The following is a 43,171-nucleotide window of genomic DNA, read 5'->3' as shown; positions in this document are numbered from 1 at the left end:
TTCATTCAGACGCACGCCCCAGGCCAGCCGCAATGACAATGTGCTGGCAGACATTGTCGAGATCGCGAATGACGTCGTCATTCCAGAAGCGGCAGCATAGTCCAGCCGTCTTGTTCCAGACGCTTCGTCCTTGCTTCGTCGCTTGCGACAGCATTGGCTTCCGCATGCTGGGATCCGTCGACTTCGACGACGAGTTTCTTTTCCGGACGGGCGAAGTCAACGATATAGCCGGCGATCGGAAATTGTCTCCGGAACCCAAGCCCCATCAGCCGATGCGCGCGAAGTTCGTTCCAGAGCTTCAATTCGGCGTCGGTCATGACCTTGCGCATCGATTTGGCATTTGCGCGATTTCTCGGAGGCAGTGGCGTGTGAGGTATCGCTCAATGCCCGGTCGCTAGTGAGGTTGGCACTCTACGGCGCCCCCCTCTGTCCTGCCGGACGGGGGAGATTGGCAGCTTCGGCCCCAACGCTGTCCTGTGCGACCGCGACAGCCAGCCTCATATCCCCGACCCATCCAGCAGCGGGACATCTTCTTCGTCCCAGGGGCTCGGCAATGAACCCTTGCTCAGATTGGCTGTCGGCAGCGGCATCCAGCACTTCAGCTCGGGTTCGGCGTATTCAACCACGCGTCCGGGCGACGAGTCGGAAGCGCGCCAGCCCTCACTGCCGAACTGGTCGGCTCGAGACCAGTAAGCCAGGTCGACTTCCGCCGGCCCCTGTTCGGACGGGCGAACCGTGACAAGGATTCGGCTGCCATCCCTTGGCGCGCTCGACATGTGACGCCACCGATCGGGCTCGTCCATCGTAATCTCCTCGCGCAATCTGCATCTCGGCCGTCCAGACGAATAGTCGCTTCGCGTACAAGGCCGGTCAACCCGAACTTTGGGCAGGACAGTCTATAATTGGCCGCCTGCCCGTCTGGAGCGACTTGGGCTTGCGGTCAAACCTTGGCCTTGACTGCCCAGGCTCTGGTTTTCAGGGGAATGGACCCGCCCTCGCCGCGCGGCAGGCTATCGCGGAGCCTCTCCATCAATCTCTGGCGAGCCTCGGGGCGAGGCTCATGCAGTAGCCGGGCGCCGGCCCCGCACCCAGGGTGAAGGGGTGCCAGTAGTCTTCAAAGTCCTTGAACACGGCGGGCATTTCAACCCGCGTGGAGTCGATGGAAACCAGGCCCGCCTTCTCTGTGAGATCGGTCAATCCGTCTTGGGTGCAAAACGGAAAACGCCTGTCTTCGGTAAGGTCGATGGCGCCGGGGTCAAGCGCCGTCGCAGCGGTCCAGAAGGCCCGCATGAATTCCACCCCGCCGCCAGGGTAATCCCACACATAGAACCCAATCGTCGCTCCGGGGCGGGCCACCCGCCTCATCTCGGCGAGCGCCTTTTGCTTGTCGGGGATGAAGTTGAGGACAAGCGCCGACACGATCATGTCCTTGCTGTCCGATTCGACAGCCAGGGCCTGCGCATCGCCTGCGAGAAACTCGACACGTTTATCTGGCACGTTCGCCCGCGCCTTGGCGAGAAAACCCTCCGATGGGTCTATCGACACCAGGCTGCTGGGATTGCAGCGCGCCAGGATGGCTGCGGAAAGCGCCCCGGTTCCGCAACCCACCTCCAGCCAATCCAGCCCCTCCGCCGGATCGAGCCAATCCAGGAACAGTGGAGCGATCTGACGGCTCCATCGCCCCATATAGAGGTCGTAGCTATCCCCGGCCTGCCAAGCGTCGTGACGTGCTGCCTCAGCCATCGCAATCTCCTCCCCGGGACATTTCAGACTATTGGACCGCGGCGAGAATACCCCGGCCCCAATCCTCGGAACAGGGGCACAAGAGTGCGATCCGAGTTCGAACTGCACCGCAGAGGGATCAGACGCTGGACCTTCCGGTCTTGAGGGAAATCGCGTGCTGACGCAGGCGATCGATCGGGCGGTTTCGTAGGCCCCGGGCCGGCTCGCGGGCTATCGCCGCGTTGCCATTCTGGGAAATTCCACCACGTCTACGGGCGGACGCTTGTACTGTGCTGCGACAATGGCATCGATCAGAATATCCAGAGCCGCACGAGCCGTGCTGCTCGTCTCGTCATCACCGCGCAAATAGTGGCAGGCTCGTTCAAGATGGAGGTGGGCGGCGGCAAAGTCGCTAGTCATGGATTCTCCTTTTGCCCGCCGTCCGACAAGGATGGCCATCTCGACTTACCCAAGCGCAAATATCCACAAGCGGATTTGAATCAAATTTGGCCGGTTAACCAGATCTTCAGCAACCCAAGGCGACCCTGCTGTGCGGACACGTGTTGAGTTCCGCCTCAGGCACAGACCCGCTCCGGAGAGCGGGGCGGGTTTTTTGCTTGAATGGTGCTCGGGGTGGAACCGGCATCCGCATTTGGCGCGCAGGCTGGCGTCAGTTGCCTGCGTCAGGCCGCCGCTTTACGCTGGGATTTCCAGATCTCGTGGTGCCTGCCCCAGGCCGACATGACTGTCACCGCATCGTTCAGGCTAAAGCCGAGCGGCGTGATCGAGTATTCCACGCGGGGCGGCACCTCGGCTCGTCGGGACAATGGCTGGAGCAGACATTCTGCACGACGTGCGGCTCGGTCGTCTTCATGCGGGCAGAGGGGCTGAAGGATGCGCTGTCAGTATCGGTCGGCTGTCTGGAGGATCCGCAATTCCCGCCCCCGACAATGCTGCATTGGCCTCACAGAAAGCATAAATGGCTGTGTTTGGAGGGCGTGCCCGAAGCAGCCGCCTTTTGAGGGTCACCAAGCGCGATGCTTGGCTTGCAGCAGGCTCGGCATCGTGAGTTCCGGCAACGTCTCCTTCGGCAATCGATTTCCGTTCAAGAAGGCCCCGGTTGGGTGAATAGCTGTCGCGGGCGACTGCGATCCCAAGGCTCCCTCGCAGCACCCCTTTGCAACACTTTGCGCTCCTCGACGTTCTGCCAAGGCACGCACCGAAGCCGGCCGTCGCGGCAAGTTTTTTCGATTTCCGAAGGCTGGCCGAGGCTCCGACGGCAAATCCAATCGCCGGAGTGAGGAAGCCCGTCGGCTTCGCCGGCTGGCCACGGAAAAACGCCAGGCCGATCATAGTCGCCTTCGGTCGCGTTGTGGTTGAGCCGGCCGAAGGAGGACGCAATGACGAAAGAGAGCAACAACACGCAGTAAGTCCTGCAGTGCATGACAACCGAGCATTTCGTGCTGCAGACCGCCCGCGCAGCCACGATTCAAGAAGCGAACCAGCGCGCCAATCTGTTCCTCACGTCGGTCTCAAGCGTAACGATCGCTCTGTCATTCGTCGCGCAAGTCACGCAAATGGGTATGCCCTTCGTGCTGTTCAGCCTGATCCTGCTGCCTTGCCTGTTCTTCATCGGTCTGGTCACTTTCGTGCGCGCCGTGCAGGTTGCGATCGAGGATATGGTGCACGCCCGTGGCATGGCGCGGATCCGGCACTATTACGTCGAACTCGCGCCGATCATGCAAAAATACCTCGTCCACTCCACGCATGACGACCGCTCGGCGGTACTCGTCGACAAGGGACTGAGACCATCGCCCCTGCAGTATTTCATGACAACCGCAGGCATGGTGAGTACGATCAGCGTCGCGATCGCAGGCGTCTTTACGGGCATAGTGGCGACATCGGTTATCGGCTCGGGGATGGTTCTCGGCGTGATTTCCGGAATTTTGGCTTTCGTTATAAGCATCTTGCTTCTGCGCCGTTACCATGATCGAGCTTGGGCGGCAGCCGAGCAGAAGTTGATGACACTTTTCCCGGGCGCGCCCGGCAACTGAGGTCTTGCGGACCATCTTCGGGCCGACGTAAGCCGCTCGCGGACCGGCGACCGCTTGATCGTGAACGGCAGATCCCTGGCACGCGGGATCGCGCGCGCCAGGCCGGCGTTGCGGGCCGTCGCCATTCCGCGTCGCGCGGCGCCGGTTGACCGGATTATTCAGTAAAGGCTAATAAGGCAGCGTTACGCGACCGATCCGTTGTGTCGGTTTTTCGGATTTGACGTTGCTTCGTCACCTTCCGCCAGCTTCGATAGGCCAGGCTGAATGACCGACCTCATTTGCCTCGAATTCGCCCCGATCATCGAAGAGCGGTGCTGATTGCAATGCTGGCGCCATCCGTTGTTTACTGGCTCTTGCAGAGAAACCGAAGGCTCCAATGATCCAGGACAATGCCACGGTCGGCGTCGTGGTGCCGATGTTCAATGCCGAACGCACCATTCGCGCCACCTTGACCAGCATCTGCCAGCAGGACCATCAGGCGCTGGACATTGTCGTGGTGGATGACGGGTCGACGGACAAGTCCGCCTCGATCGTCGCCTCCTATGCGGAGAAAGACCGGCGTATACGCCTGATCAGGCAATCGAACGCCGGCGTTGCGCAGGCCCGCAACAGCGGTGCGGCCTCTACCGATGCCGAGTTTCTGGCGTTTGTCGACGCGGATGATCTCTGGGCCCCTTCCAAGATCGCACTGCAACTGCGCGCCCTGCAGGAAGGCGGTTCTTCCGCGGGCCTGGCATATTGCTGGTTTGCGCAAATCGACGAGAACGGCCGGGTATTCTCACTATACCGACCCGATGCCGATGGCGGCGTTCTGCAACGAATGTGCAGAATGAATTTTGTCGGCAACGGAAGTTCGATGCTGCTGCGTCGCTCCGCATTCGAGCGGGCGGGACAATTCGATCCTTCCCTGAGGGCCAGGAATGCACAAGGCTGCGAGGACCTTCTTATGTGCCTCAGAGTAGCGGAAAGTTACGAATTCCGCGTCGTGCCTCAGCACCTCGTGGGTTACCGGATGACGAACGTCAACATGTCGAGCGATGTCATGCAGATGCTTCGTTCCTGTGAATTCGTCCTTGCCGAGTATCGCGAAAAATATCCGCAGTTCGGCAACGATCTCGACGCCCATCTGGTCGACATGATTCATTGGCTTGCGGTAAGAGCTTTGATCGGCGGGCAGCTTTACTCGGCCTGCTCCCTGTCGAAGAGACTCTTCGTCCTGGATCCGCGCACGGCGATTTCTCGCCTGCCCAATATGGTGGACATTTACTGCAGGGCCAGGTTGGTTCCTCGCTGGATCAAGGTTGGGGTGAAACGGATGCGCAACAAGAACGCCGAGTTCCGTCCGCTTTATGAAGAGACTATCTGGTGAATGTGAGCGTATTCCTGTTCGCGCGCTTGCACCGGCTCTTCCGCCACGGGTCTCCTCGTGATCTGAGACCTTAAGCGCCGTCTTCGACGAGAGCGGACGGATCAATACTCCTCGGACCTGACTCGCGAAGTTGGCGCGGCGTCGGCGCCTCGAGGGCCACCTGGACACGCCTTCGAAGCCACTCCGGAGGAACTGGCTGGCAGATGTAGGTCGGATCGACGTCGAAAAAACGCCTGGAGGTACAGATGGAATGCGGTGAAGTCGGAACCATGCGCTGTTTAACGGCAAGCAGTCTCGGCACAAAGCGACGCAGCCGCCGCCACAGGTTCTGTGCGAACGGCTTTGCGAAGACATGAAACAGCGCGGCCGGATCGATCCGTGTTGCGTGGACAAGCGGAGCGATGGCCGCGCCTGGCGACGTGCGGGCGGCTTCGATGCCATAATATGCTGACGCCACGCCATCGGACCAACGAAACAAGAAAGACGCTAGCCTGGGATGTCGCCTGCGGACTGTTTCAAGGACGATCCGGTGCGATGTCAGCATGACGACATACTTGGTCGACATAGAAGATGGTGATCGCCGGTAACCAATCAGATACTCGGGAACGACATCATAATCGCAGATCGCGGCAATGTTGAGCTGCATCTGCAAGTCTTCGGCTCCTTGGGCCCCTGCGGCTCTGAGCGACGGGTCGTATCCCCCGGTTGCCGTAAGAACTGATCGCCTGATTAGCGGTGAACTTGCATTGCCGATAAAATTCTCGACCAGCAGCCAATTGTGAACGTCCCCGCGAGCGAGAGTTGGCGGGGAGCATTCGATCACCAGATCATCATCATCGATGACCCGATACCATGCATAGACAAGGCCGAGAGACGGCCGCGGCTGAATGAGGTTGTGCTGCTTCTCCAGCTTTGTCGGGTGCCACACATCATCCGCATCAAGCGGCGCGATAAATTCGCCCTTCGCCGCATGAATTGCCAGGTTTCTGGCCACAGCAACACCTTGGTTCTGCTGTCTCAGAAGAGAAATACGCGGATCACTTATTGCAAATGTCTCGACGATCTCAGCGGTCCGGTCGGTCGACCCGTCATCGACCACTATGATCTCCAGCTGTTTGAAAGTTTGTGAGGCGGCCGACTGGATCGTGTTTCGGATAGTTTCTTCCGCATTGTAAGCCGGAATGATGACCGAAACGGCGGGTTGCATATCGAAAAAAACCTGCTTTTGATGGCGAATGAAAGAAAAGGGAGCGCCACCAGCCTAAATGCTAACATACTCGAGCAGGATAGTATCAAGCCGCGCCTCTCCCTAGCTACTTCGACGTCTGAGAATTCGCCCGGTCTTTCGCACTTTCGGCGGCGACATGCGCCAATATGCTGGTTCCAATCCGCCCAAACTTGTGATGCCTTCATGCTCCCTTTCATTCACTCACATCCGTGCCCATGGCCTCGTGGTCTTATTGCCATGAACGCTCACATGTATAGCGCTTTTGCCGATGGGAATGGCACCCGCGATCGGACATGAGCGTGGTTTTTATGGTTCCCGCGGCGGGAGACCGACGGTGATCCCGCGCGTTCTCCTGCAGCTTGGTCGGCTGGTGCGGCGTCGACGCCTGGCCCGTGCTCCCATCATACTGATGTACCATCGTGTTGCAGATATCGCCGTCGATCCGTGGAGGCTAGCCGTCCATCCGGCGAGGTTCGACGAGCAGATCGAAGCGCTGACGCGGACCCGGCGGGTGGTGCATTTGCATGAGCTGTTTGATGTCATCGCACGGGGAAAGCCGGGCAAACCGCTTGCGGTTGTCACGTTTGACGACGGCTATCACGACGTCTACAGCAATGCTCGCCCTATCCTGCAGCGTCACGACTGCCAGATGACGCTGTTTGTTGCGACGGGAGCAATAGGAAGCGGCAGGGAATTCTGGTGGGATGCGCTGACGCGCATTTTTCTTGAGACGCCTGAACTGCCTGACCAACTCGACATCACCATCGAGGGAGCCTGGCATCACTGGCCTATCCCGAAGATGGTGGATCAGGCCGGCCGTGACAAAGTCTACCGGGAGGTGTGGTCGGCGCTCCGAACGCTGCCGTATGAGCGGCAGAACGCACACATCGAAGACATTGCGAAATGGGCAGGCGTTGGTCTCGACGCCAGGCCAGAGCACTGTATTATGACTCCCGAGGAGGTTGGTGACATCAGTGACGACCTGATAACGATCGGCGGTCATACTGTCAGTCATCCCACGCTTCCTGCCCATTCCTTCGCGACCCAGCTTCGCGAGATCGTCGACGGCCGTTCGGCCTGTGAGCAAATGACCGGAAAACGCGTTCTCTCTTTTGCATATCCATTCGGAGACCATGACGCTCTGTCGGTATCTGCCGTCAGGGAAGCGGGATTTGAGTTCGCATGCACGACGCGCGCCGGGTGCATTACGCCCGAGGCAGACGTGCTGCGTTTACCTCGATTGTATGTCGACAACTGGTCAGGGGATGAATTCTTGCGAAAAATCGAGGATCATCCGTTCTGATGAACGCACAGCAGACTACCATTATCAGCCCTCGACGCGGCTGGTTTGACCTCGATGTCTGGCACCTGTGGCGCTATCGCGATCTGCTGCTCCTGTTCGCAATGCGCGACATCAAAGTCCGCTACAAGCAGACCTTGCTTGGTCCGGCTTGGCTGATCCTGCAGCCCCTGGCGCTTACCGCAGCCTTGACCACTGTCATCAGCGGTATCGCGGGCATTTCAACCGGCGGCCATCCCGCGCCAATCTTTTATCTGACAGCGCTGGTGCTGTGGTCGTATTTTTCCCAAGTCGTCTCCACCGCGAGCCAGGTCTTCATTGCTAACGGTCATCTTTTCAGCAAGATCTACTTCCCGCGACTCGTCGTTCCCGTGTCGTCGCTGCTGTCGAACAGTGTGGCTCTGGCGATCCAGCTTGGCGTCGCATTGGCCTTCTTGCTCTGGTATCAGCTGACAGGAAAAGTGGACGGGCTATCGTGGCGCCTGGCGTTCTTTCCGCTGGTGATCATCCAGGTCGCGGCATTCGCGTTGGCTGTTGGGCTTTGTCTAGGAGCGTCAACCGCGAAGTACCGCGATACAGCTCATATGACTCCGTTCTTGATTCAGATCTGGCTGTTCGTGACGCCGATCATCTTTCCTTTTTCGGCTATTCCCGAGCAGTACCGGACGCTGACCGGATTTCTGAATCCGCTCGCTGTAATAATTGACGAAGGGCGCTGGTGCTTCTTCGGCACTTCGGCAGTTGGTGCGCCACAAATCGCAGCAGCGCTTGTTACGACCTCGGTCGTGCTGTTCGTCGGCGTGGTGATCTTTCAACGCGTCGAACGGACGGCCATGGACATGCTGTGAAGAGAAGGGACACTCCTTGCGGCCCGGTGGAGAGTGAAGGTCGCCTTTCGTCGGCCGCCGCGCATTCTGCTCAATGGGCACGTCGCCGATGCCATTGATCTCCGTCATCACCCCTTTCCTCAATGTCGAGCGGTTTCTTACGGCCGCGATCGAAAGCGTGCGCGCGCAAACCTTCTCCGACTGGGAAATGCTCCTCATTGACGACGGATCATTCGACGGGAGCGTTGCAATCGCGATGGCTGCAGCAACCGCAGATCCGCGAATCCGTTTCATTCCATCGGACGGCCAGCGTCGCGGCGCCGCCGCGGCGCGCAATGCCGGAATCGCGGCCGCGTCGGGCATGTTCTTCACGTTCCTGGATGGCGACGATATATTTGAGCCGGAAAAATTCGAAACGGAACTTGCGATCTTTGATGCGCATCCTCGCATCAAGCTCCTTTACGGACCGACCCTGTGGTGGTTCCCCGATGAGCCGCACAGGAACTGGACCGACTGGATGCCATGCCAGTCGGACCGTCCGCACATGCCGCCCGACCTGCTCGACCAGGTCATCGTACGCCAGCGGGCCCATGTGCCGTGCATCTGCTCGATCATGGTTCGCCGCGAAGCATTGGTAACAGTGGGCGGCTTCGATGAGGCGTTCGAACTCTACGAAGACCAGACCCTTCTAGTAAAGCTGCTGTTGCGCTATCCGGCATTCGTGACATCCACGCCCACCGGCCGATACAGGCAGCACCTCGATTCGACGTCGGCCAAGGCGACTGCTTCCGGCATCTACGATCGACTGCGCCCGCATGCTGCTCGCATTGGCTTCCTCGAATGGATCGAGATGCATGCGTCGGCCTCGGGATTGATGACGCCGAAGTTGCAGCGGGCGCTCCGCTTCGCATTTGCGCGCTATCCAGCCCAGCGTCGGCCCCTGACACTCCGCGATAGATTTGACCTTGCCATCGACGCCGGACGCCGGTTCGCTCGGCGGCTGACGCCACGCCGTATCCTGTCGAAGGTGTTCAGGCTGCTGAGGAGAGCACGGAAGTAGTGGGCGGGACCGGTGGCGTGGATTGGATCGCGAGCGACACCGTTTTACGTGAATGATAAGTCGCATCGCCTCTCTGGGGGCTACGTGCTAAAAACTGACAAGTGTCCATTATTCTGTGCCAAACATCCTGTTTGTTACGCCTGAGGTCGCGTTCAATTTCCGGTTAGCGAACAGCGGCCCGTTGCCTCTCTGCGAAGCTAAGGAGAATTGGCTGTTTCATGACCGCGGTCGTCATAACAACTTACAACCACACGCGCTTTCTTGAGGAAGCCATTCGGAGCTGTCTTCGTCAAAGCCGGCCGATAGATGAAATTATTGTCGTCGACGACGGGTCCACCGACGATCCGGCATCGGTTGTCGAACGTCATCCAGGCGTGCGCCTGATCAGGCAGGACAATTGCGGGCTCGCGGCCGCCCGAAACACCGGACTGGCCGCTTCCAGATCCGATTACATCATCTTTCTGGACGCGGATGATCGTCTCCTTCCGAATGCTGTTGAGACGGCTGTGCGAATGCTGGTTGCGCATCCAGACGCGGTTCTCGCTTACGGAGCTCATCGCTTCATCAATGAAAGCGGTGCGATCGAGTCAGACAAGCATCACGCCGCGCTTGTTGAAGATCCTTATCTTCAGTTACTGCGGACGGGAAACTTCATTGCGATGCATGCGACCGTGGTTTATCGGCGGGAGAGGCTCGCGGCCATGGGCGGGTTCGACGCTTCGATGCGGTCCTGCGAAGACTATGAGCTATTCTTGCGAATTGCCCGGCGCGGTTCGATCGTAACGCACGACGATGTCGTCGCCGAGTATCGCATGCACGGCGACAACATGTCGAACAATCGATCGATGATGCTCGCTGCAGCATTGTCGGCGCTTGACAAGCAGTTGGCAGGTCCGGTTGACGACGATGTGCGTCTTGCAGTCCGCGATGGTAGGCGGTTCTGGAAGACCTACTATACCGGAGAGTTGACTACTGAGGCCTTGCGCGCGATCCGCGCCGAACCCGCCAAAGCGATTCGCATGCTGCGGCAGGCTTTGCAGATGTCGCCCCCGATCACGCTGCAAACGGCGGCATTCAGGATAAAGCGCAAGGTCGGCAGGCATGTGCAACGGCTGCTCGGAGCTTCCGGCGCCGATTGGCGGGCTCCGCTCGTCGGTTCGGTGCGGTTTGGGGATTTCGCACGCACGGTGCCGATGAGCCGCACGTTTGGATATGATCGCGGCAAGCCGATAGATCGGTACTATATCGAGAATTTCCTACAATCGAATGCGGCCGACATACATGGCCGTGTGCTGGAAATCGGCGACAACAGCTACACGATGCAATTTGGCGGTGCTCATGTCGTCAAGAGCGACGTGCTGCATGTTGATCCCGATGATCCAAACGCGACCATCATAGGCGACCTGTCGCAGCCCGGAGTCCTGCCGTCAAACGCCTTCGACTGCATCATCCTCACGCAAACTCTTCATCTGATCTTCGACATGTCGGCCGCGGTCGCTGCACTGGCCGAAGCGCTCAAGCCCGGGGGCGTGCTGCTGCTAACTGTTCCTGGCATCACCCCGGTCGATCGCGGCGAGTGGGGCAGCACGTGGTTTTGGTCATTGACGCAGGCGGCGTTGGCGAAGTTGCTTGCGAAATCCTTCGACACGGCGAATATGGCGCTCGAAACGCACGGCAACGTCTTTGCGGCAGTTTGTTTTCTCCAGGGGCTCGCCAAGGAAGAAGTTTCTGACCAGAAGCTCGAAGTCCGGGATACCGCCTATCCTATCGTTGTCACGGCGCGCGTCGTGAAGGACGGCCTGACCGCGGATCAACCCGGCGGTCGAACCGCAAATGTTACGGCTTGATCGATGACAGAATTGCCAGCCGTTGAGGTCCGAGGACTTTCCAAGCGCTACCGGCGCGGCGCGATCGGCGTGCGCTCATTGCGTGAGGAGGTCGAACAACTTGTCGCGCGTTTGCGCTCGCGGGAAGCCGCAGCTTCCCTCAACGAATTTTTCGCTATCAAGAACATCACTTTTTCCGTTCCGACTGGCACCGTGTGCGGTATCATCGGACGCAACGGCTCGGGAAAGACGACGCTGCTCAAGGTTTTGACCTCGATCACGGCTCCGGATGAGGGCGAGGCAGTGATGCGAGGCCGGATCGGAAGCTTGCTGGAGGTAGGGGCCGGATTCCATCCGGATCTCGACGGGATCGAGAACATCTACCTCAACGGCGCGATCCTCGGCATGAGCAAGGCCGAGATCACGCGTAAGCTAGACCGGATCATCAAATTTGCCGATATCGGCAGCTTTCTCGAAACGCCGGTCAAGCGTTATTCATCCGGCATGTATGTTCGGCTTGCCTTCGCGATCGCTGCTCATCTGGAGCCCGAGATTCTCATCGTCGACGAGGTGCTTGCTGTCGGCGATGCTGAATTTCAAAGGAAATGTATCGGCACGATGAAGAACGTCGCGGGTGAAGGTCGGACCGTGCTGTTCGTGAGCCACAACATGGCCATGGTTCGGCAGCATTGCACAAAAGCGATTTATCTGGACCGCGGCCTTCTGAAGGATTTTGGCGAGGCATCATCGATCATCGACGCGTACCTGTCGAACACCGCCGCGAGCAGCAACGGTTCCGAGCGCGTTGGCGATGATGACCTCTGGATGCAGGTGGCTATTGTGTATCCGGGTACGCGCGAGCGATGCAGCCAACTCAAGTTCGGCGGCGATTACGATTTCGTGCTGAAGCTGGGCGCGAGGAACTCGTTTCACCGAAGCGTGGTTCATATCCAGATTTTTGATCAGGAAGGCAACTTGATCTCTGTGCTCGAAAGCCTCGCGGAAGGTGTTGGCCAATTTGACATAGTTGGGGAGGCCACGGTCGTATTCAGCGTGCGATCGTTGGGATTGTTGCCAGGCACTTATAGCGCTGGAGCGGCTCTCTATGCGTGGGGAGAGGATGACCCGGACCTCGCAAGCGAGAACTTGCTAACGTTCGACGTTGTTGCAGCAACAGTCAACGACTCCTATTGGCCATATCTGAAAGAGCACGGGATTGTGCGACTGTCGCATTCTGCCCAGTTGCTTAAGGTTGATTGAAGGCGCGTGGAGTGACGTCCTGGCGAATGAATCTTCGATGTAGTTCAATTCGTCGACCGCGCGACCGCAACGCTGAAATCGAAATCGCGCGCGCCCTAAAGACTGAAGGAAAAATCCGGGCTTCCGGGAACGCCTCGGTCAGGCATCGCGAAAGGAATAGAGGAAATTTCTTGCTTGCCGCTCTCGACTGTTGTTGACCAAGCGGTAGCGCTCTTCCGCAAAAAAAAGCTTCACAACTGGCGGCGATACCAGGCCAGCGCCGTTTCGACGATCCGGTCGATGCCGGATTGCTCAGGCGTCCAGCCGAGTTCCCGGGCCGCCTTGCCGGCCGCGGCTACAAGCGCAGGCGGATCGCCTGCCCTGCGCGGACCGTAGGCCACAGAAAGGCGCGTTCCCGAAGCCCGGCTCACCGCATCGACCAACTCGTTCACCGTCGTTCCGGTTCCGGTGCCGAGATTGTAAACATGGACTCCCGAATCGCGGAGAAGCTTCTCCCCTGCCAGAACGTGAGCACGAGCTAGATCGGTGACGTGGACATAGTCCCGCACCGCGGTTCCGTCCCTTGTGTCGAAGTCGGTGCCATTAATGGTAAAAACTCGGCCCGACCTAACCGCCGCCTCGATGGCGAGCGGAATCACATGTGTCTCCGGTTCATGCCGTTCACCGATCTCGCCGTCCGGATCGCATCCAGCGGCGTTGAAATACCGCAGCACAACCGCGTTGAGGCCATGGGCGTCGGAAAGATTGTCCACCATGCGTTCTATGATGAATTTCGACCACCCATAGGGATTGATGGGCGACTGCGGATGCGTTTCGTCGATCGGAGAACGAACGGGAACGCCGTAAGACGCGCAGGTGCTCGAAAAAATCAGCTTGTCGACGCCGGCCTTTAGCATTTCCTCGAGCAAGACCAGCGTCCCAAAACTGTTGTTTCGGTAGTAGAGTTCCGGGCGCTGGACGGACTCGCCGACATAGGCGTAAGCGGCGAAATGCGCCACCATATCTGGCCGATACTGGTGCAGCGCTGCTGCCACCGCTGTACCGTCGCAAACATCGCCCTCGATAAGCGGTCCCCATTTGACCGCGTCGCGCCAGCCGCGCGAGAGGTTGTCATACGCAATGACCGACCAACCGGATTCCGCGAATGCCTTGCAACAGTGTGAGCCGATATAGCCCGCCCCGCCAGTGACCAAGACTGTTTTCATTCGGCTGCAGCGGAGCGAGCATATCCCGATGAGACCAAGTCATCGAAATAGGCAATGGTCTTGGCGAGACCATCGCGCAATGCGATTCTTGGCTTCCAATTGAGCTCGCGCAAGGCACACCCGATATCAGGCTGTCGCTGCCTTGGGTCATCGACGGGCAAAGGTAAAAACCTGATTTTGGATCGGCTTCCGGTAAGTTCGATTATGAGATTTGCGAGTTCGAGCATCGTGAATTCGACCGGGTTGCCGAGATTGATTGGGCCGGTAACATCGTCGGCCGTGTGCATCAGGCGAACCAGACCGTCGATGAGATCGTCGACGTAGCAAAATGAGCGTGTCTGCTCGCCGGTGCCGTACACAGTTATCGGCTGATTTTGCAGTGCCTGCACGATGAAGTTGGAGATGACGCGGCCGTCGTCCGGACGCATCCTCGGACCGTAAGTGTTGAAGATGCGCGCTACCTTGATCCGCAGCCTGTGCTGCCGCCAATAGTCGAAAAACAGGGTTTCGGCACACCGCTTGCCTTCGTCGTAACAGGAACGGGGCCCCACCGGGTTTACCCTGCCCCAATAGTTCTCGGTCTGCGGGTGAACCTCGGGATCGCCGTAGACTTCAGACGTGGACGCTTGAAGGATCTTTGCCCGGACCCGTTTGGCGAGCCCCAGCATGTTGATCGCCCCATGGACATTGGTCTTTGTCGTCTGGACCGGATCAAACTGGTAGTGAACGGGGCTTGCCGGGCAAGCAAGGTTGTATATTTCATCAACTTCTATGTAGAGCGGAAATGTCACGTCGTGGCGAATGATCTCAAAGTCTCTGTTGTCGAGCAAATGCGACACGTTTCTCCGACTTCCTGTGAAGAAATTGTCGACGCATACAACCTCGTGGCCTTCAGCAAGCAACCGCTCGCATAAGAACGATCCCAGAAAACCTGCGCCCCCCGTCACCAAGACTCGCTTTGCCTGCTGCATTTTAGGGATCCTCACGCCAGTTCTTCACGCTATCGAATGTCCGAAGCCCTGAGGGCGAGGATAGGAAATTAAGGTTGCGTCGCAAACACAAAATGTTAACGCACTTGAAATAGTCGCGTGAGTGCGCGGTGCGAATCAATGAAAAGACCTAATTTTGCCAGTCTTTGACGGTTTTCGTCCGCACCTCGGCCTTCTGGCAATCGGCATTTGCACTTTAATCGCTGCGCTGCACCATGACCAATTGCTAATGAAGGAGCCCGGAAGCCGCACAGACTTTACCCGGCTCCAATCGTCGCCGATGGAGGCGGCGCGGGTCAAAAGCCGGTATAGCCTACTTTCGACCCTGCGTCCTCTCTCAGCTCCCCTACGCTGGTTGCAGTGCCCTGCGCGGCAGCCGTGGGAAGGCGATCGCCACCGCCACAGCGCCGAGCCCGACAAGGGCCGAGCCGATGAACAACCAAGAATAGCTGGCATAGGCATCGAACACCATGCCGCCGGCGAGTGGGCCGAAGGCCATGCCGATGCTGGACAGCATGGTTACAGCACCAAACACCGTGCCGAGGATGCGCTGGCCGAAATATTCGCGTGCCAGCACCGCATAGAGCGGCATCACGCCGCCATAGGTGGCGCCGAAGATGATGGCGAGCGTGTAGAATTGACCAAGCTCACTGACGGCGAGATAGGCTGCGATGACCACGGACTGTATCGCCAGACCGGTAATCAGCACCGGCTTGACCCCCAGCCGGTCGGCAAGCACGCCGTATAAAAGCCTGCCGCCCAGCCCCGCCAGGCCCTCGACGCTGTAAATGCTGACCGCCGCCATCGGCGCAATGCCGCACAGCATCGCGTAGCTCACCATGTGGAAGATTGGCCCGGAATGCGCCGCGCAGCAGGCAAAGAAGGTCAGTGCCAGAACGATGAACTGCGGCGAGCGCAGCGCCTGTGGAACCGACATGCCGGTGTCGTCGGCGGCAAGATCAGCGGCGTCGTCAGCGGCAGGCTTGGGCGGCTGTCGCACCAGCAATGCGGCCGGCACCAGCAGCGCCCACGCCGCGACACCGATGACGAACATGGCGGTGCGCCAGTCATAGGCCGAGATCAGCCAACGCGCGAAGGGCGAGATGGTCATTGGTGCCACGCCCATGCCGGCCGAAACCAGCGAAACGGCAAGGCTGCGGTTCTTGTCGAACCAGGCCGTGGTCAGCGCGATCATCGGCGCGAAGAAGGCGCTTGCCGCGAGGCCGACGAGCACGCCATAGGTGATCTGGAAGACAAGCAGCGAGCCGGTTCGGCTGGCCAGCACCAGCGCCAGCCCGAGCAGCACCGCGCCTGTCATCACCACGATACGAGCGCCGTAGCGATCGTAAATGGCGCCCCAGGCGAAGCCGCCGAGGCCCATCACCAGGAAGTTCAGCGTCATCGCACTCGATATGCCGGCGCGCGACCAATTTGTGTCGAGCGCCATCGGTTCGAGGAAAATCGCCAGCGAGAACATCGCCCCGAGGGCGACACAGGTCATCAGGGCGCCAGCCGCGACGATGACCCAACGATAGGAAAGGTTCATATTTTTCTCCCGAGATCGTTTGGACACGGCGCGACTTCTTTCGAGCTTCGTCACGCCGCTTGCGTCCGAAGGACGATGGCGCCATTTCGAATCCTACAATCCGGTTGCATTTTTTATCCAGTCGGCGCGCGCCATAGCTGCAGCTTCGGCGGGTCGACAGGCCCGGCTTAATGCATGGGGAAATCTTCTCTGTCCCAGTCGAAGAGACCTCGCCGTATGAACACCTCTAGGGCCTTCTCGGCGGCGATCCTGAGCCGCTCCCACGGTTCTGTGCCTATCAACTCCTCAAGCGATGGCAGTCGCTGCGGGGTGTCGTCGGACGCGCTGTTCCAGACATCTCGAAACGCACGAAGCGCCTCTTGCTCGTCCTTGGAAAAGACCGGTTCGACATAGTGGTCGAGGATGCGATCGGACGCGTAGTCCTCCCACTGATTGAAAGCCTCGTGCGGTACATGAACCAGGGGGACGGTGGCCTGGTATTCACGCTGCTTCTGATATGAGGACACCCACGAGAAATAGCCGATGAGATGATTGCGGTATCGCTGGTTCAGGAGGATCGCGGAGATAGGCTCTTCGGTATCTTCCACGGCGTCGCTCATCGGCAGGTCCACTTCGAAACGAGACAGCACTGCCATATTGTCATGAAGCGACGACGGCATCCACTCTGGCGGAGCCGTGTCCGAGGTCCCAGGTTGCGCGGCTACGCCGTAAAAATGCTCTGCGGAATTGACGAGGCGCTTTTCGACGATAGGTTTCCGATCACTAATCGGGAGATAATAGCCATGGAACTTCATCGCGGCCGTCTCATCGACCACGTCCAGCTGGTGGTCAGGGATCTCAAGGCAAGCCGGCGTTTCTACGAGGCGGTTTTCACGGTGCTCGATGTTTCCATCGGCGGCAGCGCCGAGGATTATTTCTGGGCCGACGAGCTGTTCGTCTCCAGCATCGACAGCCGCGCGGCCAACGGACAACTGACCGGGCGCCACCACCTTGCCTTCCAGGCAAAGGACCGCGCGATGGTCGACGCCTTCTACAAGGCCGGCCTCGACGCCGGCGGTGCGGACAATGGCGCACCGGGCGAGCGGCCCTACCATCCCGGCTACTATGCCGCCTTCCTGCTTGATCCCGACGGCAACAACATCGAGGCCGTCTTTCACGGGCCGGCCAACCGCAGCGCCGCTTCGGTGAAGATTACGTTTTGATGACCGGGTGACGGATCGACGGCGGAGGTCGTCTCGTCAGCGCCGCCATCTGGCTCGCCAGGAAGTCGACGAACAGCCGGGCGCGGACCGGTAGCTGTCGCCCATACGCATGGACGATGTGCACCGGCATGGTCGGCATCGCCACCTCGGGCAGAATGCGGACCAGGCGGCCGACGTCGAGATCGTCCTGCACCGCAAACTGCATCAGATGCGCGATGCCGGCTCCGGCAAGCGCCGCTTGCCGGATGGCGCCGCCGCCATCGGTATCGAGCCGCCCGTTCGGCACAATTGTCGTGCCGTCGGCGAAGGTGACCGGATAAGGCCGGCCGGCCATCTGGTGGCGGACGAAGTCGTGGCTCTGCAACGCCTCGATCGTGGCCGGCCGGCCGCGCCGTTCGACATAGGCCGGCGAGGCCACCAGCACGATCGGCAGATTGGCGATCTTACGCGCGACGAGCCCGGTGTCCGACAGCGTCCCCATGCGCACCGCAACGTCGTAGCCTTCGCGGATCAGGTCGGCGTGGCGGTCGGTGACGCTAAGCTCCAGTTTCACCTCGCCATGCTGAGCCAGGAACGCTTGCGCCCATGAGGCGATCAGGCCGCGCCCGAGTTCGACGGAGGCCGTGACGCGCAGCAGGCCGCGCGCCGTATCGGCCATCTGGACGACGTCTTCGGCATCATCCAGCGCTCTCAGCAAGGGCGCCACTCGCTCATAATAGGCGACGCCTTCGCTGGTCAGTCCGAGCCGGCGCGTCGAGCGCTGGATCAGCCGCACACCCAGCCGCCGTTCGAGCCGCGCAACGCTTTTCGACACCGCGGACGGGCTGGAGCCGACCAACCGGCTGGCGGCGTGAAACGAGCCGGCGTCGACTGTACGCACGAAGGCGACGAGACCGGCGGTCTTTTCGAGGATGGTGGTCATTCAAGAATTCCAGGCACGAAATAACCGATCGAGGTGATCCTAATACGCTATCCGATCACCATTAAATACCGCTCATCATCGACAAAGGAGAGATTTGATGAGCAAGCTGAACGGCAAGGTCGCCATCGTCACCGGCGCCTCCAAGGGTATCGGCGCCGGCATCGCCAAGGGTCTTGCGGGGGCCGGTGCCGCCGTGGTCGTCAACTACGCCTCATCGCAGGAAGGTGCGGACCGCGTCGTTGCCGAGATCAAGGACAGAGGCGGCCGGGCCGTTGCCGTCCACGGTGATGTGTCGCAAGCGGCCGACGTGCGCGGCCTGTTCGAGGCCGCCAAATCCTCGTTCGGCACGCTCGACATCCTGGTCAACAATGCCGGCGTGTTCGCATTCGAGCCGCTGGAAGCAGTGACCGAGGCCGAGTTTCACCGCGAATTCGACACCAATGTGCTGGGCACCATCCTGACTATCCGGGAAGCGGTGAACCATTTCGGCGCCGGAGGCGGCAGTGTTATCAACATCAGCTCTGTCGCCAGCCTTAACCCGCAGCCGAACTCGCTGGTCTACGCCGCCACAAAGGCGGCGGTGGATTCAATCACACTGTCCATGTCGCGGGAGCTCGGCGCCCGCAACATCCGCGTCAACGCCATTGCCCCAGGTGGCGTCGACACCGAAGGCCTGCAGCGGATTGGCATCGTCGGAAGCCAGTTCGAAAAGCAGATCATCGCCGTGACCCCGCTCGGGCGTTTCGGCCAGCCCGATGACATCGCCCGCATCGCGGTATTCCTCGCCTCTGACGACGCGTCCTGGCTCACCGGCGAACATATCACCGCCTCGGGCGGTTGGCGGTAGGCATAGAGCGACGGTGGCCCTGAGATTCCCTCATCCGGCCGCTCCACGCTCCACTCGGAAAGGGGCTATCGCCGCCCTCAGGCCGGCTCGCGCTTCAGCGCCTGCGCCATGCAGTGGATGCCGCCGCCGGTCTTCGATATCTCGCTCATATCGACGGCCGCCACTTCGAAGCCGCGCGCCTTGAGCTGACCGATCAGCGTCTGGCTGGAAGTCGGCGCGATCACCCTGTCCTTGCCCAGCGACATGAAGTTGCAGCCCAGCGCCATCGTGTCCTGGAACGGCACGTCGATGATCTCGTGTCCCTTGCCCTTCAGCCAGTCGACGATGCCCGGCTCCGTGCAGGCGAGGCAGACGGCGGTCAGTTTTTCGGCGATCGGCACTACCATCAGGTCGATATGGACATAATATTCGTCGATGAAGGCGATGCGGGTCTCCCATCCCTCCTTGTCGAACCAGGCCTGGACCTGGCGGGCGCCCTCCTCCTGGGTGCGGGCGCCGCCGCAGCCGATCAGCACCACACCGTCCTCGATGACGTTGAAGTCGCCGCCCTCGAAGGTGCCTGCGGTGACCATGTCGTAGATCGGGATGCCGAGCTTCTCATAGGTGCGGATCGCCGCATAGTTCTCGCCGCGCCGCCACCATTGGGACATCGCGGTGATAATGGCGCCATACGGCGTCATGACGCTGGAATCGCGCGAGTAGACCTGCATCGGCAGTTCCGGCGTCGGCTCGTGCCAGTGGATGTTGACGCCGAAATGCTCGTAGGCGGCGACCAGGTCCTTGTGCTGCGCCTGCGCCATTTGGACGTTGCACGGCGCCTCGCGCAGATGCTTTCGCGACAGCGAGCTGGTCGAGAGGTGGCGCAGGAAATTCGGCGAGCCGAGCAGCACGTCGGTCAGCACGTCGGTCTCGTTGGCGAAGCCCCTGGCGGTCAGCGGCTTGGTGCCGCCGGCCGGATTGCGGCGCTGCAGCGAAAACGGTTCTGCTACGATGCGGTCATGAACGGTCATGGGGTTCTCCTGGCTTGGGTGATCACGCGGCTTGCGGGTTGCTTGGTATCCACCAGTCCCGTCCGCGCGGGGTGGTGACATATTCCGGCCAGCGGAAATGGATCGGCGGGTCATAGTCGCAGAGCGGCGCCAGCCAATTGCTGCCGCCAATGCCGCCGCCGGTGCGGGCGATGAATTCGTCCATCGCCGCGTCGCGGGCCGCCTTGTCTTCCAGCAGGCGAAGTGCTGCCAGCGCGATCGTCTTCGACGCGCAGGTGACCATCGGATCGATGGTGGCGGAAATGCCGCCCAGCGCGTTCATCGCCCAGGACGGATAGGCGTGGCCACTCTGCGAACGCAGCGCCGGGCGGGCGACGTAGAACCGTGCCGTCGGCGTGTGCCACGACATGTCGGTGTAATCGTCGGAGGTCGAATTCAGCTGCGATGGCGGCAAGTCGCGGCGCAGGATCGCTTCTGCATGCTGCGGCGCAATCAGCTGCTCCAGCTCGGCGATGAACGGCTCGTCGGTCGCCGTCCCGCTGGCATTGACCTGGATTTCGCGGGCGATCGCCTTGGCCGTCTCGTCCCAGCGCGGTGGCCCGACGGTCGCCAGCGCCTCGAAGGCAATGCCTGACATGACGTGATTGGCAAGCCCCGGCCGCGACTTCGACACCCAGTGCCGCTCATGGCGGCAGCCGCTCATCTTAGCGGCGGCTTCCGCATTGCGGTCGAGCACGGCGGTCACCTGCTCAGCCATCGCCAAGGTCGGCACGCGGATCATGTATTGGATCTCGGCCAGCCCCGCCGGCAGATTGTCGGCGGTCGCCTGTCCTGCCGTCAGGATCGCCTCGCTGATCGACCAGCCGCCCTGATGCGGCAGCATGGAATCGCGCAGCGCCTTGGAGGCCATGTACATCATCATGAGCGCGTCGTTGGCGCCGGGCGCCCTGACCGCCGAATGCGCCTGCGGGATCGGCGAGCCATCGCTTGCGCGAACCCAATTTTCGGGTTCGTCGCACACGAAGCGGTAGATCATCGCACAGGCCGCGCCGCAATGCGTGTCCCAGCGCGCCGTGTTGCAGAGCGGCAGCATGTAGAAAGGATGGAAGGAGATCATGCCGGCGAGGCCATCATAGTAGCCCTTTGCCGCATGGATCGGCTTCGATCCTCGCACTTTTTCAGCCGGCTCGCCGGTGAAACGAAGCGTGCCCGATATGCCGTGGCGCTGCATCGCCGCCTTGGTCGCCAAAAGCCCGCCGAGGCTGGCAATGCCGAGCCCGGAATGCGGATCGGTGTGGCCGCCGGCCTCAGCGCCTAGACCCGGACGCGGTCGCTTGACGGTCGCCGCATCCTGGCAATTGCCGGGCACCGCGTCATACTCGGCATACATGCCGACGGTCGGCCCAGCACCATTGGTCCAGTGGGCGCAGAAGGCGGTGGGCATGCCGCCGGAGCCTTCCTCGACGGAAAAGCCTTCGTGCTTCAACTGCTCGACATACCAGGCGGCCGACTGGTATTCGCGCCAAGCGGTCTCGCCGAAATCGAAGATCGTCCGCGTCCACGCCGACAGCGACGGCTGGATGTCGTCTAGATAGCCAAGCGCGCTTGCTTGCACCGAGGTCGCCGGTTTCTCCATGGCGAGAAAGAAAGCAGTGAAGCGCCCCGCCAAAAAGTGATATGTTTTCCCGGCTCATGCAAATTCGGTTCACCTCTTGAGAATTCCATCGACGCAGGCGCTGCGCGCCCTCGACAGTTTTGCCCGCCACGGCAGCGTCTGGCGCGCCGCCGACGAACTGCATCTGACCCGCAGCGCGGTCAGCCATCAGCTTCGCCTGCTCGAACGCGATCTCGGCTTCGATCTGCTCGAGCGCATCGGCAAGGGCGTGGCGTTGACGCCGCGCGGCCAGCGCTATGCCAGTGACGTGCGCAAGGCGCTGACGGTGCTGGGCGACGCGGTGACGCGCCATGCCGGCACCGGCATCGGCGGCTCGTTCAGCGTCAGTTGCACCCCGGGTTTCGCCTCGCTGTTCCTGTGTACTCACATTGGCGAATTCCGGCAGATGTACCCCGATGTTGCGCTGCGTATCCTGACGCCGCGACGGCTGGACGATGTCAGCAATGCCGAGGCCGACGCCTTCATCGCCTTCGGCGTCGGCAACTGGCCGAACCGCGCCGTCGAACTTCTGTGCGAAATCTCGTTCACGCCGCTGTGCAGCCCGACGCTGCTCAACAAGATCGGCGGCTTTTCCAAGCCCGCCGACCTGCTGCGTGCCAATCTCCTGCATCTCGGCGACACCGAGGACTGGGCGCGCTGGCTGGCGCTGTCCAAGGTCGAGAATCCCGACATCGAGGGCGGCATTTTCTTTTCCGACATGAACCTTGTTTTTTCAGCGGCGATCGCCGGCCAGGGCATCGCCATGGGCGACGAGTTGACCAGCCGCCGGGCGCTGAGCGAAGGCCGGCTGGTGCGCCCCTTCGACATCGCAATCAGTTCGCCGCGGTCGTACTTCCTCGTCTCAGAGCATGCCAAGGCGAGCCACCCGGTGCTGGAGGCGTTCGTGAGGTGGCTGAGGTCGAAGCTTTCGGAGAACAGGGTTGGGCCGTATTGAGCGAGGCGCCGAAACCGCCAATTTCCCCCCTCGTGGGGGAGATGCCCGGCAGGGCAGAGGGGGGCGCGAAGGAACGCTAACGTTTGCAGCAACTCTGAAACCAGCGATGGGCAGCTCCAAATAGTTGATAGGCTGGCGGGACAGCGCCCCCCTCTGTCCTACCGGACATCTCCCCCGCACGGGGGGAGATTGGCAGCTCGAGCGTCCCGCTCGCCTCTCCCACGTCGACAACAGATGAATCAAATTTGCCGGTCAGGCGAAAACTATTCGGTTGCGGTGAGCCGCCGCCCTGCCTACGATTTCAATCAGCATTGAGGACAAAGGCAGGATGCAGCAACCCGGCCGGGCCGCAGAGATCAAGGCAATCGGGATCGGCAAGAGCTTCGGCTCATTCCGTGCACTGGACGATCTGACGCTCGATATCGGCCGCGGCGAGTTCCTGACCCTGCTCGGGCCGTCGGGTTCGGGCAAGACCACCTTCCTGATGATCCTTGCCGGTTTCGTGCAGCCGACCGACGGTCGCCTTTACAGCGACGGCGTCGATATCACCGAGCGGCCGGCCGAGCAGCGCGCCGCAGGCATGGTTTTCCAGGGTTATGCGCTGTTCCCGCATATGTCAGTGGAGGCCAACATCGCCTTCCCGCTCAAGGTGCGCAAGAAATCGTCGGACGAGATCAAACGCCGGGTCGGCGAGATGATCGAGCGCGTCGGGCTGAAGGGCCACGAGAAGAAACTGCCGTCGCAATTGTCCGGCGGCCAGCAGCAGCGCGTTGCGCTGGCGCGTGCCTTGGTGTTCGAGCCGGGCGTGCTTTTGCTCGACGAGCCGTTCTCGGCGCTCGACAAGGGCCTGCGCGGCCAGATGCAGGCCGAGATGAAGCGGCTGCACCAGGAGACCGGCACCACCTTCGTCTTTGTCACCCATGACCAGAGCGAGGCGCTGGCGCTATCGTCGCGCGTTGCTATCTTCAACCACGGCAAATTGCTGCAGGTCGGCGCGCCTGACGAGGTTTACGACCGGCCGGCCAACCGCTTCGTCGCCGAGTTCCTCGGCGAGATCAACATGCTGCCGCTGAAGGGCGTGCGCAACGCCGACAACGGCGCCATCGGCCTGTGCGAAGACCGCACCATCACGCTGCGCGGCAATGCAAGCGCTGTCGGCAGCAACGCCATCCTGGCGATCCGGCCCGAATACATGTCGATCTCTCCCGAAGCGGCAGCCGGCGAGAACGGCATCGCCGCGACTGCGGTCGCTTCGACCTATCTCGGTGCCGCGACGCGGCTCGATCTCACCACGCGCCAAGGCGCCAAGGTGACGGTCTCGGTCCCGAACGAGGTCGCCGCCTCGGCACTCAGCAAGGGCAATTCCGTGTGGCTGACATGGCCGGCGGAAAAGGGTTTCCTCCTTCCGGATGGAGGACAATGACGATCGGCCTGGCGAAGCTGAAATTCGCCACGCCGACTTTCGGGAAAATATCAACGACAAAAAAGGGGAACTGACATGACAAATGAAACCAAGAAACATTCCATCGAGACGCTGTCCGCCAGGGCGGCGCGCGGCGAAATCTCGCGTCGGCAGTTCACGCAGCTGGCCGCACTCGTGCTGGCCGGCACGCCGATGCTGCTGCGCTCGACCGACGCCTTCGCGCAAGCCAAGCAACTGGTGCTGGTCAACTGGGGCGGCGACGCGATTACCGCCTATGATGCCGCCTATGGCCAGGCCTTCACCAAGGAGACCGGCATCACCGTCAAGATGGACGGCTCCGGCCCGACCGAGGGCGCAATCGCCGCGCAGTTCAAGAGCGGCGCTCCGACCTGGGACCTGGTCGACGTCGATCCGTTCTCGGCCATCACACTGGGCAGCCAAGGCATGCTCGAGCCGATCGACTATTCGATCGTCGACAAGAAGAAGATGCGCGAGGGCTTCGGCTGGGAGCACGCCGCCTCGACCTATTTCTTCTCCTATGTCATCGCCTATGATTCCGAGAAATTCGGCAGCCAGGCGCCGACCGGCATGGCCGATTTCTTCGACGTGGCGAAATTCCCCGGCAAGCGCTCGCTCTACAAATGGGGCGTGTCGAGCTGGGAAGCGGCACTGCTTGCCGACGGCATCGCGCCGGCATCGCTCTACCCGCTCGACCTCAAGCGCGCGCATGACAAGATCGCCGCCTTCAAGGAGAATGTCGTCGCCTATTGGGGCGGCGGCGCCGAAAGCCAGAGCGTGCTGCTCGACGGCGAAGCCTCGATGGCGATCGTCTGGTCGACCCGCGCCTCGCTGATCGAGCAGGATTCCGGCGGCAAGATCAAGTTCATCTGGGACCAGGGCCTGATCTCGCCCGGCGCGCTCGCCGTGCTCAAGGGCAACCCCGGCGGCAAGGACGCGGCGATGAAGTTCATCGCCAGCGCCCAGGATCCGCAAAAGCAGCTGATCATGTTTGACAAGCTCGGCCAGGGCCCGGCCAATCCGGCGGCCGACGCGCTGATCCCCGCCGACAAGAAGCGCATCAACCCGGTCGACCCCGAAAACATGAAGAAGCAGATCGCACTCGACATGGAGTGGTACGCCAAGAACTACGGGGCCGCGCTCGACGAGTACACGAAGATCATCTCCGCCTGATAGGCCTGGGGAAACCGGGCCGAGATGAAAGCATATCTCTCCGACAGGATGGGCGCGGCGCTGTTGATGGCGCCGCTGCTCCTATTCCTTGTCGCTGCCTACGCCTGGCCATTCCTGGGCGTCGTCAACTGGAGCTTCACCCTGCCCGAGCCGGGGCTCGGCCAGTATGGCACGCTACTAAGCGACCCGCTGGTTCAGTCGGTGTTCGTCCGCACGCTGCGCATCGCCGCAATCGTCACGATCGTTTCGGTTGCCGCCGCCTACGCGATCACCGTGGTGTGGGTGCGCGGCACGCCGGCGCAGCGCGTGGTCGCCGAGTTCTGCATACTGGTGCCATTCTGGATCTCGGTGCTGACGCGCGCCTTCGGCTGGGTGGCGCTGCTTTCCAATCGCGGCCTGTTCAACACCTGGCTGCAGGCGATCGGCTTCATCTCAGAACCGCTGACGCTGGTGCGCAACGAATTCGGCGTTATCGTCGGCATGACGCACTTCCTCATTCCCTTCGCCGTGTTTCCGCTGGCGTCTTCCATGCGCAGCCTCGACGACCGCGTGCTGCTGGCGGCGCGCGGGCTCGGCTCCAGCCGCATGCGCACCTTCTGGTCGGTGTTCGTGCCGATGACCCGCTCCGGCATCATCGGCTCGGCGCTGATCGTCTTCGTCTTTTCGCTCGGCTTCTTCGTGACGCCGGCGATCCTCGGCGGCGGCCGCAGCGTAATGATCGCCGAGCTGATCTATCTCCGCATCTTCCAGAGCCCGGACTGGGGGCTGGGGGCGGCGATCAGTGTCGTGCTGGTGCTGTTCGTCGGCGCGCTGATGGCGCTGCTGTTCCGCTATGTCAGACCGAAGCAGCTGATCTGATGCCGACTTACCGCCCCGGCCCCGTCTCGCTGATCCTCGCCGCCCTGGTTGCGCTGTTCCTGCTGTTGCCGCTGCTTGCCGTGATTCCGGTGTCGCTGACGCCGACCCGGATGCTGGCAATGCCGTCAGGCGAGTTGTCGCTGCGCCATTACCGGGCGCTGATCGAGGATCCGCGCTGGATCAACTCGATCCTGCTCTCGATCAGGATCGGCGTAGTGAGCAGCGCCTTTTCCACCGTGCTGGCGCTGTGCTTCAGCCTCGGTGTGTGGATGTTCCAGCCGCGCTTTACCGCTGCACTCGTCGGCTTCGTGCTGCTGCCGATGGTGGTGCCGCCTGTGGTCTCGGCGATCACGCTCTACTTCCTGCTGACCTCGATCTCCGGCGTCAGCTCGTTCTTCGGCTATGACACCTGGCTCGGTGTCGCCATGGCGCATGCGGTAATGACGGTGCCCTTCGCCACGGTGCTGATCCTGGTCTCGCTCAGCCAACTCGACCGGCGCATCGACCTTGCCGCACGCGGCCTCGGCGCCACGGTGTGGGAGCGCGCCACCCGCATCATCATGCCCAACATCAAGTTCGGCATCATCACCGCAGCCCTGCTGTCCTTCGTGCTGTCCTGGGAAGAGATCGGCGTCACCCTGTTCATCACCTCGGTCAACGCCATCACGCTGCCCAGGCTGATGTGGATGGGCCTGCGCGACAACATCGACCCGGCGATTGCGGCACTCTCGGTGATCCTGATCATCATTACGGTTCTGGTGCTTGCCGTGCGCAGCGCTGTGGTCAGGCTGCGCGGGGCGCGTTGACGGAGCGAAGCGGAGCGCAGATTCTGCTCGATGCGTTGGCGGGACAGCGCCCCCCTCTGGCCTGCCGGCCATCTCCCCCACTTGGGGGGAGATCGGCAGCTTCAGCGACGGCTCCCTTCCTCGGCGTTGGTGATTGGCGAAAGCGGAGATGACGGCCAATCTCCCGACAAGTGGGGGAGATGTCCGGCAGGACAGAGGGGGGGCGCGAAGGATTGCAACCCTTTGACTTGATCTGTTTTCAAGGTTCGGGCGACGGTCTTCTACCCCATGGCGTTCCGGATGGTCTTGGACAGACGGCTAAGGAATGCCGGTCTCGACGATGCGTCAAGCTTCCACGACAGAACCGCCGTCGCCATTTTCCGCGGCAACACCCCGACCGACAGGAACCAGGCGGCAAGGACGGCGCGCCGGCGCAGGGACGCGGTCATTTCGAGGCTGGCTACGGCGCCGGCCGCCCCAAGCGCCAGCCGGGAATCGTCGGCCACGGGGTGCAGTCGTCTATCCGCGCACAACGACGCCAGCCGCTCTTCCAGGTGGACGGGAGAGGGGCGGACAGCTTCCGACGGCACGATGGTGAGGCCGATCCCGGAGGCCTGGTCCGACAGCGCCTGCATGCGGCGGAAATCATGTCTCACCCGCCAGCGTGCCCGCTCGGCGAGCTTTTCACCGAAGACCGAATGATTGGCGCCATGGATCCGGTAGGCCCCGACGCATTCCTCGATGGACTGGACGCGCCCATACATGGGCGCCAGCGTTGCAAGATAGCCGTCGGCGCCCTGACGGAACTCCGCCTCCGGAATCGGCATGATCGATTCGAGGGTTGTGCGGTCAAAGGCCAGCCCGCTGGTCACGGTTGTCTGGTAGCGGCCCCTGTGCAGGAGTTTCGGCATGACGTCGCCGCTGTCGAAGGGCAGTTCGGGGGGCGGAAAGACATCCTTGATGCGTTGCCGCTCGTCGACGATATGCAGCCTGGACTGCACTTGCGCCGTTGCCGCATCCCAGGTGTCGACGATCGTGGAAACAGCGGTCGGATAGAGGTAGTCGTCGGCGTCGAGAAAGAGAACGATCTTGCCCGAGCTTGCCGCAAAGCCGGTGTTGAACGCGGCGGCATGCCCGCCATTTTGCGCTCGCGGGCATGAGAGGATCCTGTCCCCATATGATTTCATGACTGTCGTGGAATTGTCCTGCGATGCGTCGTCGACGACGATGACTTCGACATCCGCGTAATCCTGCTCGAGGGCGCTGTCGATGCTGCGTTTGAGGAAACGCGCGTAATTGTAGTTCGAGATGATGATGGATACCGGAATCCTCGGTACAGACTGCATCGCGTTTGACCTCGCATCTTGCTTGGTTTCGGCAAAAGCCCGCTTACGGGCCTGCCCCCTCTTCAAGTGCCCCGACGAGTTCCTGAGAGGAAAGCCTGCGCCTTCCGTCAGGAGACGGGTCACGTCTCTTGCGACTTCGTACCGGGGCCGCCATTGCCTTCGAGGCTGCCGCCTTGGTCAAGGTTGTGGTTGGCGGCAGCAAAAGCTCCGACGGTTTCGGCCGGTCGCAACCGAGCCCGACGGAAATGTCTCGCCTTTCGGTCGCGATCAGGTCGGGATCGAAGTGGACGAGCGCCTTGAAGGCATGGCGGATACTGGCCTTCAAATACGGCTGGAACAAGCCCCCGCGCCAAGAACAAGGCTCACAAGCCTGTTACATCTGAGGCAGCGCGCAGCGGCGTGGCCTGTGGATAATCGCAGATGTTGGAGATTGGCGGCGGCTAGCCCGAAGCCGGCGGCAAGCCGGCTCCGGGCTATGACCATGCAGCCTGAACGCTCAGGCTGCCTGCAGCCCGGGCAGCGCCAGGTCGACCTCCTCGGGCAAGTCGCCGGCCATCGCGGCGGCAAACTTGGTCTGGTCGAGTTCCCCTTCCCAGCGCGCCACGACCACGGTCGCCACCGCGTTGCCGACGAAGTTGGTCAGCGCCCGGCATTCCGACATGAAGCGGTCGACGCCGAGGATCAGCGCCATGCCGGCGACTGGCACGGTGGGAACCACCGAGAGCGTCGCGGCCAGCGTGATGAAGCCGGCGCCGGTGATGCCGGCAGCGCCCTTGGAACTCAGCATGGCGACGGCGAGCAGCAGGATCTGGTCGCCGAAGCTAAGCGGCGTATCGGTCGCCTGCGCGATGAACAGCGCGGCCAGCGTCATGTAGATGTTGGTGCCGTCGAGGTTGAACGAGTAGCCGGTCGGGACGACCAGGCCGACCACCGAGCGGTTGCAGCCGGCGCGCTCCATCTTGGCCATCAGGCCCGGCAGTGCCGCTTCCGAGGACGAGGTGCCGAGCACCAGCAGCAGCTCTTCCTTGATGTAGCGGATCAGCGCCAGGATCGAGAAGCCGTTGTAGCGAGCGACCGCGCCGAGCACCACCAGCACGAACAGCAGCGCGGTGAGATAGAACGTGCCGATCAGCATGGCGAGGTTGGCGATCGAGCCGATGCCGTATTTGCCGATGGTGAAGGCCATGGCGCCGAAGGCGCCGATGGGTGCCGCCTTCATCAGGAGGGCGACGAGGCGGAAGATCGGCGTGGTCAGCGCCTGCAGGAAATCGACGACCGGACGGCCGCGATCGCCGACCATGGCCAAGGCTACGCCGAACAGGACCGAAAAGAACAGAACCTGCAGTATGTCGCCCTTTGCGAAAGCGCCGGTGATCGTATCGGGAATGATGTTCATCAGGAAGCCGACGATGCTGGTATCGTGCGCCTTTTCAGCGTAGGCCGTCACCTTTGTGGCGTCGAGGGTGGCCGGATTGATGTGCATGCCGGCGCCGGGCTGGACGACATTGGAGACGACGAGACCGACGACAAGCGCCAGCGTCGAGAACACCAGGAAGTAGATCATCGCCTTGCCGGCGACGCGGCCCACCTTCTGCAGGTCGGAAACGCCGGCGATGCCGGTCGCCACCGTCAGGAAGATCACCGGCGCGATCACCATCTTCACCAGCTTGATGAAGGCGTCGCCGAACGGCTTCATCGCCTCACCGGTTTCGGGATAGAAGTGGCCGAGAAGCACGCCGGCGGCGATCGCCGCCAGCACCTGCACATATAGATGCCGGTAGAAGGGAAGTTTGGCGCGCGGCTCGGCGGCAGCGAATGCTGTCTGCATGACGTCCTCCATTGTGCTCCGATCGAAAGCTCGACCTCCCGGAGCAATTGCATTGACCCCCAGCAGCCTCGCGACCGCTGAATTCGTGTTTGCAACTGCCGTGCCAGACTGCGTGGAAGAGAATTTCCCTTTCATTTTACTGAGTATTTTCGAACTCGTGGTTTCGTTTTCGCGCATAGAAAGTGCGGATATTCGCATAGCCGAATTGTGCTTTGTGCGAAATCATGCACAAATGGGTGATGCTGCAACGCCCCGCCGCTGCCTTGCCGTCGACGCCCGAGCAACTCGGCAGGCGGGCGCGCCGTGCCTGGCTGCTGTTTGCGGCCATCGCCCTCGCGATCGCCACGGCCGCACTTTACGGCGCCGGCCTCTATGGCCGCACCACGGAGCTTGGGACACTGGCGGCGCAAGGCCGCACCGACGCGCATCTGAAGGTCGCATTGCTGCGCGCTGTGCTGGAAAGCCCACGCGCCCTGCCCCTGCTGCTGTCCGAAGACCAGCAGGTGCGCGATGCGCTGGCGCAGAAAAGTGCTGCCGCAATCGATGTGCTGAACCGCAAGCTCGACGGGCTGGTCTCCGGCACCAAGGCTTCTGTGCTCTATGTCATCGGCCCCGACGGGCTGGCGATCGCCTCCAGCAACTGGCGCGACCCGATCAGCTTCGTCGGCAACGACTACCGGTTCCGCGATTATTTCTCCGCGGCGATGCAATCGGGAACCGCCGAATATTTCGCGCTCGGCAATGTCAGCAAACGCCCCGGCCTCTATATCTCGCGACGCGTCGGCGATGCTGCCGCACCGCTCGGCGTCGTCGTCGTCAAGGCTGAGTTCGACCAGCTCGAAGCCGACTGGCACGAGGTGAACCGCCCGGCCTATGTCAGCGACGAGCATGGCGTCGTCCTGATCACCAGCGTGCCGTCCTGGCGCTTCATGACGACGGCGCGGCTGACCGGGCCTGATCTTGCCGCCATTCAGAACAGCCAGCAGTTCGGCGACGCACCGCTGATGCCGTTGCCGATCACACGCCCGCAGGCTCTCAGCCCGGACGTGTCGATCGTCCACGCGGTGACGCCCGGCGGCAGCGACGCGGAATATCTCAGGCTTTCCACGCCGGTTCCTTCGACCCCCTGGCGGCTCGACTATCTCGTCCCGGCAGAAGTGCCGATCGCCGCCGCGGTCCGTGAAATGCGGCTCCTTGCGCTCGGCGTCATCGTTCCGTTGCTCGGCCTTGCTGCGTATCTGTTGTGGCGTCGGCAGTCGGCGCAGATGCGGATCGCCGCCGAACAGGCGGCGCGCACCGAGCTTGAACGCCGTGTCGTCGAACGGACCGAGGATCTGAGCCGCGCCCGCGACCGGCTGCAGGCCGAGATATCAGGCCACCGCAGTACAGAGGCCAAGCTGCAGGTGGTGCAGCAGGACCTGGTCCAGGCCAACCGCCTAGCCATCCTCGGCCAGGTTGCCGCCGGCGTCGCCCATGAGATCAACCAGCCGGTCGCCACCATACGCGCCTATGCCGACAACGCCCGCCTCTTCCTCGACCGCAAGCAGACTGCGCCTGCCGAGGAAAACCTCGGCGCCATCGCAGCACTTACCGAACGCATAGGCACCATCACCGAGGAATTGAAGGCCTTTGCCCGCAAGGGCCGCACTGCCGCCGAGCCTGTCGAATTGCGCGGCATCATCGAGGGCGCAGTGGTGCTCTTGAGAAGCCGCTTCGCCGGCCGGCTCGACGCGCTGGCCATCGACCTGCCGCCACCGAGCCTCAAGGTCATGGGCAACCGGGTCCGGCTCGAACAGGTGCTGATCAACCTCTTCCAGAACGCGCTTGAAGCGCTGGAAGGCCGCGACGACGCTCATGTGCGGGTTTCGGTCGAGGAGACGGCGGACGGCGTGACGGTCGGCGTGTCCGACAACGGACCCGGCATTCCGCCAGGGATTCTCAGATCGCTGTTCACGCCGTTCAACACATCCAAGGAAAAAGGCCTCGGCCTTGGTCTCGTCATCTCGAAGGATATCCTCGCCGATTATGGCGGGCGCATCGAGGTTTCGAGCGACGACAGCGGCACCCGCTTCACCATCCATCTCTTGAAAGCAGTGTAATGGCCAAGGCAGCATGATGAACGACGACGCAGCGCCGGTCATCCTGATCGATGACGACAGCGATCTTCTCAGAGCCACCGCGCAGACGCTCGAGCTTGCCGGTTTTTCGGTCTCCGCTTTTTCGGTGGCGGCCGAGGCCCTGGCCAGGCTCGACGCCGGTTTCGCCGGCGTGGTGGTATCGGATATCCGGATGCCTGAGATCGACGGCTTGCAGCTTTTCGACCGCGTCCTGCGGCTGGATGCGGACATTCCGGTCATCCTGGTCACCGGGCATGGCGACATTGCCATGGCGGTCAAGGCGATCAAGGACGGCGCCTACGACTTCATCACAAAGCCCTTCGCCGCCGACCGGCTGGTGCAGAGCGTGCGCCGCGCCGCGGAAAAGCGCCGCCTGGTGATGGAAAACCGCGCCTTGCGAGAGGCGGCCGGAGAGGCGCAGGACGGCCTGCCGCTGATCGGCCAGACGCCGGCAATGGAAAGGCTGCGCCGGACGCTGCGGCAGATCGCCGACACCGATGTCGACGTACTGGTGACCGGCGAAACCGGTTCCGGCAAGGAAGTGGTGGCGAGCCTCTTGCATCGCTGGAGCCGCCGCGCCAGGGGTAATTTCGTTGCGCTGAATTGCGGCACGCTGCCGGAGACAGTCATCGAGAGCGAATTGTTCGGCCACGAGGCCGGCGCCTTCACCGGCGCGCAGAAGAAGCGGATCGGCCGCATCGAGCACGCCAGCGGCGGCACGCTGTTCCTCGACGAGATCGAAAGCATGCCGGTCTCGACACAGGTGCAAATGCTGCGCGTGCTGGAGATGCGCGAGGTCACGCCGCTCGGCACCAACGAAATGCGGCCGGTCGACCTGCGCGTGGTTGCGGCCGCCAAGGTCGATCTCGGCGATCCGCGCCAGCGCGGCACGTTCCGCGAGGACCTCTACTACCGGCTCAACGTGGTGACGATCTCCATCCCGCCGCTGCGCGAGCGCCGCGACGACGTCGCCCTGCTGTTCTTCTATTTCGCCGAGCGCGCCGCCGCCCGCTTCCGGCGCCCGGTGCCGGCGGTGCCGGCCGCGGTGCACCGCCATCTCAGGGAGCATGACTGGCCGGGCAATGTGCGCGAACTCGCGCATTTCGCCGAGCGGCTTGTGCTTGGATTGGAGGAAGACGCTGGAACACCAGCCCCCGCCCCAGCCCAGCCGGATGCAGCCATGAAGCTTCCGGAGCGGCTGGAGCGCTACGAGGCCGACATCATCCGCGAGACGCTTGGCCGCAACGAGGGCGATGTCAGGCGCACGATCGAAGCGCTGGGGATTCCGCGCAAGACCTTCTACGACAAACTCCAGCGCCACGGCATCGTGCGCAGCGAGTTTTCCAGATAAAGGTCGCCCAGCGCGGCGGCTTCGATTGCCTCAGGCCTTCTTGCGGTAAGCCTCGAGTTCCGGATCGAGGTCGACGCTCACCGCATTGGTGAACACGGTCGTCGCCACCATGATGCCGGCGAACGCGACCAGATTGACGAGCAGCGGCTCATGGTAGCGGGCTTTCAGTTCGGCCCAGATCTCATCGGGAATGGCGTTGGCGTCAGTCGCGATGGCCTTGCCGAAGGCAATCAGCAGCGCTTCATCGGCCGTCGGCTCGATGCTCTCCGGATCGAGCCCCATATCGATCAGCGCGCGGCGAAAGAAGGTCACCGGCACCTCGGCCCGGCACGCCGCGGAAATCGTCAGCGAAAACAGCCAGATGGCGCGGTCGTTGAGATCAGGCCGCAGCAGGTCGCGCAAGGTGAACCACTCGGCGTAGATACGATGGGCAACCGGCGAATGCAGCAGGATGCGCTTCATGTTCGTCATCCGGCCGCGCAAGCGCAGTTCCTCGTCGTGCGCAGCGCGGATTTCAGGCGAGGCGATGTCATAGTCGATCGGGGAAATACGTGCCATGGGCGGCCTCGGAGGATACGTGAAATTGGCCAATGAGGGTGCGATCAGCCGGCGAGCGTGGTGACAAGCTCGGGCGTTTTACGCAGCGTGTTGCTGACAGTGCAGATCGTTTCGGCGTCCTCGACGATCCGCCTTTTCGTGGCCTCGTCGAGATCGCCCGATATGTCGAGTGTGATCATGAACTGGCCGATGCGGGAAACGTCGCCCGCCGCCTTCTCGCCGCTCACATCGGCGCGGACCTCGCCGAGGCTGGCAACGACACCCATGCGCGTGGCAGCGATGCGCGCGCTCAGCACCATGCAGGCGGCCACGGAGGCATAGAGAAGGTCGAGCGGATTGAATCCCGGCGCGCTGGCACCGGTCACGACGTCGACCATGCCGCCGGTCGGCGTGGTGACGACCGGCAAGCTGCCCGGCGACAGCACGGCAACCGCGCCGGTGGTTCGGGTCCTGACCTTGAGCTCACTCATTCGCAAATATCCTTCCGGCCGGCCGGGCATGGCGTTGCCCATGCGTGCTCGAGGCCGGATACCGCAGCATCCGCCAACGATCGTCAAGGTAGCCGGTTCAGCAGTGCTGCTTGAGCTCCCCACTATGCGTCAAACACCCATGTCTTGCGTACCAAAAAGATCGCGCCGGACCCGATTCCGGTCTTCGGGGTCATGCGCTAGACTGGTTGCAACCGCAACCGGGCCGCCACCTCCATGATTGTCCAGACCTGCATCAATGGCGCGCGCAGCGCCGACTTCCACCCGCAACTGCCGCTTGACGCGGACGCCATGGCACGCGACGGCGCCTCTTGCGTGGCCGCAGGTGCGGCCGAGCTGCATGTCCATGCGCGCGGGCTCGATGGCCGCGAAAGCCTCGCGCCCGAGGCGATGGACCGGACCATGCTGGCGCTGCGCCGCGCCTGCCCGGGAACGCTGATCGGCGTGTCGACCGGCGCCTGGATCGAGAACGATGACGAGCAGACGCTTGCCGCGATCACCGGCTGGAGCGAGCTGCCCGACTATGCCTCGGTCAATCTCAGCGAGGATGCCGCGCCCGAGGTCATGCAAAGCCTGCGGCAGCGCGGCATCGGCATCGAGGCCGGGCTCGCCTCCACCACTGATGCCGAGCGCCTGGTCCGCCTCGACCGTGGCAGCCAGGTGCTGCGCATCCTGATCGAGATCTCGGAGCAGGAACTGGACGTAGGGCTGGGAGTCAGCGACGGCATCGTGGCGGTGCTCGACCGTGCCGGGATGCGTCGCGCCATCTTGCTGCACGGCGCCGACGCCACTGTGTGGCCGTTCGTGCACAGGGCGGCGGAGCGGCGCTGGTCGACGCGTGTCGGGCTGGAAGACGGCAAGCAGCTTCCGGACGGCACTACGGCATCAGGCAATGCCGCACTGACGGCTGCTGCCGTCGCGATCTTCCAGGCCGGTCGCTGATTCATCGCACAGGTTTCCTGACCATGATCGTTTCGGGATCCTGCGTCAGGCCACGTCCCGCAAACACGGCGTCGCCGACTTGGCACGGTCCTCGTGAAGCGCGAAACCCGCGGCGCCCGGGTCGCCCAGTTCGGAGCGGAGTTGCATGCTCGGGATGTGATAGTCCCCGCCATTCTGCTGCCGATAGGGAATGGGCCGGATTGTCTCGAGCGTCCGCATCCTTTCGCGCAAGCGCTCCGCGACAGGCTCGAAATCGGCCTCCCCGAAACGATCCACTCTGTAGACCACGAACGGCGGAAGCACGTCGTAGCCCGGATAATAGAGAATCCCGTGATTGATCGGGAACAACAGGTCGTCGATCGGGCCGTTGACACCTCGGGCGGAGTAATGCTCCTCCCAGCCGCCAGTGGTCACGATCAGCATCGCGCGCTTGCCGGCGAGCGTTCCTTCGCCAAAGCGGTCACCCCATCGCTTCTCGCTGTGCTCGCCGACGCCATAGGCAAAGCCGTAGGCATACACCCGGTCGACCCAGCCCTTGAGGATCGCCGGCATGGCGTACCACCACAGCGGGAACTGGAGGATCAGCGTGTCGGCCCACAGCAGCTTGTCGATCTCCGTTTTGACGTCATCGGTCAAAGTGTTGGTCGCAAAAGCTTTTTTGGAGGCCCCAGCCGGCAGGAAGCGTGCTTCGGGCGGCCACGACGGAAAATCGGCACGGTCCACCTCGGATTTCCAGCCATCGGCATAGAGGTCCGATATCAGCACCTCGTGGCCCTGGGCCTCGAGTTCCCTGATGGCGACGTCACGCAGTGCGCCGTTGAGCGAACGCGGTTCAGGATGAGCAAAAACAAGCAGGACTTTCATGGGTCAACTCCGAAGAAGGACAATGAACGCTAAAGGTAGCCAGCGCCGGGTTGATCCACTATATCTAGACAATGCATAAGATTAAGCCGAATAATGGATAAATCTGATGTGACCCTCGAGCGCATGCGCACCTTCGTCCGCGTCGCCGAGCGCGGCAGCCTGTCGGCGGTGGCGCGCGAACTCGGAGTTGGGCAGTCGACGGTCACACGGCATCTGCGCGAGCTTGAGGAGGCCATCGGCGTGCCGTTGCTCAGCAGGACCACCCGGCGTGTGACGATGACCGATGAAGGCAGCCGTTACTATGCCGACAGCGTCCAGATCCTGCGCCTCGTCGAGCAGGCCGGCGATGAGGCGCGAGGCACGCGCGGCGCGTCGGCCGGCACGATCCGGATATCCTGCACGGCGGCGCTCGGGGTCCTGCACGTCAGCCGGCTGATCTTCGCCTTCCAGGACCGCTATCCGGACATCGGGATCGATCTCAGCCTCACCGATGAGCGCATCGACCTGGTGCGGGAGGGCGTCGACATCGCGCTTCGCCTCGGTCCGCTCACCGACAGCTCGATGAAACTGCGGGCGCTCGGCCAGTCCCGGCGTCTGCTGGTGGCGGCGCCGGCCTATCTGGCGGCGCGGGGCAGACCGGCTGTCCCGCAGGATCTGCCTGGCCATGAAGGCATCCGGATGTCGAACATCGCCGGAAGCGACACGCTCGCCCTGCAGGGGCCGGACGGTGAATGCCATGCGGTGCCTTTTGGTGGCCGATTTCGGGTCGACCACGGGCTTGCTGCGCGCGAAGCGCTCGTCGCCGGGCGCGGCATCGCACCTGCCCATCACTGGCTTGTCGACGATCTCCTGGTGGCCGGCCGGCTGGAAGTGATCCTGCCAGACTACGCCCCGCCTCCGGTACCGCTGAGCATGCTGATCGTCCCGGAACGCGCGGGCATTGCTCGGGTCCGGCTGCTGGTCGACTTTCTCGCCGAGCGGATCGGCGGCACTCCAGGGATCGAGAAGCCGCGTTAGTCGACTTGCCCTCAGCCGGTCACGACACCGGCAAGGCCCTCCCCGCCTCCCGGGATATACCATTCGGCCTTGTTGACAGGCGGCCGAACGCTCTTGCGATTTCAAAAGATACACCCTAAGCTGTTTTCATATCAGAAAGAAAACTCCATCATTTTTTTCCATTTATGAAAGCCTGAGCGTTTGCGGGAACATCTCGATCAGACCGACCGGCGACTGGTCAAGCTGCTGTCGCAGGATGCGCAGCTTGGCGTCAATCGCCTCGCCGAGAAGATGGCCGTCTCGGTGCCTACGGTGCGTATGCGCTTGCGCAACCTCTTGGACCGCAACCTGCTCAAGATCGTCGGGCTGCTTAACCTGACCGAGCGCCCCGAACTGATCTCGGCCATCGTCGGCATCAATGCGCAGGGGCGCGGCCGGGCGCGGGAACTGGCGCAGCGTATCTGCGAGCTGCCTTTCGTGAACTCGGCCTCCGTCGTCACCGGACGCTTCGACATCATCGTCGACGTTACCGTGGCCGGCGATGTCGCCGATCTCTACCGCGTCACCAGCGAGCTGATCCCCGGCGCGGGCGAGCCGGGCGAAGTCGTGCGCAGCGAGACCTTCGTCGTCATGGCCTCCTGCAACAAATGGGTCAGCCTGCCGGAAGGCTGCTGGTCGGACGAGAGCAAGCGCGACGAAACTGGGCGGCACGAAACCGGCCGAAAGGAAATACCATGAAGATCGCGGTTCTCGGCGGCCTCGGCCTGCAAGGCCGGGCGGCGATCGCCGACCTCGTCGCCAGCGCCGGTGTCGAAGAGGTCGTCTGCGTCGACACTGCGCCGGACGGTGCGGCCCGACTTGACGGCCTGACCGACCTTGCCCGCGTGCGCTTCGTCGTGCCCGACGGCTCGATCGGTCCAGTATTGGCGGAGGTGCTGACGGGTGTCGACGCCGCCATCGACCTGTTGCCGCAGCCGCTGATGCGCGAGGCGGTGCTGGCCGCGATCGCGACGCGCACGCCGCTGGTCACCACCAATTACGGCAAGACGATCGCCGACCTTGCCCCGGCGGCGGAAAAAGCCGGCGTCTCGATCATGACCGAATGCGGGCTCGACCCCGGCATCGACCTGGTGCTCTACGCGCGGGCCGCAAGGCAGTTCGACGCCATCACCGCGATTGATTCCTATTGCGGCGGCATCCCCGAACCGAAGGCGATGGCCAAGCCGCTGTGCTACAAGGTGAGCTGGAACTTCGACATGGTTCTGGTCAGCCAGAATCGCGACAGCGTGCTGGTCGAGGACGGCCAACGGGTCGAGGTGCCGGCCGGCCAGCAACACGATAATCGCTTCATCCATCAGATCGAGGTCGAGGGGCTGGGCAGGTTGGAAGCCTTCCCAAATGGCGACGCGCCACATTATGCCGGCATGCTTGCCGCCGCCAAGGGGTTGCAGCGCTCCGGCCGCTATTCGCTGCGCTGGCCGGGCTGGTCGGCGTTCTGGGCGCCGCTGAAGGAACTCGGCTTCCTTTCCGAAGACAAGGTGCCCGGCGTTGGCGCCAGCCCACGCGAGTTTCTCGGCCGGCTGCTCGGCCCGCAACTGCAATATGGCGCCGATGAGAAAGACCTTTGCGTGATGCGCAATGTCTTTACCGGCACCCAAGGCGGTCGCCGCAAGACAGTGACGTCGGACCTGATCATCGAACGCGATCTCGCCTCCGGCCTGTTCGGCATGAGCCTAGGTGTCGGCTATCCCGCCAGCATCGTGGCGCAGATGCTGGCGCGGGGCGAGATCACCGAGCCCGGCCTGCTCAACCCGCTGCTGCATGTGCCCGACGACCGCTTCCTCGACGAACTGGCCCGGCGCGGTATACGGGTATCCGAAACGACCAGCTGGGACTGAAGGATTTTCGAACGGTGGCCGCCGCCGGCAACGGCGCTGCTGCTCAAAAAGCACCCCCAAGGGGTGGAACAACAAAGTGGAACAACAACGACAACAAGGAGGAATGCCCAATGAAGATTGCCAAGCTTTTCATCGCAGGCCTTGCGCTCGCCGGCCTCACTGCCGCCGCCAGTGCCGGAACGCTCGACGAGATCACCAAGCGCGGCGAGTTGCGCGTCGCCGTTCAGACGCAGGGACCGCCCTTCTCGCTGGTGGGTGCTGCCGGCGAGCGCACCGGCAGCTCGGTCGAGCTTGCCGAACTGATGGCCAAGGAAATGGGCGTCAAGATCACCTTCCTCGATTTCGATTGGGATGGGCTGATCCCGGCGCTGCTGTCGGGCAAGGCCGATCTTCTGGTCGCCGACATGACGCCGACGCTGGCGCGGGCGATGAAGGTCGCCTTCACCAAGCCTTACATGTACACGGGCAGCACCGTCTTCACCAAGGCCGACGGCAAGTTCAAATCCACCGAGGATTGCAAGGCCAAGGGTACCAAGATCGCCGTGCTGCTCGGCGCCACCGGCGAGAAGGAGGCCAAGAAGGCCTTCCCCGATGCCGACATCAAGAGCTACAAGGGCGGCGGCCCGCTGCTGCTCGACGCCGTCAACAACGGCCAGGCCGATTGCGGCGTCAACGACGTCTCTGCGGTCAAGGGCCAGTCGACCGCCTACCCGGCCGGCAGCTTCACGATCATGCCGGACATGCTGTCGAAGGAGCCGCTGGCCTTCGCCACGCGCTATGACGAACAGGATCTGCTGAACTGGATGAACCTGTTCCTCGACCAGGTCAGCCTCGACGGCCGCCTGCAGAAGAACCTCGACTACTGGGTCAATTCCGACGACTGGAAGAAAGACCACTAAGCAGCAATAGACCCGAACGGCTTCGCGCGCCGCGAAGCCGTTCGGAATCCGTTTCGCCCGGGGGAAATCCGTCCAGCGATGCTCGAAAATTTCAGCTTCCGCACCATCGTCGAATATCTGCCTTTGTTCGGGCAGGGCCTCGTCACGACCGTGTGGCTGTCTGTCCTCTCCTTTGCCGGCGCACTCGCCGTCGGCATCGTTCTCGCCGCCATGAACCTGCAGCGCGGACGGCTGTTCCGCATCCCGGCCAAAGCCTATATCGACGCGGTGCGCGCCACGCCCTTGCTGGCGCAGCTCTATTTCCTCTATTTCGGCCTGCCCCGGCTCGGCATCATCCTGCCTGAGCTCGTCGTCGGCATCCTCGCTTTGTCGTTGAACAGCGGCGCCTATGTCGCCGAGATCATTCGCGCCGGCATTCTGTCGATCCCGCGCGGCCAGGTCGAGGCCGGTGTCGCCTCGGGGATGACCTATGTCCAGCGCATGCGCCTGGTCATCCTGCCGCAGGCGTTCAAGGTGACGATCCCGCCGCTGCTCGGGCAGGCGATCGTGCTGGTCAAGGATTCCGCTCTGCTGTCGCTGATCGCGGTCGCCGAACTGACGCGCGCCGGACAATTGCTCGCCTCCGACCGCTTCATGCCGGCGGAAGGTTTTATCACCATCGCCGCCTTCTACCTCCTGCTCTATTACGGGCTGAAGGGACTGGCGGCACTGTCCGGGCGCTGGCTCGGCCTAGCGGGGGCACGGACATGATCTGGCAGCAGCTGCAAAGCCTCGCCGGCAGCTATCCCCTCGCTTTGCGCGGCCTCGGCATGACCGTGATGCTGTCGCTGATCAGCCTGGTGCTGGGCACGTTGATCGGCTTTGGCCTCGGCATCCTGCGGACCGGCGGCAACCGGCTGATCAGCGGTGCGATCGGCGCCTGGGTCGACCTGATCCGCGGCACGCCGTTCCTGGTGCAGATCTTCCTGATCTTCTTCATCCTGCCGGAGCTCGGCATCGAGCTGGACGCCTTCACCGCCGGTATCATCGCGCTGACCAATCTGGCCGCCTGCTTCATCTGCGAGATCGTCGTCGCCGGCATCCGCTCGGTGCCGACCGGCCAGGTCGAGGCGGCGCTGGCGTCCGGCCTGTCGCGTTGGCAGCGCATGCGCCAGGTGGTGCTGCCGCAGGCGATGCGCATCGTGCTGCCGCCGCTGGTTGGGCAGTATGTGCTGCTGATCAAGGATTCTTCGGTCGTTTCGGCCATCGGGCTCACCGACCTCACCCGCGTCGGCTGGCTGGTGGTGCAGCGTGTGCCGAACGGCCTGCTGGTCTTCTTCCTCGTCGGCCTCGGCTATTTCATCGTCTGCTATCCCTTGATCATGCTGGCCCGCCGGCTGGAACAGCGCATGGGTGCGGCCCATGGCGAGGTGCAGTTATGACGTCGAACCGCAGCAAAAATGGTACCGGCATGATCGAGTTTCGCGGCGTCAACAAATGGTTCGGCGCGCTCAATGTGCTGAAGGATATCACGCTCAGCGTCGAACCACGCGAGGTGGTCGTTGTCTGCGGCCCGAGCGGCTCGGGCAAGAGCACCTTGATCCGCTGCATCAACGGGCTGGAGACGATCCGCGACGGCGACCTGGTGGTCGACGGCCAGCGCCTGGGCGACCCCGCCACCAACATGACGCGGCTGCGCACCGAGATCGGCTTCGTCTTCCAGTCGTTCAACCTATACCCGCACAAGACCGCGCTCGAGAACGTGACGCTGGCGCCTATCCATGTGCGCAAGATTCCGCGCGCTGAAGCCGAGAAGGCCGGGCGCGAGCTGCTTGCCAAGGTCGGCCTTGCCGACAAGGTCAACGCCTATCCGGCACAACTCTCCGGCGGTCAGCAGCAGCGCGTGGCGATCGCGCGCTGCCTCGGCATGCGCCCCAAGATCATGCTGTTCGACGAGCCGACCTCGGCGCTCGACCCCGAGATGATCTCGGAAGTCCTCGACGTCATGGTCGCGGTGGCCGAGGAAGGCATGACCATGATGGTGGTGACCCACGAGATGGGTTTTGCCCGCAAGGTCGCCCAGCGCGTGGTGTTCATGGATGCCGGCGCCATCGTCGAGAGCGGCACGCCCGACGAGTTCTTCTCGCACCCCAAGACCGACCGCAGCCGCGCCTTTCTCAGCAAGATCCTGCGGCATTAGGGCCTAACTCAACTCAGTTGGCTGCCGCCGATAGCCGAGATGGGTGGAATGTTGCCATTCGCCTCGTCAATGGGGGACGAGCAAGTGGCGCCAAGAGTGTCTCCGACGGCGCTACATCCAGTGGCGCTTCAGATATTCCTCGAACATCGGCACCGTGAAGGCGATATCGCCGTGCGCGGGGCTGTAGATCATGCCCTTGTTGATGATCGTCGCCCTCCTCGGCCCAAGGGCCGTGAGCTTTTCTCCCAGCACATCGGCGACGTCCGAGGATCGATATGGACCGGTTCCGAGCGTGGCCATCGCGATGACATACTCGCGCTCCTTCGGAGTCAGCCTGTCAAACCGGACTTTGAAGAACCCCTCGTCCAGACGCTTCAACGCCGCAGCAGCTGCGGCAACAACATTGTCAGCGTTGATCGGCGAGTCTTGCGCTGCGTTCCACGCTTGATAGCCCCATTCCTGAAGGAAGTACGGGTACCCCTTGGTGCTCTGC

General features: G+C 62.4%; 43 protein-coding genes and 1 pseudogene (1 of these 44 running past the window's edge). 25 read left to right on the top strand and 19 right to left on the bottom strand.

Annotated features, from left to right (window positions below; genetic code table 11):
* Window position 1: 1 nt before the first annotated feature.
* The 5 genes and pseudogenes from NKH12_RS06970 to NKH12_RS06950 form a co-directional block, all read right to left on the bottom strand.
* Window positions 2-329 (bottom strand): annotated as a pseudogene (locus NKH12_RS06970) (endonuclease domain-containing protein).
* A gap of 168 nt (window positions 330-497) precedes the next feature.
* Entirely contained in the window at window positions 498-803 is a 306-nt protein-coding gene (locus NKH12_RS06965) for a hypothetical protein (RefSeq protein WP_023799134.1), read from the bottom strand.
* 226 nt (window positions 804-1,029) lie between these two features.
* Window positions 1,030-1,743 carry a class I SAM-dependent methyltransferase gene (locus tag NKH12_RS06960; protein ID WP_352952463.1) on the bottom strand — a complete coding sequence of 238 codons (714 nt, stop codon included), beginning with the start codon at window positions 1,741-1,743 and terminating at the stop codon, window positions 1,030-1,032.
* A gap of 210 nt (window positions 1,744-1,953) precedes the next feature.
* Window positions 1,954-2,142, bottom strand: coding sequence for a hypothetical protein (locus NKH12_RS06955; protein ID WP_352952462.1), 189 nt, complete (start codon window positions 2,140-2,142; stop codon window positions 1,954-1,956).
* A gap of 263 nt (window positions 2,143-2,405) precedes the next feature.
* Window positions 2,406-2,519, bottom strand: coding sequence for a hypothetical protein (locus NKH12_RS06950; protein ID WP_352952461.1), 114 nt, complete (start codon window positions 2,517-2,519; stop codon window positions 2,406-2,408).
* A gap of 75 nt (window positions 2,520-2,594) precedes the next feature.
* On the opposite strand from NKH12_RS06950, the gene NKH12_RS06945 reads away from it, so the two are divergent.
* From NKH12_RS06945 to NKH12_RS06935, 3 genes are all read left to right on the top strand, one after another.
* The gene (locus tag NKH12_RS06945; RefSeq protein ID WP_352952460.1) at window positions 2,595-2,744 is read left to right on the top strand and encodes a hypothetical protein; all 150 of its coding nucleotides are present in this window, start codon (window positions 2,595-2,597) and stop codon (window positions 2,742-2,744) included.
* A gap of 420 nt (window positions 2,745-3,164) precedes the next feature.
* A complete protein-coding gene (locus NKH12_RS06940; RefSeq protein WP_352952459.1) occupies window positions 3,165-3,776 on the top strand; it encodes a hypothetical protein in 612 nt (203 codons plus the stop codon).
* A 376-nt stretch (window positions 3,777-4,152) separates the two neighbouring features.
* Window positions 4,153-5,145, top strand: a complete 993-nt coding sequence (locus NKH12_RS06935; RefSeq protein ID WP_352952458.1) for a glycosyltransferase family 2 protein — start codon at window positions 4,153-4,155, stop codon at window positions 5,143-5,145.
* A 70-nt stretch (window positions 5,146-5,215) separates the two neighbouring features.
* Here the strand turns inward: NKH12_RS06935 and NKH12_RS06930 are convergent, their stop codons facing one another.
* Window positions 5,216-6,352: a glycosyltransferase family 2 protein gene (locus NKH12_RS06930; RefSeq protein ID WP_352952457.1), complete on the bottom strand. Its 1,137-nt coding sequence runs from the start codon at window positions 6,350-6,352 to the stop codon at window positions 5,216-5,218.
* A gap of 355 nt (window positions 6,353-6,707) precedes the next feature.
* Here NKH12_RS06930 and NKH12_RS06925 point away from each other — a divergent pair, with 355 nt between their 5' ends.
* The 5 genes from NKH12_RS06925 to NKH12_RS06905 all read left to right on the top strand — a co-directional run bounded on the left by NKH12_RS06925 (window position 6,708) and on the right by NKH12_RS06905 (window position 12,646).
* Complete coding sequence (locus NKH12_RS06925; RefSeq protein WP_352952456.1) at window positions 6,708-7,676, top strand: polysaccharide deacetylase family protein; 969 nt, start codon at window positions 6,708-6,710, stop codon at window positions 7,674-7,676.
* On the top strand, window positions 7,676-8,521 hold the full coding sequence (locus tag NKH12_RS06920) for an ABC transporter permease (protein WP_352952455.1): 846 nt from the start codon (window positions 7,676-7,678) through the stop codon (window positions 8,519-8,521). Before NKH12_RS06925 ends, NKH12_RS06920 begins: the two co-directional genes overlap by 1 nt.
* Window positions 8,522-8,609: 88 nt before the next feature.
* Window positions 8,610-9,560 carry a glycosyltransferase gene (locus NKH12_RS06915; protein ID WP_352952454.1) on the top strand — a complete coding sequence of 317 codons (951 nt, stop codon included), beginning with the start codon at window positions 8,610-8,612 and terminating at the stop codon, window positions 9,558-9,560.
* A 218-nt stretch (window positions 9,561-9,778) separates the two neighbouring features.
* Window positions 9,779-11,407: a glycosyltransferase family 2 protein gene (locus tag NKH12_RS06910; RefSeq protein ID WP_352952453.1), complete on the top strand. Its 1,629-nt coding sequence runs from the start codon at window positions 9,779-9,781 to the stop codon at window positions 11,405-11,407.
* A gap of 3 nt (window positions 11,408-11,410) precedes the next feature.
* The gene (locus tag NKH12_RS06905) at window positions 11,411-12,646 is read left to right on the top strand and encodes an ABC transporter ATP-binding protein (RefSeq protein WP_352952452.1); all 1,236 of its coding nucleotides are present in this window, start codon (window positions 11,411-11,413) and stop codon (window positions 12,644-12,646) included.
* Between the two features lie 230 nt (window positions 12,647-12,876).
* On the opposite strand, the gene galE is transcribed toward NKH12_RS06905, so the two are convergent.
* The 4 genes from galE to NKH12_RS06885 all read right to left on the bottom strand — a co-directional run bounded on the left by galE (window position 12,877) and on the right by NKH12_RS06885 (window position 17,180).
* Entirely contained in the window at window positions 12,877-13,851 is a 975-nt protein-coding gene (gene galE, locus NKH12_RS06900) for a UDP-glucose 4-epimerase GalE (RefSeq protein ID WP_352952451.1), read from the bottom strand.
* Window positions 13,848-14,822 carry a UDP-glucuronic acid decarboxylase family protein gene (locus NKH12_RS06895; RefSeq protein WP_352952450.1) on the bottom strand — a complete coding sequence of 325 codons (975 nt, stop codon included), beginning with the start codon at window positions 14,820-14,822 and terminating at the stop codon, window positions 13,848-13,850. The genes galE and NKH12_RS06895 overlap by 4 nt, the downstream gene beginning before the upstream one ends.
* Window positions 14,823-15,186: 364 nt before the next feature.
* Window positions 15,187-16,386 (bottom strand): MFS transporter, encoded by a 1,200-nt coding sequence (locus NKH12_RS06890; protein ID WP_352952449.1) that lies wholly within the window; start codon window positions 16,384-16,386, stop codon window positions 15,187-15,189.
* Window positions 16,387-16,553: 167 nt separating this feature from the next.
* Window positions 16,554-17,180 carry a hypothetical protein gene (locus tag NKH12_RS06885; protein ID WP_352952467.1) on the bottom strand — a complete coding sequence of 209 codons (627 nt, stop codon included), beginning with the start codon at window positions 17,178-17,180 and terminating at the stop codon, window positions 16,554-16,556.
* On the opposite strand from NKH12_RS06885, the gene NKH12_RS06880 reads away from it, so the two are divergent.
* Window positions 17,160-17,588 carry a VOC family protein gene (locus tag NKH12_RS06880; RefSeq protein ID WP_352952466.1) on the top strand — a complete coding sequence of 143 codons (429 nt, stop codon included), beginning with the start codon at window positions 17,160-17,162 and terminating at the stop codon, window positions 17,586-17,588. The genes NKH12_RS06885 and NKH12_RS06880 overlap by 21 nt on opposite strands.
* Here the strand turns inward: NKH12_RS06880 and NKH12_RS06875 are convergent.
* Window positions 17,578-18,510 (bottom strand): LysR family transcriptional regulator, encoded by a 933-nt coding sequence (locus NKH12_RS06875; RefSeq protein WP_352952448.1) that lies wholly within the window; start codon window positions 18,508-18,510, stop codon window positions 17,578-17,580. The two genes, NKH12_RS06880 and NKH12_RS06875, sit on opposite strands and share 11 nt — an antisense overlap.
* Before the next feature lie 97 nt (window positions 18,511-18,607).
* Here NKH12_RS06875 and NKH12_RS06870 point away from each other — a divergent pair, with 97 nt between their 5' ends.
* On the top strand, window positions 18,608-19,357 hold the full coding sequence (locus NKH12_RS06870) for an SDR family NAD(P)-dependent oxidoreductase (protein ID WP_352952446.1): 750 nt from the start codon (window positions 18,608-18,610) through the stop codon (window positions 19,355-19,357).
* A gap of 77 nt (window positions 19,358-19,434) precedes the next feature.
* Here the strand turns inward: NKH12_RS06870 and NKH12_RS06865 are convergent, their stop codons facing one another.
* Both NKH12_RS06865 and NKH12_RS06860 read right to left on the bottom strand, forming a co-directional pair.
* A complete protein-coding gene (locus tag NKH12_RS06865; protein WP_352952445.1) occupies window positions 19,435-20,367 on the bottom strand; it encodes a dimethylarginine dimethylaminohydrolase family protein in 933 nt (310 codons plus the stop codon).
* A 22-nt stretch (window positions 20,368-20,389) separates the two neighbouring features.
* Window positions 20,390-21,982, bottom strand: coding sequence for a zinc-binding metallopeptidase family protein (locus NKH12_RS06860; protein ID WP_352952465.1), 1,593 nt, complete (start codon window positions 21,980-21,982; stop codon window positions 20,390-20,392).
* 76 nt (window positions 21,983-22,058) lie between these two features.
* Here NKH12_RS06860 and NKH12_RS06855 point away from each other — a divergent pair, with 76 nt between their 5' ends.
* The 5 genes from NKH12_RS06855 to NKH12_RS06835 all read left to right on the top strand — a co-directional run bounded on the left by NKH12_RS06855 (window position 22,059) and on the right by NKH12_RS06835 (window position 27,233).
* On the top strand, window positions 22,059-22,955 hold the full coding sequence (locus NKH12_RS06855; RefSeq protein WP_352952444.1) for a LysR substrate-binding domain-containing protein: 897 nt from the start codon (window positions 22,059-22,061) through the stop codon (window positions 22,953-22,955).
* Window positions 22,956-23,283: 328 nt separating this feature from the next.
* A complete protein-coding gene (locus tag NKH12_RS06850; protein ID WP_352952443.1) occupies window positions 23,284-24,378 on the top strand; it encodes an ABC transporter ATP-binding protein in 1,095 nt (364 codons plus the stop codon).
* A 75-nt stretch (window positions 24,379-24,453) separates the two neighbouring features.
* Entirely contained in the window at window positions 24,454-25,569 is a 1,116-nt protein-coding gene (locus NKH12_RS06845; protein WP_352952442.1) for an ABC transporter substrate-binding protein, read from the top strand.
* Window positions 25,570-25,593: 24 nt separating this feature from the next.
* A complete protein-coding gene (locus NKH12_RS06840) occupies window positions 25,594-26,427 on the top strand; it encodes an ABC transporter permease (RefSeq protein ID WP_352952441.1) in 834 nt (277 codons plus the stop codon).
* Window positions 26,427-27,233, top strand: a complete 807-nt coding sequence (locus NKH12_RS06835) for an ABC transporter permease (RefSeq protein WP_352952440.1) — start codon at window positions 26,427-26,429, stop codon at window positions 27,231-27,233. Before NKH12_RS06840 ends, NKH12_RS06835 begins: the two co-directional genes overlap by 1 nt.
* A 260-nt stretch (window positions 27,234-27,493) precedes the next feature.
* On the opposite strand, the gene NKH12_RS06830 is transcribed toward NKH12_RS06835, so the two are convergent.
* Together NKH12_RS06830 and NKH12_RS06825 are read right to left on the bottom strand one after the other, a co-directional pair.
* The gene (locus NKH12_RS06830; RefSeq protein WP_352952439.1) at window positions 27,494-28,558 is read right to left on the bottom strand and encodes a glycosyltransferase family 2 protein; all 1,065 of its coding nucleotides are present in this window, start codon (window positions 28,556-28,558) and stop codon (window positions 27,494-27,496) included.
* 496 nt (window positions 28,559-29,054) lie between these two features.
* Entirely contained in the window at window positions 29,055-30,386 is a 1,332-nt protein-coding gene (locus NKH12_RS06825; protein ID WP_502910759.1) for a dicarboxylate/amino acid:cation symporter, read from the bottom strand.
* Between the two features lie 239 nt (window positions 30,387-30,625).
* Between NKH12_RS06825 and NKH12_RS06820 the strand changes: the two genes are divergently transcribed.
* Together NKH12_RS06820 and NKH12_RS06815 are read left to right on the top strand one after the other, a co-directional pair.
* Window positions 30,626-32,485, top strand: coding sequence for a sensor histidine kinase (locus tag NKH12_RS06820; RefSeq protein WP_352952437.1), 1,860 nt, complete (start codon window positions 30,626-30,628; stop codon window positions 32,483-32,485).
* Window positions 32,486-32,498: 13 nt separating this feature from the next.
* Complete coding sequence (locus NKH12_RS06815) at window positions 32,499-33,854, top strand: sigma-54-dependent transcriptional regulator (RefSeq protein WP_502910758.1); 1,356 nt, start codon at window positions 32,499-32,501, stop codon at window positions 33,852-33,854.
* A 30-nt stretch (window positions 33,855-33,884) separates the two neighbouring features.
* On the opposite strand, the gene NKH12_RS06810 is transcribed toward NKH12_RS06815, so the two are convergent.
* Both NKH12_RS06810 and NKH12_RS06805 read right to left on the bottom strand, forming a co-directional pair.
* Window positions 33,885-34,412: a carboxymuconolactone decarboxylase family protein gene (locus NKH12_RS06810; protein WP_352952436.1), complete on the bottom strand. Its 528-nt coding sequence runs from the start codon at window positions 34,410-34,412 to the stop codon at window positions 33,885-33,887.
* A 44-nt stretch (window positions 34,413-34,456) separates the two neighbouring features.
* Window positions 34,457-34,882, bottom strand: a complete 426-nt coding sequence (locus NKH12_RS06805) for an OsmC family protein (protein WP_352952435.1) — start codon at window positions 34,880-34,882, stop codon at window positions 34,457-34,459.
* Window positions 34,883-35,116: 234 nt separating this feature from the next.
* Between NKH12_RS06805 and NKH12_RS06800 the strand changes: the two genes are divergently transcribed.
* A complete protein-coding gene (locus NKH12_RS06800) occupies window positions 35,117-35,842 on the top strand; it encodes a 3-keto-5-aminohexanoate cleavage protein (protein ID WP_352952433.1) in 726 nt (241 codons plus the stop codon).
* A gap of 45 nt (window positions 35,843-35,887) precedes the next feature.
* On the opposite strand, the gene NKH12_RS06795 is transcribed toward NKH12_RS06800, so the two are convergent.
* On the bottom strand, window positions 35,888-36,706 hold the full coding sequence (locus tag NKH12_RS06795) for an NAD(P)H-dependent oxidoreductase (RefSeq protein WP_352952432.1): 819 nt from the start codon (window positions 36,704-36,706) through the stop codon (window positions 35,888-35,890).
* Window positions 36,707-36,799: 93 nt separating this feature from the next.
* On the opposite strand from NKH12_RS06795, the gene NKH12_RS06790 reads away from it, so the two are divergent.
* From NKH12_RS06790 to NKH12_RS06760, 7 genes are all read left to right on the top strand, one after another.
* Window positions 36,800-37,723 carry a LysR family transcriptional regulator gene (locus NKH12_RS06790; RefSeq protein WP_352952431.1) on the top strand — a complete coding sequence of 308 codons (924 nt, stop codon included), beginning with the start codon at window positions 36,800-36,802 and terminating at the stop codon, window positions 37,721-37,723.
* A 180-nt stretch (window positions 37,724-37,903) separates the two neighbouring features.
* Window positions 37,904-38,440, top strand: a complete 537-nt coding sequence (locus NKH12_RS06785; protein WP_352952430.1) for an Lrp/AsnC family transcriptional regulator — start codon at window positions 37,904-37,906, stop codon at window positions 38,438-38,440.
* Window positions 38,437-39,600, top strand: coding sequence for a saccharopine dehydrogenase family protein (locus NKH12_RS06780; protein WP_352952429.1), 1,164 nt, complete (start codon window positions 38,437-38,439; stop codon window positions 39,598-39,600). The genes NKH12_RS06785 and NKH12_RS06780 overlap by 4 nt, the downstream gene beginning before the upstream one ends.
* 110 nt (window positions 39,601-39,710) lie before the next feature.
* Window positions 39,711-40,499, top strand: coding sequence for an ABC transporter substrate-binding protein (locus tag NKH12_RS06775; protein ID WP_352952428.1), 789 nt, complete (start codon window positions 39,711-39,713; stop codon window positions 40,497-40,499).
* Between the two features lie 78 nt (window positions 40,500-40,577).
* Window positions 40,578-41,249, top strand: coding sequence for an amino acid ABC transporter permease (locus tag NKH12_RS06770; RefSeq protein ID WP_126105565.1), 672 nt, complete (start codon window positions 40,578-40,580; stop codon window positions 41,247-41,249).
* On the top strand, window positions 41,246-41,920 hold the full coding sequence (locus NKH12_RS06765; RefSeq protein WP_292220187.1) for an amino acid ABC transporter permease: 675 nt from the start codon (window positions 41,246-41,248) through the stop codon (window positions 41,918-41,920). Before NKH12_RS06770 ends, NKH12_RS06765 begins: the two co-directional genes overlap by 4 nt.
* A 29-nt stretch (window positions 41,921-41,949) precedes the next feature.
* On the top strand, window positions 41,950-42,678 hold the full coding sequence (locus tag NKH12_RS06760) for an amino acid ABC transporter ATP-binding protein (RefSeq protein WP_091599429.1): 729 nt from the start codon (window positions 41,950-41,952) through the stop codon (window positions 42,676-42,678).
* Between the two features lie 111 nt (window positions 42,679-42,789).
* On the opposite strand, the gene NKH12_RS06755 is transcribed toward NKH12_RS06760, so the two are convergent.
* On the bottom strand, window positions 42,790-43,171 hold the end of the coding sequence (locus NKH12_RS06755; RefSeq protein WP_352952427.1) for an ATP-binding protein. The gene runs 785 nt beyond the window's last position; the window shows 382 of its 1,167 coding nt (coding positions 786-1,167); its start codon lies off the right edge, out of view — the gene reads right to left on this strand; its stop codon occupies window positions 42,790-42,792.

Origin of the sequence: Mesorhizobium sp. M1322 (genome assembly GCF_040318085.1) — a bacterium.
Classification (GTDB): domain Bacteria; phylum Pseudomonadota; class Alphaproteobacteria; order Rhizobiales; family Rhizobiaceae; genus Mesorhizobium.
This window is presented reverse-complemented; position numbering and strand designations above follow the sequence as displayed.

Bases quoted from the DNA above. Each gene is read 5' to 3' on its own strand.
- NKH12_RS06845 (WP_352952442.1), top strand. From the start codon at position 24,454: ATGACAAATGAAACCAAGAAACATTCCATCGAGACGCTGTCCGCCAGG.
- NKH12_RS06770 (WP_126105565.1), top strand. From the start codon at position 40,578: ATGCTCGAAAATTTCAGCTTCCGCACCATCGTCGAATATCTGCCTTTG.
- NKH12_RS06860 (WP_352952465.1), bottom strand. From the start codon at position 21,982: ATGGAGAAACCGGCGACCTCGGTGCAAGCAAGCGCGCTTGGCTATCTA.
- NKH12_RS06865 (WP_352952445.1), bottom strand. From the start codon at position 20,367: ATGACCGTTCATGACCGCATCGTAGCAGAACCGTTTTCGCTGCAGCGC.
- NKH12_RS06820 (WP_352952437.1), top strand. From the start codon at position 30,626: ATGCTGCAACGCCCCGCCGCTGCCTTGCCGTCGACGCCCGAGCAACTC.
- NKH12_RS06960 (WP_352952463.1), bottom strand. From the start codon at position 1,743: ATGGCTGAGGCAGCACGTCACGACGCTTGGCAGGCCGGGGATAGCTAC.
- NKH12_RS06815 (WP_502910758.1), top strand. From the start codon at position 32,499: ATGATGAACGACGACGCAGCGCCGGTCATCCTGATCGATGACGACAGC.
- NKH12_RS06780 (WP_352952429.1), top strand. From the start codon at position 38,437: ATGAAGATCGCGGTTCTCGGCGGCCTCGGCCTGCAAGGCCGGGCGGCG.
- NKH12_RS06805 (WP_352952435.1), bottom strand. From the start codon at position 34,882: ATGAGTGAGCTCAAGGTCAGGACCCGAACCACCGGCGCGGTTGCCGTG.
- NKH12_RS06830 (WP_352952439.1), bottom strand. From the start codon at position 28,558: ATGCAGTCTGTACCGAGGATTCCGGTATCCATCATCATCTCGAACTAC.
- NKH12_RS06890 (WP_352952449.1), bottom strand. From the start codon at position 16,386: ATGAACCTTTCCTATCGTTGGGTCATCGTCGCGGCTGGCGCCCTGATG.
- NKH12_RS06945 (WP_352952460.1), top strand. From the start codon at position 2,595: ATGCGGGCAGAGGGGCTGAAGGATGCGCTGTCAGTATCGGTCGGCTGT.
- NKH12_RS06795 (WP_352952432.1), bottom strand. From the start codon at position 36,706: ATGAAAGTCCTGCTTGTTTTTGCTCATCCTGAACCGCGTTCGCTCAAC.
- NKH12_RS06775 (WP_352952428.1), top strand. From the start codon at position 39,711: ATGAAGATTGCCAAGCTTTTCATCGCAGGCCTTGCGCTCGCCGGCCTC.
- NKH12_RS06885 (WP_352952467.1), bottom strand. From the start codon at position 17,180: ATGAAGTTCCATGGCTATTATCTCCCGATTAGTGATCGGAAACCTATC.
- galE (WP_352952451.1), bottom strand. From the start codon at position 13,851: ATGAAAACAGTCTTGGTCACTGGCGGGGCGGGCTATATCGGCTCACAC.
- NKH12_RS06895 (WP_352952450.1), bottom strand. From the start codon at position 14,822: ATGCAGCAGGCAAAGCGAGTCTTGGTGACGGGGGGCGCAGGTTTTCTG.
- NKH12_RS06840 (WP_352952441.1), top strand. From the start codon at position 25,594: ATGAAAGCATATCTCTCCGACAGGATGGGCGCGGCGCTGTTGATGGCG.
- NKH12_RS06965 (WP_023799134.1), bottom strand. From the start codon at position 803: ATGGACGAGCCCGATCGGTGGCGTCACATGTCGAGCGCGCCAAGGGAT.
- NKH12_RS06810 (WP_352952436.1), bottom strand. From the start codon at position 34,412: ATGGCACGTATTTCCCCGATCGACTATGACATCGCCTCGCCTGAAATC.
- NKH12_RS06905 (WP_352952452.1), top strand. From the start codon at position 11,411: ATGACAGAATTGCCAGCCGTTGAGGTCCGAGGACTTTCCAAGCGCTAC.
- NKH12_RS06915 (WP_352952454.1), top strand. From the start codon at position 8,610: ATGCCATTGATCTCCGTCATCACCCCTTTCCTCAATGTCGAGCGGTTT.
- NKH12_RS06825 (WP_502910759.1), bottom strand. From the start codon at position 30,386: ATGCAGACAGCATTCGCTGCCGCCGAGCCGCGCGCCAAACTTCCCTTC.
- NKH12_RS06910 (WP_352952453.1), top strand. From the start codon at position 9,779: ATGACCGCGGTCGTCATAACAACTTACAACCACACGCGCTTTCTTGAG.
- NKH12_RS06870 (WP_352952446.1), top strand. From the start codon at position 18,608: ATGAGCAAGCTGAACGGCAAGGTCGCCATCGTCACCGGCGCCTCCAAG.
- NKH12_RS06765 (WP_292220187.1), top strand. From the start codon at position 41,246: ATGATCTGGCAGCAGCTGCAAAGCCTCGCCGGCAGCTATCCCCTCGCT.
- NKH12_RS06850 (WP_352952443.1), top strand. From the start codon at position 23,284: ATGCAGCAACCCGGCCGGGCCGCAGAGATCAAGGCAATCGGGATCGGC.
- NKH12_RS06835 (WP_352952440.1), top strand. From the start codon at position 26,427: ATGCCGACTTACCGCCCCGGCCCCGTCTCGCTGATCCTCGCCGCCCTG.
- NKH12_RS06760 (WP_091599429.1), top strand. From the start codon at position 41,950: ATGATCGAGTTTCGCGGCGTCAACAAATGGTTCGGCGCGCTCAATGTG.
- NKH12_RS06940 (WP_352952459.1), top strand. From the start codon at position 3,165: ATGACAACCGAGCATTTCGTGCTGCAGACCGCCCGCGCAGCCACGATT.
- NKH12_RS06800 (WP_352952433.1), top strand. From the start codon at position 35,117: ATGATTGTCCAGACCTGCATCAATGGCGCGCGCAGCGCCGACTTCCAC.
- NKH12_RS06930 (WP_352952457.1), bottom strand. From the start codon at position 6,352: ATGCAACCCGCCGTTTCGGTCATCATTCCGGCTTACAATGCGGAAGAA.
- NKH12_RS06875 (WP_352952448.1), bottom strand. From the start codon at position 18,510: ATGACCACCATCCTCGAAAAGACCGCCGGTCTCGTCGCCTTCGTGCGT.
- NKH12_RS06935 (WP_352952458.1), top strand. From the start codon at position 4,153: ATGATCCAGGACAATGCCACGGTCGGCGTCGTGGTGCCGATGTTCAAT.
- NKH12_RS06790 (WP_352952431.1), top strand. From the start codon at position 36,800: ATGGATAAATCTGATGTGACCCTCGAGCGCATGCGCACCTTCGTCCGC.
- NKH12_RS06955 (WP_352952462.1), bottom strand. From the start codon at position 2,142: ATGACTAGCGACTTTGCCGCCGCCCACCTCCATCTTGAACGAGCCTGC.
- NKH12_RS06920 (WP_352952455.1), top strand. From the start codon at position 7,676: ATGAACGCACAGCAGACTACCATTATCAGCCCTCGACGCGGCTGGTTT.